Source organism: Campylobacter sp. CFSAN093233 (assembly GCF_011068165.1).
GTDB lineage: Bacteria > Campylobacterota > Campylobacteria > Campylobacterales > Campylobacteraceae > Campylobacter_D > Campylobacter_D jejuni.
The window spans coordinates 115,343-173,013 of sequence record NZ_JAAMWY010000005.1 but is presented as its reverse complement, the minus strand read 5'-3'; the positions used below and the strand labels follow the sequence as shown (position 1 = coordinate 173,013).

Annotated in this window: 60 protein-coding genes and 1 pseudogene (2 of these 61 running past the window's edge); 17 read left to right on the top strand and 44 right to left on the bottom strand. The window is 31.1% G+C overall.

Features of this window, described 5'->3' with window-relative positions; genetic code table 11:
• On the bottom strand, positions 1-589 hold the 5' portion of the coding sequence (locus FBF15_RS03735) for a heavy metal translocating P-type ATPase (protein ID WP_072233205.1). Its footprint begins 1,769 nt before the window's first position; 589 of the gene's 2,358 nt are visible here — the first part of the coding sequence; its start codon is at positions 587-589; its stop codon lies beyond the left edge, outside the window.
• A 108-nt stretch (positions 590-697) separates the two neighbouring features.
• Here FBF15_RS03735 and rho point away from each other — a divergent pair, with 108 nt between their 5' ends.
• Together rho and FBF15_RS03725 are read left to right on the top strand one after the other, a co-directional pair.
• Entirely contained in the window at positions 698-1,996 is a 1,299-nt protein-coding gene (gene rho, locus FBF15_RS03730) for a transcription termination factor Rho (RefSeq protein WP_002852852.1), read from the top strand.
• A 3-nt stretch (positions 1,997-1,999) separates the two neighbouring features.
• Positions 2,000-3,529, top strand: coding sequence for a DNA polymerase III subunit gamma/tau (locus FBF15_RS03725; RefSeq protein ID WP_002867395.1), 1,530 nt, complete (start codon positions 2,000-2,002; stop codon positions 3,527-3,529).
• On the opposite strand, the pseudogene FBF15_RS09620 reads toward FBF15_RS03725, so the two are convergent.
• From FBF15_RS09620 to FBF15_RS03680, 7 genes and pseudogenes are all read right to left on the bottom strand, one after another.
• Positions 3,526-4,014, bottom strand: a pseudogene (locus tag FBF15_RS09620) (DUF2165 family protein). The gene FBF15_RS03725 and the pseudogene FBF15_RS09620 sit on opposite strands and share 4 nt — an antisense overlap.
• Before the next feature lie 101 nt (positions 4,015-4,115).
• Entirely contained in the window at positions 4,116-6,215 is a 2,100-nt protein-coding gene (gene copA, locus FBF15_RS03705; protein ID WP_038816597.1) for a copper-translocating P-type ATPase CopA, read from the bottom strand.
• Complete coding sequence (locus FBF15_RS03700; protein ID WP_165434563.1) at positions 6,215-6,409, bottom strand: cation transporter; 195 nt, start codon at positions 6,407-6,409, stop codon at positions 6,215-6,217. The genes copA and FBF15_RS03700 overlap by 1 nt, the downstream gene beginning before the upstream one ends.
• Complete coding sequence (gene czcD, locus FBF15_RS03695; RefSeq protein WP_038816598.1) at positions 6,399-7,349, bottom strand: CDF family cation-efflux transporter CzcD; 951 nt, start codon at positions 7,347-7,349, stop codon at positions 6,399-6,401. Before czcD ends, FBF15_RS03700 begins: the two co-directional genes overlap by 11 nt.
• A 74-nt stretch (positions 7,350-7,423) precedes the next feature.
• Complete coding sequence (locus tag FBF15_RS03690; protein ID WP_002831611.1) at positions 7,424-7,687, bottom strand: zf-TFIIB domain-containing protein; 264 nt, start codon at positions 7,685-7,687, stop codon at positions 7,424-7,426.
• A 70-nt stretch (positions 7,688-7,757) separates the two neighbouring features.
• Positions 7,758-8,252 (bottom strand): threonine/serine exporter family protein, encoded by a 495-nt coding sequence (locus FBF15_RS03685; RefSeq protein WP_002831613.1) that lies wholly within the window; start codon positions 8,250-8,252, stop codon positions 7,758-7,760.
• Positions 8,249-9,025: a threonine/serine exporter ThrE family protein gene (locus FBF15_RS03680; RefSeq protein WP_002853925.1), complete on the bottom strand. Its 777-nt coding sequence runs from the start codon at positions 9,023-9,025 to the stop codon at positions 8,249-8,251. The genes FBF15_RS03685 and FBF15_RS03680 overlap by 4 nt, the downstream gene beginning before the upstream one ends.
• 66 nt (positions 9,026-9,091) lie before the next feature.
• Here FBF15_RS03680 and FBF15_RS03675 point away from each other — a divergent pair, with 66 nt between their 5' ends.
• Positions 9,092-10,018 (top strand): L-lactate dehydrogenase, encoded by a 927-nt coding sequence (locus tag FBF15_RS03675; protein WP_052862190.1) that lies wholly within the window; start codon positions 9,092-9,094, stop codon positions 10,016-10,018.
• On the opposite strand, the gene FBF15_RS03670 is transcribed toward FBF15_RS03675, so the two are convergent.
• The 5 genes from FBF15_RS03670 to FBF15_RS03650 form a co-directional block, all read right to left on the bottom strand.
• On the bottom strand, positions 10,015-10,617 hold the full coding sequence (locus FBF15_RS03670) for a DedA family protein (protein ID WP_038816600.1): 603 nt from the start codon (positions 10,615-10,617) through the stop codon (positions 10,015-10,017). The two genes, FBF15_RS03675 and FBF15_RS03670, sit on opposite strands and share 4 nt — an antisense overlap.
• Before the next feature lie 80 nt (positions 10,618-10,697).
• On the bottom strand, positions 10,698-10,925 hold the full coding sequence (locus tag FBF15_RS03665) for a hypothetical protein (RefSeq protein WP_002822505.1): 228 nt from the start codon (positions 10,923-10,925) through the stop codon (positions 10,698-10,700).
• Between the two features lie 10 nt (positions 10,926-10,935).
• Entirely contained in the window at positions 10,936-12,366 is a 1,431-nt protein-coding gene (locus FBF15_RS03660) for a DUF3373 family protein (protein ID WP_038816601.1), read from the bottom strand.
• A 163-nt stretch (positions 12,367-12,529) separates the two neighbouring features.
• Entirely contained in the window at positions 12,530-13,012 is a 483-nt protein-coding gene (locus tag FBF15_RS03655; RefSeq protein WP_002822502.1) for a peptidylprolyl isomerase, read from the bottom strand.
• Positions 13,013-13,021: 9 nt separating this feature from the next.
• Complete coding sequence (locus tag FBF15_RS03650; protein WP_002839081.1) at positions 13,022-13,729, bottom strand: YebC/PmpR family DNA-binding transcriptional regulator; 708 nt, start codon at positions 13,727-13,729, stop codon at positions 13,022-13,024.
• A 108-nt stretch (positions 13,730-13,837) separates the two neighbouring features.
• Between FBF15_RS03650 and FBF15_RS03645 the strand changes: the two genes are divergently transcribed.
• Positions 13,838-14,179, top strand: coding sequence for a multidrug efflux SMR transporter (locus tag FBF15_RS03645; RefSeq protein ID WP_002783013.1), 342 nt, complete (start codon positions 13,838-13,840; stop codon positions 14,177-14,179).
• Positions 14,179-14,487 (top strand): multidrug efflux SMR transporter, encoded by a 309-nt coding sequence (locus FBF15_RS03640; protein ID WP_002777309.1) that lies wholly within the window; start codon positions 14,179-14,181, stop codon positions 14,485-14,487. Before FBF15_RS03645 ends, FBF15_RS03640 begins: the two co-directional genes overlap by 1 nt.
• Positions 14,488-14,504: 17 nt before the next feature.
• On the opposite strand, the gene argS is transcribed toward FBF15_RS03640, so the two are convergent.
• From argS to cetC, 17 genes are all read right to left on the bottom strand, one after another.
• Entirely contained in the window at positions 14,505-16,097 is a 1,593-nt protein-coding gene (gene argS / locus FBF15_RS03635) for an arginine--tRNA ligase (RefSeq protein ID WP_052803925.1), read from the bottom strand.
• Positions 16,098-16,108: 11 nt separating this feature from the next.
• On the bottom strand, positions 16,109-16,348 hold the full coding sequence (locus tag FBF15_RS03630) for a twin-arginine translocase TatA/TatE family subunit (RefSeq protein WP_002852866.1): 240 nt from the start codon (positions 16,346-16,348) through the stop codon (positions 16,109-16,111).
• Between the two features lies 1 nt (position 16,349).
• Positions 16,350-16,973, bottom strand: coding sequence for a guanylate kinase (gene gmk / locus FBF15_RS03625; protein ID WP_072233204.1), 624 nt, complete (start codon positions 16,971-16,973; stop codon positions 16,350-16,352).
• Positions 16,970-18,583 carry a hypothetical protein gene (locus FBF15_RS03620; RefSeq protein ID WP_032587248.1) on the bottom strand — a complete coding sequence of 538 codons (1,614 nt, stop codon included), beginning with the start codon at positions 18,581-18,583 and terminating at the stop codon, positions 16,970-16,972. The genes gmk and FBF15_RS03620 overlap by 4 nt, the downstream gene beginning before the upstream one ends.
• 56 nt (positions 18,584-18,639) lie before the next feature.
• Positions 18,640-19,407, bottom strand: a complete 768-nt coding sequence (fliR, locus tag FBF15_RS03615) for a flagellar biosynthetic protein FliR (RefSeq protein ID WP_002859266.1) — start codon at positions 19,405-19,407, stop codon at positions 18,640-18,642.
• Complete coding sequence (locus FBF15_RS03610; RefSeq protein ID WP_002867385.1) at positions 19,394-20,029, bottom strand: ABC transporter ATP-binding protein; 636 nt, start codon at positions 20,027-20,029, stop codon at positions 19,394-19,396. Before FBF15_RS03610 ends, fliR begins: the two co-directional genes overlap by 14 nt.
• 12 nt (positions 20,030-20,041) lie before the next feature.
• On the bottom strand, positions 20,042-21,115 hold the full coding sequence (gene tsf / locus FBF15_RS03605; RefSeq protein ID WP_002865567.1) for a translation elongation factor Ts: 1,074 nt from the start codon (positions 21,113-21,115) through the stop codon (positions 20,042-20,044).
• Positions 21,115-21,906 (bottom strand): 30S ribosomal protein S2, encoded by a 792-nt coding sequence (gene rpsB / locus FBF15_RS03600; RefSeq protein ID WP_002858184.1) that lies wholly within the window; start codon positions 21,904-21,906, stop codon positions 21,115-21,117. The genes tsf and rpsB overlap by 1 nt, the downstream gene beginning before the upstream one ends.
• 115 nt (positions 21,907-22,021) lie before the next feature.
• The gene (locus FBF15_RS03595) at positions 22,022-23,185 is read right to left on the bottom strand and encodes a cyclopropane-fatty-acyl-phospholipid synthase family protein (RefSeq protein ID WP_002858137.1); all 1,164 of its coding nucleotides are present in this window, start codon (positions 23,183-23,185) and stop codon (positions 22,022-22,024) included.
• 127 nt (positions 23,186-23,312) lie between these two features.
• The gene (locus tag FBF15_RS03590) at positions 23,313-24,437 is read right to left on the bottom strand and encodes a cytochrome c1 (RefSeq protein WP_165434562.1); all 1,125 of its coding nucleotides are present in this window, start codon (positions 24,435-24,437) and stop codon (positions 23,313-23,315) included.
• Positions 24,434-25,684: a cytochrome bc complex cytochrome b subunit gene (locus FBF15_RS03585; RefSeq protein ID WP_002852758.1), complete on the bottom strand. Its 1,251-nt coding sequence runs from the start codon at positions 25,682-25,684 to the stop codon at positions 24,434-24,436. The genes FBF15_RS03590 and FBF15_RS03585 overlap by 4 nt, the downstream gene beginning before the upstream one ends.
• A 1-nt stretch (position 25,685) precedes the next feature.
• A complete protein-coding gene (petA, locus tag FBF15_RS03580) occupies positions 25,686-26,189 on the bottom strand; it encodes a ubiquinol-cytochrome c reductase iron-sulfur subunit (RefSeq protein ID WP_002852880.1) in 504 nt (167 codons plus the stop codon).
• A 90-nt stretch (positions 26,190-26,279) separates the two neighbouring features.
• Positions 26,280-27,566 carry an arsenic transporter gene (locus FBF15_RS03575; RefSeq protein ID WP_002853949.1) on the bottom strand — a complete coding sequence of 429 codons (1,287 nt, stop codon included), beginning with the start codon at positions 27,564-27,566 and terminating at the stop codon, positions 26,280-26,282.
• Entirely contained in the window at positions 27,567-29,426 is a 1,860-nt protein-coding gene (gene mnmG, locus FBF15_RS03570) for a tRNA uridine-5-carboxymethylaminomethyl(34) synthesis enzyme MnmG (RefSeq protein WP_002852875.1), read from the bottom strand.
• 87 nt (positions 29,427-29,513) lie between these two features.
• Positions 29,514-30,011 carry a bipartate energy taxis response protein CetB gene (gene cetB / locus FBF15_RS03565; protein ID WP_002777340.1) on the bottom strand — a complete coding sequence of 166 codons (498 nt, stop codon included), beginning with the start codon at positions 30,009-30,011 and terminating at the stop codon, positions 29,514-29,516.
• 17 nt (positions 30,012-30,028) lie between these two features.
• Positions 30,029-31,408 carry a bipartate energy taxis response protein CetA gene (cetA, locus tag FBF15_RS03560; protein WP_002799338.1) on the bottom strand — a complete coding sequence of 460 codons (1,380 nt, stop codon included), beginning with the start codon at positions 31,406-31,408 and terminating at the stop codon, positions 30,029-30,031.
• Positions 31,409-31,527: 119 nt separating this feature from the next.
• A complete protein-coding gene (gene cetC / locus FBF15_RS03555; protein ID WP_002852821.1) occupies positions 31,528-32,022 on the bottom strand; it encodes an energy taxis response protein CetC in 495 nt (164 codons plus the stop codon).
• A 268-nt stretch (positions 32,023-32,290) separates the two neighbouring features.
• On the opposite strand from cetC, the gene FBF15_RS03550 reads away from it, so the two are divergent.
• Entirely contained in the window at positions 32,291-33,667 is a 1,377-nt protein-coding gene (locus tag FBF15_RS03550; RefSeq protein WP_002852850.1) for a cation:dicarboxylase symporter family transporter, read from the top strand.
• On the opposite strand, the gene FBF15_RS03545 is transcribed toward FBF15_RS03550, so the two are convergent.
• The gene (locus FBF15_RS03545) at positions 33,664-34,470 is read right to left on the bottom strand and encodes an inverse autotransporter beta-barrel domain-containing protein (protein WP_002892712.1); all 807 of its coding nucleotides are present in this window, start codon (positions 34,468-34,470) and stop codon (positions 33,664-33,666) included. The two genes, FBF15_RS03550 and FBF15_RS03545, sit on opposite strands and share 4 nt — an antisense overlap.
• A 141-nt stretch (positions 34,471-34,611) precedes the next feature.
• Here FBF15_RS03545 and FBF15_RS03540 point away from each other — a divergent pair, with 141 nt between their 5' ends.
• On the top strand, positions 34,612-36,138 hold the full coding sequence (locus FBF15_RS03540) for an inorganic phosphate transporter (protein WP_002852729.1): 1,527 nt from the start codon (positions 34,612-34,614) through the stop codon (positions 36,136-36,138).
• Positions 36,139-36,145: 7 nt separating this feature from the next.
• Here FBF15_RS03540 and FBF15_RS03535 read toward each other — a convergent pair whose 3' ends face one another.
• Genes FBF15_RS03535 through gatB form a run of 3 tightly spaced genes read right to left on the bottom strand, consistent with a single transcriptional unit; the run spans position 36,146 to position 39,645 of the window.
• Positions 36,146-37,324, bottom strand: a complete 1,179-nt coding sequence (locus FBF15_RS03535) for a metal-dependent hydrolase (RefSeq protein WP_002852672.1) — start codon at positions 37,322-37,324, stop codon at positions 36,146-36,148.
• Positions 37,325-37,333: 9 nt separating this feature from the next.
• Positions 37,334-38,230, bottom strand: coding sequence for an NAD(P)H-dependent glycerol-3-phosphate dehydrogenase (locus FBF15_RS03530; RefSeq protein ID WP_072233169.1), 897 nt, complete (start codon positions 38,228-38,230; stop codon positions 37,334-37,336).
• Positions 38,227-39,645 carry an Asp-tRNA(Asn)/Glu-tRNA(Gln) amidotransferase subunit GatB gene (gene gatB / locus FBF15_RS03525; protein ID WP_002852902.1) on the bottom strand — a complete coding sequence of 473 codons (1,419 nt, stop codon included), beginning with the start codon at positions 39,643-39,645 and terminating at the stop codon, positions 38,227-38,229. Before gatB ends, FBF15_RS03530 begins: the two co-directional genes overlap by 4 nt.
• 114 nt (positions 39,646-39,759) lie before the next feature.
• On the opposite strand from gatB, the gene luxS reads away from it, so the two are divergent.
• The 5 genes from luxS to metF all read left to right on the top strand — a co-directional run bounded on the left by luxS (position 39,760) and on the right by metF (position 45,473).
• Entirely contained in the window at positions 39,760-40,254 is a 495-nt protein-coding gene (gene luxS / locus FBF15_RS03520) for an S-ribosylhomocysteine lyase (protein WP_002852694.1), read from the top strand.
• A gap of 311 nt (positions 40,255-40,565) precedes the next feature.
• Positions 40,566-41,558: an isopenicillin N synthase family oxygenase gene (locus tag FBF15_RS03515; protein WP_002852878.1), complete on the top strand. Its 993-nt coding sequence runs from the start codon at positions 40,566-40,568 to the stop codon at positions 41,556-41,558.
• A 10-nt stretch (positions 41,559-41,568) separates the two neighbouring features.
• Positions 41,569-42,339 carry a MetQ/NlpA family ABC transporter substrate-binding protein gene (locus tag FBF15_RS03510; protein ID WP_002852735.1) on the top strand — a complete coding sequence of 257 codons (771 nt, stop codon included), beginning with the start codon at positions 41,569-41,571 and terminating at the stop codon, positions 42,337-42,339.
• Between the two features lie 11 nt (positions 42,340-42,350).
• Positions 42,351-44,615, top strand: coding sequence for a 5-methyltetrahydropteroyltriglutamate--homocysteine S-methyltransferase (metE, locus tag FBF15_RS03505; protein WP_002852733.1), 2,265 nt, complete (start codon positions 42,351-42,353; stop codon positions 44,613-44,615).
• A gap of 9 nt (positions 44,616-44,624) precedes the next feature.
• Positions 44,625-45,473 carry a methylenetetrahydrofolate reductase [NAD(P)H] gene (metF, locus tag FBF15_RS03500; protein WP_002852720.1) on the top strand — a complete coding sequence of 283 codons (849 nt, stop codon included), beginning with the start codon at positions 44,625-44,627 and terminating at the stop codon, positions 45,471-45,473.
• Between the two features lie 21 nt (positions 45,474-45,494).
• On the opposite strand, the gene FBF15_RS03495 is transcribed toward metF, so the two are convergent.
• The 5 genes from FBF15_RS03495 to FBF15_RS03475 form a co-directional block, all read right to left on the bottom strand.
• On the bottom strand, positions 45,495-45,686 hold the full coding sequence (locus tag FBF15_RS03495; RefSeq protein WP_002852856.1) for a membrane protein: 192 nt from the start codon (positions 45,684-45,686) through the stop codon (positions 45,495-45,497).
• Entirely contained in the window at positions 45,683-46,363 is a 681-nt protein-coding gene (locus FBF15_RS03490) for a F0F1 ATP synthase subunit A (protein WP_002852750.1), read from the bottom strand. The genes FBF15_RS03495 and FBF15_RS03490 overlap by 4 nt, the downstream gene beginning before the upstream one ends.
• 68 nt (positions 46,364-46,431) lie before the next feature.
• Positions 46,432-47,772, bottom strand: a complete 1,341-nt coding sequence (gene radA / locus FBF15_RS03485; protein WP_002852872.1) for a DNA repair protein RadA — start codon at positions 47,770-47,772, stop codon at positions 46,432-46,434.
• A complete protein-coding gene (gene ftsY / locus FBF15_RS03480) occupies positions 47,772-48,638 on the bottom strand; it encodes a signal recognition particle-docking protein FtsY (RefSeq protein ID WP_002852840.1) in 867 nt (288 codons plus the stop codon). The genes radA and ftsY overlap by 1 nt, the downstream gene beginning before the upstream one ends.
• Complete coding sequence (locus tag FBF15_RS03475) at positions 48,638-49,195, bottom strand: TlpA disulfide reductase family protein (protein ID WP_002852864.1); 558 nt, start codon at positions 49,193-49,195, stop codon at positions 48,638-48,640. Before FBF15_RS03475 ends, ftsY begins: the two co-directional genes overlap by 1 nt.
• Before the next feature lie 82 nt (positions 49,196-49,277).
• Between FBF15_RS03475 and FBF15_RS03470 the strand changes: the two genes are divergently transcribed.
• From FBF15_RS03470 to FBF15_RS03455, 4 genes are read left to right on the top strand one after another with little or no spacing between them, the layout of a single operon-like run.
• On the top strand, positions 49,278-49,904 hold the full coding sequence (locus FBF15_RS03470) for a 5-formyltetrahydrofolate cyclo-ligase (protein ID WP_002860439.1): 627 nt from the start codon (positions 49,278-49,280) through the stop codon (positions 49,902-49,904).
• Positions 49,825-51,378 carry a ribonuclease Y gene (rny, locus tag FBF15_RS03465; RefSeq protein ID WP_002852704.1) on the top strand — a complete coding sequence of 518 codons (1,554 nt, stop codon included), beginning with the start codon at positions 49,825-49,827 and terminating at the stop codon, positions 51,376-51,378. The genes FBF15_RS03470 and rny overlap by 80 nt, the downstream gene beginning before the upstream one ends.
• A gap of 8 nt (positions 51,379-51,386) precedes the next feature.
• Positions 51,387-51,944, top strand: a complete 558-nt coding sequence (locus FBF15_RS03460; protein WP_002852823.1) for a DedA family protein — start codon at positions 51,387-51,389, stop codon at positions 51,942-51,944.
• Complete coding sequence (locus FBF15_RS03455; protein ID WP_032598621.1) at positions 51,944-53,203, top strand: ComEC/Rec2 family competence protein; 1,260 nt, start codon at positions 51,944-51,946, stop codon at positions 53,201-53,203. The genes FBF15_RS03460 and FBF15_RS03455 overlap by 1 nt, the downstream gene beginning before the upstream one ends.
• Here the strand turns inward: FBF15_RS03455 and FBF15_RS03450 are convergent.
• From FBF15_RS03450 to FBF15_RS03440, 3 genes are read right to left on the bottom strand one after another with little or no spacing between them, the layout of a single operon-like run.
• Positions 53,147-53,953: a YihY/virulence factor BrkB family protein gene (locus FBF15_RS03450; RefSeq protein ID WP_002852725.1), complete on the bottom strand. Its 807-nt coding sequence runs from the start codon at positions 53,951-53,953 to the stop codon at positions 53,147-53,149. The two genes, FBF15_RS03455 and FBF15_RS03450, sit on opposite strands and share 57 nt — an antisense overlap.
• A 3-nt stretch (positions 53,954-53,956) precedes the next feature.
• Positions 53,957-55,339: an FAD-linked oxidase C-terminal domain-containing protein gene (locus FBF15_RS03445; RefSeq protein WP_002855885.1), complete on the bottom strand. Its 1,383-nt coding sequence runs from the start codon at positions 55,337-55,339 to the stop codon at positions 53,957-53,959.
• An 11-nt stretch (positions 55,340-55,350) separates the two neighbouring features.
• Entirely contained in the window at positions 55,351-56,067 is a 717-nt protein-coding gene (locus tag FBF15_RS03440) for a plasminogen-binding N-terminal domain-containing protein (protein ID WP_002914241.1), read from the bottom strand.
• Between the two features lie 121 nt (positions 56,068-56,188).
• Between FBF15_RS03440 and FBF15_RS03435 the strand changes: the two genes are divergently transcribed.
• Positions 56,189-57,349 carry a M23 family metallopeptidase gene (locus FBF15_RS03435; protein ID WP_002914240.1) on the top strand — a complete coding sequence of 387 codons (1,161 nt, stop codon included), beginning with the start codon at positions 56,189-56,191 and terminating at the stop codon, positions 57,347-57,349.
• On the opposite strand, the gene FBF15_RS03430 is transcribed toward FBF15_RS03435, so the two are convergent.
• Positions 57,346-57,549 (bottom strand): hypothetical protein, encoded by a 204-nt coding sequence (locus FBF15_RS03430; protein ID WP_002859287.1) that lies wholly within the window; start codon positions 57,547-57,549, stop codon positions 57,346-57,348. The genes FBF15_RS03435 and FBF15_RS03430 overlap by 4 nt on opposite strands.
• A gap of 1 nt (position 57,550) precedes the next feature.
• Positions 57,551-57,671: the 3' end of a polyphenol oxidase family protein gene (locus FBF15_RS03425; protein WP_002859288.1), read on the bottom strand. Its footprint extends 560 nt past the window's final position; the window shows 121 of its 681 coding nt (coding positions 561-681); its start codon lies off the right edge, out of view — the gene reads right to left on this strand; the stop codon is at positions 57,551-57,553.

Below are 57,671 nucleotides of genomic sequence, written 5' to 3'. Positions count from 1 at the left end.
CCTTAGTGTCCTTATCCATACCGCTAAAAAATCCTGCGTATTTTGCCACTGCTATCCACATGATATTCATCACACAAGCTATAGCCACAACAAGCTTAGAATAAAATTCCCTTTTTAGTAAATCCGCTTTTTTTGAAGCCTTGCTCGCATCATAAGCACTCGCTTTATAGCCTATGCTTTCAATAAGTCTTAAAATTTGCACCAAAGAAATACTTTGCTCATCAAAAACAATGCGTGCTTTATGGTTTAAATGATTAATATCAAGTTCTAAAATTCCTTCTTGTTTGGTTAAAATTTTCTCATTAAGCCACACACAAGCTGCACATTCTATACCGTGTATCATGAGATAAATTTCACTAAATCCTTCTTTGGTTTTAGTGATAAACTCATCATAATTTTTCATTTCATTTTGAAAATTTACAGGGCTTAAAGTTTGATTTCCAAGCTTTTCATAAAACTCATCTAATCCACTTTCATGCAAAATTTCCCAAACGCTCTCACAACCTTTACAACAAAAAAATTTACCCTTATACTCTATCATTTGGGCTTGTTTATAATCAAGTTTGCAATGTTCACATTTCATAATCATTCTTTAAAAAAATATTTTTTATAATTATAAACAAATTTGACAAAAAGTGCATTTTTTTATTAAAATCACATTTTACAAAAATTATTCTGCTAAATCTTACGAGGACTTATGGAAAAAGAAAAAAAACAACATCAAAGAACCCACGTTCCAGTGGAAGGTTATAAAATCGAAGAATTAAAATTATTAGATTTAGAAAATCTAGTTAAAATCGCCAATGAATGTGAAATCGAAAACCCAAGAGAATTTCGCCGCCAAGAACTTATTTTTGAAATTTTAAAAGCACAAACAAAAAAAGGCGGTTTTATACTTTTTACAGGGATTTTAGAAATTTCTTCCGAAGGTTATGGCTTTTTAAGAGGTATGGACTCTAATCTTAGCGATAGTGTTAATGACGCTTATGTTTCAAATTCACAAATTAAAAAATTTGCTCTGCGTGTAGGCGATATCGTTACAGGACAAGTTAGAGAACCAAAAGATCAAGAAAAATACTACGCTCTTTTAAAAATCGAAGCGATCAATTATCTGCCTTTACAAGAAGCCAAAGAAAGACCTTTGTTTGATAACTTAACCCCTATTTTTCCAACAGAAAAAATCAAACTCGAATACGATGCAATGAAGCTTACAGGTCGTGTTTTGGATCTTTTTACTCCTATAGGAAAAGGACAACGCGGGCTTATCGTTGCTCCACCACGCACAGGTAAAACAGAGCTTATGAAAGAACTTGCTACTGCTATTGCAAAAAACCACCCAGAAATGCATTTAATCGTACTTTTAGTCGATGAAAGACCTGAAGAAGTTACCGATATGCAAAGATGTGTAAAAGGCGAAGTTTTTAGTTCTACTTTTGATTTACCTGCTTATAATCATGTGCGTGTAGCTGAACTCGTGATAGAAAAAGCCAAAAGAATGGTGGAAACAGGCAAAGATGTTATCATCTTGCTTGATAGTATCACAAGACTGGCACGTGCTTATAACACCGCAACTCCAAGCAGCGGAAAAGTCCTAAGCGGCGGGGTGGATGCTAATGCCCTACACAAACCAAAACGCTTCTTTGGTGCAGCTAGAAATATAGAAAATGGAGGCTCTTTAACTATAGTTGCTACAGCTTTAATTGATACAGGTTCAAGAATGGATGATGTGATTTTTGAAGAATTTAAAGGCACAGGAAATAGCGAAATAGTTCTTGATAGAAATATCGCCGATAGAAGAATTTATCCTGCGATTAATATCATCAAATCAGGAACAAGAAAAGAAGAATTACTCCAAGGCGTAGCAAATCTTCAAAAAATTTGGGCGATCCGTTCAGCGATTTCTCAAATGGATGATGTTGAAGCGTTGAAATTTTTATATTCTAAAATGCTTAAAACCAAAGACAATGTAGAACTTTTATCTATAATGAACGAGTAAAAAATGCTTCAAGCTTTAGCGATTAAATACAGACCAAAAACTTTTGATGAACTTATAGGACAAAAGACAGTTAGCGTAAGTTTAAAATACGCCCTAAATCATAATCGCTTAGCTCATGCTTATCTTTTTTCAGGACTTAGAGGAAGTGGAAAAACTTCAAGTGCTAGAATTTTTTCTCGTGCTTTAGTTTGCGAACAAGGACCAAGTGATACTCCATGTGGCACTTGCAAACACTGTCTTGCAGCACTTGAAGGCAAACATATAGACATTATAGAAATGGATGCTGCAAGCAACCGTGGGCTTGAAGATATACAAGCCTTAATCGAACAAACCAAATACACCCCTTCTATGGCAAGATTTAAAATTTTCATCATTGATGAAGTACATATGCTTACCCCACAGGCTGCAAATGCACTTTTAAAAACCTTAGAAGAACCCCCAAGTTATGTTAAATTTATACTTGCAACCACAGATCCTTTAAAACTCCCAGCTACCGTGCTTTCAAGAACGCAACATTTTCGCTTTAAACAAATTCCCCAGAGTGAAATTTTAAATCATCTTAAAGAAATTTTACTTAAAGAAAATGTTAAATTTGAAGAAGAAGCTTTAAAATTTATAGCAAGAAGTGGCAACGGATCTTTAAGAGATACTTTAACCTTGCTTGATCAAGCCATTATTTTTTGTCAAAATGAAATCAGCATTAGTAAAACTACAGATATGCTAGGATTTTTAGATCCTGAAAAAATCAAAGCCTTTTATCAGGCTATTTTAACAAAAGACAAAGAAAAAGTTTTTGCATACTTAGAAGAACTACAAGACTATGAAGCCTCAAGCGTGATCGATGAAATGCTTTTTTATTTAAAAGAAAGTTTTTTTGCAAAAAGTACAGAATTTTCTACTTTAATTTATGAAAGATTTTTCCGTATTTTATCAAAAGCTAAAAATATGCTTTGCGATGATGATGGCTTTACGATTTGTGTTATGGCTTTTATGATGATGGAAGCAAGCCATTTAAAAGAAATTGATGCACAAATCCAAGAAATCAAACAAGAAAATACAACAAATATTACACCTAGGATCACACCTTCTCCTATCATACCTAATCTTGAGAAAAAAATAGAAAAAAATGCTTATGAAATCTTGCTTGATAGTATTTATGATAGGGATTTTGATCTTGCAGAATGCTTTAAACAAAGCACGAAATTTATTAGTTTTGAAAACAATACCTTAAATATAAGCTCAAATGCACAAGGACAAAATCGCGATACACTCAATAAAGGCTTTAAACTCATACAAGAACTTTTTAAGGCTAAATTTGGGGAAAATGCTAAAATTAATGTGCAAAAAGTACTAACAATTGATGAAAATAAGCTTCAATCCTTAACTCAAGAATTACCAAACAATGAAAATAAAAACATAGATATTCAAAGTTCTATTAATATGCTTAAAGAAGGGGCCAAAAAATTTGACCCACAAGAAGATCTTAAAGAGGCTCTTAAAGATTGTTTTGGAGAGCCTAGTATAGAAAATTAATCATTTTTAAGAGAGATGAAAATCAAAGCCAAAAACATATAAGTTACCAATCTTGTAGTATCAGGTAAACCTTTCCAAACCTTACTCATCCACATTCCAAACCATTCTGCAACAACTACTTGGAAGGCAAAAAACCATAAAATACACAAGTTAAAGAAATAATCCCAAAAAATCTTAGCATTATGAAAGCTTTGAGCATCTAAATTTCTAGCTTTAAACATATCATAAGCACCTTTTTTAGAGCTGTTAAGGCAATAAAAGTTTCAAAAAGAATAATTGCTATATAGCCTATATGATAAATCACGGGAGAAGTAATAGCCATATAAACTACAGCATTACCTAAATAAATCAGGCTTTATATCCATACTCATCACATGCGAAACAAATTGGAAATTAGAATTGTAATCTGTCACATTTCCAAAAACCACTATACCTGCTAACGATACAACGGTAAGCAAAATAATAATTTTTGAAAATCTAATCATTTTGCTTATGCAAAAACATTTTTGTTGCATTTATACTCTTTTAATAATATATTTTAGTAATATTAATTATATATAATATATTATTAATAAAAATCAAATTTTTAAATTCTTTTAAGTCTTAAAGAATTAAGCACTACAGTAATAGAACTAAAACACATTGCAAGTGCTGCTATATGAGGACTTAAAGAGATAAAAGGTATAAATCCTGCCGCGATAGGAATGCAAAGCACATTATAAATAAAAGCCCAAAAAAGATTTAGCTTAATAATACCGCGTGTTTTTTTAGCAAGTTTAAAACATTTAAAAATCGCTGATAAATCATCTTTTATCAAGATAAAATCTCCTGTTTTTTTAGCAAGTTCATTTGCCTTTGAAAAACTCATACTCACACTTGCAGCAGATAAAGCCGCCGCATCATTGATCCCATCTCCTACAAAAAGAGTTTTTTTAAATTTTTGAATGATTTGTAGTTTTTCTTCACTCTTAAGCTGAGCGTGAAATTCGTCTATTTGTAATTCTTTGGCTATTTTTTCTACATTTTTTACATGATCGCCGCTTAAAATAAAAGTTTTAAGATTTTGCTCTTTCAAATTTAACACAAGCTCTTTGGCTCCATCTTTTAAAGCATTGCTTAATAAAACACCGCCTAAACACTTTTTATTCTTAGCAAAATACACTCTAACATATTCTTTAAAAGAGTCAAAAAAGATATCACTTTCTTTTGTATCAATTTCATTTTCGTGCAAAAACTGCGCACTGCCTACGAGATAATTATCATTATCTTCTTTGTATTTTATGCCAGAACCCACAATCACTCTTCCCTCACCCTTTAAATCACAAATTTGATCTTTATGTAAAGCCTTGGCTATAGGATGAGAGCTTAAACTTTCAATTTGACATAATTTATCAAAATCATCTTTAGAAAGATTGTGTTTAAAAACACTCAATTTTTCCTTTGTTAATGTACCCGTTTTATCAAAAAAAGCATACTTAACTAAGGCTAATTTTTCTAAAGCAGCAGGATTTTTAATAAGAATGAAATTTTTTGCCGCATTTGCACTTGCCACAACCAAAGCTATAGGCGTTGCAAGACCTAAAGCACAAGGACAAGAGATCAAAAGCACAGCACAAGAGTGTAAAAAAGCTGTATTTAAATCTGCTTTTAGCACCCAAAAAACAAAAACTAAAAAAGCAAAAAATATTATACCCCCTACAAAGTATTTAGAAATTTGATCTGCTAAATTTGCCAAAGGACTTTTGATACTTCCTGCTTCAAAAACTAGATTTTTGATTTGTTCTAAAGTACTATCCATGGCCTTTTTGTTTGCTTTGATCCTTAAAGCACCATTTAAAACTACTGCTCCTGCTTGAACTTCATCGCCTTCTTTTTTTAAAACAGGCAAAAACTCCCCATTTAAAAAACTCATATCAAGCTCTGCACTCCCTAAAAGCACTACTCCATCTGCAACAATACTTTCTCCTTCTTTTACCAAAAGTACATCGCCACTTTTGACAAAAGAACTTGAAATTTCTTTGATACTTTCATCTTCAAGCAAAATTTTTGTCTTTTTTGTGTCTATATTTTCTAAAATTCTTTGATAATCTTGTGCCTTAAATTTAGCCTTACTTTCAAGATATTTTCCTAAAAGCACAAAGGAAATAATCATCATTGCACCACTAAAATACAAATCTTCTTCTTTGAAAATTTGCAAATACACCAAAAAAGAATACACAAAAGCACTCAAAGTCCCCAAAGCTACAAGGGTATTCATATCTAAATTTTTACTTTTAAGTCCTAAAAAAGCATGAGAAAAAAAGTCTCTCCCACAATAAAATATCCCAAAAAAACTCAAAGCCATTTGGATATTTTGAGAAAAAGAACTTTTAACAAACATTTCAAAATACATAATAATCACACTCAAAACTATACTTAAGAGCAAATTTTTTCTTAATTCTAAGTGTTTTTTTGCCTTGTATGCGTTCAAGCTTTGTTCATCTTCTAAAATTTCAAAGCCTAAATTTTGAATTTTTGCGATGATATCCTTGCGTTTTTCTTGATCTTCAAGTAAAAAAACCCCGCTAGAATTCACATAAGAAACACTAGCATCTTTAACACCATCAATTTTTTTACAAGCTCTTTCTATAGCGTTAGAACAATTAACGCAAGTCATTTTGCCTATTTTTATACGCAATTCTTCCATTATAAACGCTCTACGATCTCAAAACCTAAATCTTGAAATTCTTTTGTAAAATTTGATACTTGATTTTCTTCTAATTTTAAACTTAAAATTTTTTGCTCCAAATCCACTTCTATATTTCCAAATTCATCTTCAAGAGAATTTTTGATCAAATTTACACAATTCATGCAATTAACATTTTTTACTTTAAATTTCATTTTTACTCCTTATAGGTTGTATGGTAATGTGCCCGATTTCAAATTCATGCAATAACTTATGAGATAAATCCTGAGATAGTTTTTCAAATTCCTTTAGATTGCAAACTCTTACTTTTAAATGCATAGAGGCTACTAGCATTTTATTAGTGATTTGAGTAATATGCAAATCCACTACCTCATCCACACTAGGATTTAAAAGCAAAACTTGTCTTACTTTTTCTATATCCACAGGAGAACTTTCAAGCAAGACATTAGCGCTTTGTTTAAGCAAGATAATCGCCCATCTTAAAAGCAAGATTGATAATACAATAGCTAAAATCGTATCTATATAAACAATACCGCTAAAATACACCACGATCCCACCTATAATAACCGCTAAAGAACCCAATAAATCGCTCATCATATGCAAAAAAGCGGACTTCATATTGACATTTTCTAAATTTGCACCCTTAAACATCATCAAAGCATTAATCCCATTTACCAAAAAGCCCAAAATAGCTACAATTATCATGGTTTTAGCGTCAATTTCTTTTGGATTGATAAATTTTTCTATAGCCTCATAAATGATAAATAAAGCCGATAAAATAATGGTTAAAGCATTGATAAAAGCCACTAAAACTTCAAGACGAAAATACCCAAAGGTCTTTTGATGATCTTGCCATTTTTCTACAGCTATAATGGCTAAAAAACTAAGAGCTAAGGCAAAAACATCAGAAAACATATGCAAAGTATCGCTTAAAAGTGCCAAAGAATTTGAAAGGATTGAATAAATAAATTGCACAAGCATCATAGAAAAAGTCATTAAAAGAGAAATTTTTAAAATCTTTTTATCCATACTCCTTGCATCAGCATGGGAATGATGATGTTCATGAGAATGTTCTTCGTGATTATGATGACAAGATTTGTTAGCTAAAGGCTCGTGTGATAAAAATTTATACATCTTATATCCTTTTTGCTTGACATTTTAAGATATTAAGCTAAAAAGGATATAAATATTTGTTATTTTTATAAAAATTAAAAGTCAAAAAGCTCGCCTAGCCAACTTTCTTTCTTTTTCTTTTTATAGTAATCATTGTGCTGATGATAAGCTGAGTCATTATATCTTGACTCTTGTCTTGGAGCTTGGTTAAAATTTGCTGTATTAGGGACACTGCGTTCTATGATTTTGTCAAGTTCTCCACGATCAAGCCAAACGCCACGACACTTTGGACAATAATCAATCTCAACTCCACTCCTATCACTCATAACCAAATCTACATTACAAACTGGACATAACATACAATACCTTTTTTTTAAATTTTTGATTTAAAATTATAAAAAGAAATATTAAACAAATTTACAACAAGTTTTAATGTTTTTTTGCATGTCTAGTCATCATAAAACTTTGTTCAAAAAATATAAGCAAGGTAACACTCACTCCTATAGCTAGAGCCAAAGTCACAGAAACAGTTGTAAAAAAATAATCAAAAAATTGAACCAAAAATTCAGACTTAGCCTTCAAATCATCACTGCGTATAAAAGAAATAAGATACAAAATCGCTTTATAAGCATAAATTCCAGGTATCATAGGAATAAGAGCAGGGAAAGCGATAATTTCAGCAGGAGTTTTGATGATTTTTGCTAAAACAATTCCTAAACATCCTATGCAAAATGAAGCAACAAAAGTTGCAATTGCTAAAGTTTGAAAATGAAAATATTCCACCAAGGTAAAACGAAGCCCATGTGCAATTGCCGCTAAAAGAGCAGATAAAATAAGGGTTTTTAAAGGTGGATTACAAGCATAAGCAAACCCAAATCCCGCCACAGCAGCAAAAAACATATCTCTTAAAATAAATTCAATCATCTTAAAATCCCAAAATCCGAAATACTAAGCGTCATGTAAATTCCAAGTGCTATACAACAAATCAAAATAGCCACGCTGATAATACGGCTAAGCCCCATTAAAATATGATCTTTTAATATATCAATCACAGAATTTATAAAAAATACTCCTGGTATAAGATACAAGATACTAGAACCCAAAGCCACATCAGAAGTATTGGTATATCCCATATCCAGTCCAAAAAATACAAACCACGATGAGATAAAAGAACAAAGGATGTATTGAATTCTTAAATCAATCTTTGCTTTAGTTAAAATATATCTTAACAACAATCCCACAAAAGTTGCAAAAAATACTAAATTTCCAGCACCAAAATCACCACCAAAAAGCCTACAAAAAGCTGAATTTGCCATAGAAACAAATAAAAGATTAAGCAAATAAGAATGCTTTTTTTGTTGAGAAATTTGCTCAAAAACGACTTTTGCTTTTTCAAGATCGTATTTGTGATCATATATAGCCCAGCTTAAAGCACTTAAATCAAAAATAAGCTTAAAATTAACATGGGCATGATGATTGGGTATAACATAAGTTCTTTGAATGGAGTTATCATCCATATCTACAACATTTAAAGTAATATGATGAAAAAAGAAATTGATATTTATCTCATAGCCATAAACCTCAGCTATTCTTCCTACGCATTTTGCCACCCTAGCTGTATAAGTTCCAGCACCTAGCAAAGTTTTAGTATATACGATTAAAAAATTAGTTAATCTTTGTATATCAGGTTTTTCCATATTTTAATAATCTTTGATTGAATTTGTTATAATTATAGCAAATTTTAAAATAAATAAGGAGAAAAAATGGCAAAAATCGGTATAGTTGGTTTAGGTTATGTAGGAGCTGCTAGTGCTTATAGCATAGTTACTCAAGGAATTTGTTCAGAACTTTACTTATATGATATAAAACAAGATTTAGCTCTAGCTCATGCAAGAGATTTGGAAGATATGTCAGCCATTCATTTTTCTTATACAAAAATTTTTCATGTGCCAAATTTAGAAAATTTAGCTTCTTGCGATATTATCATTTTAGCTTTTAGAAAAGAAAGCTTAAAAGAATTACCTAGTCGCTTGGTAGAACTTCAAAACAATATCCTCGAACTTAAAGACATTGTCTTAACCTTAAAAAATGCTAATTTTAAAGGCAAATACATCGTCGCAACAAATCCAAATGACACCATAACTTACTACACTCAAGTATTAAGCCAATTACCTAAAAATCATGTTTTTGGTAGTGGAACAAATTTAGATAGTTCAAGACTTAAGAAATTTTTAGCCAAAGATTTAAACATAAATTCAAAAGATATTTTTGCTTGTATGATTGGCGAACATGGAGATTCTCAGTTTGCAGCACTTTCTAATGCAAGCGTTTTAGGACAAAATTTATTAGATTTTTACAAGCAAAGATTAGGCAAAGATTTAGACATACAAGAACTCGAAAAAGCCGTGATTAGTGAGGGATATTTCATCTATGAACGCAAAGGAAGAACAGAATTTGGCATAGGAACTTCTTGTGCAAATTTAGCCAAAGCCATCCTAGAAGATAGAAAAAGTTTACATCCTGTAAGTGTGGTTTTTGATGATATAGCTTTTTCAATGCCCGCTATCATAGGAAAAGATGGTATAGAAAAGGTTTTTGAATTAAAATTCAATGAAAAAGAAAAAATAAAATTAGAAAATTCAAAACAACAAATCAAAAACGCCATACAAAGTGTAAAAGATAAAATTTAAGCCTTTTTAAAAGGCTTTTTGATTTTAATATAAATTAAACTTGCTAAAATCACAAAAACAATTATAATAATTAAAATTTGAGTTAAATAAGTTTTAATCAACTCTTCATTTTGTCCTATATAATAACCCAAAAATACAAGTATAGCCACCCAAATAGCGCTACCAAGTGCAGTAAAAAGTATAAAATTTATAAGTTTCATTTTTACCAAACCTGCAGGCATAGAAATATACTGACGAATCCCTGGCAAAAGACGACAAGTAAAGGTTGAAAATTCCCCATGTTTGTTAAAAAATTCTTCAAATTTAGCAAATTTGACTTCGTTTATACCAAAATACTTACCCCATTTTAATACAAAATTTTTACCCCAAAAAAAGCAAATATAATAATTAATCAAAGCCCCTAAAGCAGAACCTAAAGTCCCACTAAGTATACAAAGAGTGATATCAAGTTCGCCTTTATGTGCCAAATATCCAGCAGGTATCATAACAACTTCACTTGGAAAAGGTATAAAACAACTCTCTAAGGTCATTAAGATAATAATACCCAAATACCCCCAAGCGCTAGCCGTCTCAACAATAAAAGAAATGATTTCTTGCATATTAGCCTTATTTGAAGAAAATTTTAAAAAATTGTAGCTTAAAAGATTAAACAGTAAAAAGCGGTTTTATACCGCTTTTTTTATTTACCTGCAACTGAAACTTGATTTGGATTGTCCGCTGCACGAGCGATCATACACTCTTTTAAAACAGCAGCATCAGCTGGATCGCTAACTTTTTTATTAATCCAGCGTTCAACTTGTTTCATTGTTTTTGACTCTGGCTCTGGAGCTTCGTATTTTGCCATCAAACTTGCACAATCAGCCAAAGCAATGATAGGTAATAAACTTGCAAAAAGTATTTTTCTCATCTTTTGCTCCTTAGAATTTTACATTATACATTAACATGATATTATCAGCTCTTGCTTTATCTTTTTTCGCTCCACCAAATGGTAAGCCACGATTACCCCAAATATTTTGGATATTAGTATAACTTAAGCGTAAGAATTGATATCTATCAAGTTGATAAATCACATAAAAATCATGTGCTGTTCCTCTTGTCATTCTTATATTAAGCGGATCGTTGATACTTGGACGGCTCATAGTATACCAGTATCTACTTCCCCAGAAGAACTCATACCCTACTTTTAAAGTCTTGGTAAAATCATAGCGTCCACCTACATGCACAGCATAGCCATCTTTTTCATTAAATTCCAATTGAGATTGCACAGCAGGAATTGCACTTAGAGTATGTGCATTTGTTCCGTTAGAATACCCTAAAGATACAAAATAATTAAAATTTGTACCAAAAGCATTGTAATTTTCAAAATGAATATTTGCTAAAGTTAAATTTCCTAGATTGTAAACACCATCTTGTAAAACATTAACCAAAGCACCGCTTGGGCCAATTGGAAGATTGATTCCTGGAAGTGGTAATGCAAAATCAGTCATATGAGCCACATTGAAGATAATAAGATTATCCCCCATACCTTCTATAGGAAGCTCTCCTTCTACTGCAGCATAGTAAAGATTTGCATCAGCATCTTTTTGATCGCTCATCCAGTCTCTTACCTTACCCTCTTCATCCCATTGATAAGTTTTACCATAAGCTGCACGGATGGCTACCTTATGATCTTGCAAACTTTCAGGTTTATAAGTGATTACTGCTGCATCACCTAGAGCATTAATCGCTAAGGCTGGATAAGTGGATTGTCTTAAAGCATTGTTTCTAAGATTACTTCCTGGGCCATCGGTTCCTGGCTGTCTTCCTATGGTTGCAATCCACTCAGGTGTGATATAGTAGTCAAGATAAGCTCTATCTACATAAAGTACAGGCCCACTTGTTCTTGTGTTTCTTCCTGCATCTAAGTCAAGTGGACTTCCACTCCAACCCATTTGAGACCAATTTTTAGCCATAGATAAACGACCATAGAATTTGGTTTTATCATTAATATCAGCATTCATATTTAAATGAAGCTCATTCATCCATTTGTTATTAGCACTATAATCTTGTCCGCTAACTTTATAGTTTGTATTTGAAACTGCTGTTGAAAACTCAAGTCCAAATTTAACCTTGCTCAAAGCAGCTTGGAATTCTGTTTCATCGGCCCTATCATTAAGATCAGCAAGTTCAGCTTTTACAGCTTCATTTTGCTTAGCTTGAGCTTCCCTTTCTTTTCTGATTTGTGCAAGTTCAGCTTGAATTTGTGCAAGCTGTTTTTGAAGCTTGGTTATCTCATCATCTGTATTTTTAGCAAAAAGTGAAGATGAAAGAAGACAAGCACTTAAAATAAGTGAAAACTTAGTTTTCATAATCATAACTCCTTGTAATTTTGTTACATTTAGCAAATTAAAATTGTGATTATAGAAAAAAAAGTTTAAAAAAAAATTATACATTAATCATTTTTAGCTAGTCAAACTTATGACTAGCTTTGTAAATATTGTAGTTTTAAAAAAGTTTTAAAATTTTAAATTTTTAAATTTTATCGCAAATTTTTATGTCTAAAATTTTATCTCCTTGGCGTATAGAGTCTAAAACTTCTAAACTTTCTTCATCTTTTGGATCAATTTGCCCAAAAACAGTATGAACCCCATCTAAATGAGCTTGAGGGCTGTGACAAATGAAAAATTGAGAACCACCCGTATCGCGTCCTGCGTGTGCCATAGATAAGGTTCCACGCTCATGTTTATGCTCTTGATCATCACATTCGCAAATGATTTCATATCCAGGCCCACCTACACCATTGCCGTGTGGACAACCTCCTTGTATGACAAAATTTGGGATCACACGATGAAAATTTAAATCTTTATAAAATCCCTCATTAGCCAAAGTAGCAAAATTACAAACCGTTTGCGGAGCCTCATCGCCAAAAAGTTTTAATTTCATTGTGCCTTTTTCAGTTTCTATAAGAGCAAATTTGTATTCATTTACTTTGCTTGTGTCGATTGTTTTTATCATTATTTCTCCTTAATCTATATTTGTATAAACAGCTTGAACATCATCATCATCTTCTAACTTATCTAAAAGTTTTTCTATATCGCTAAGCTGTTCTTCGCTAAAGCTTACAGGATTGTTTGGTATATACTCAAGTCCTGCTTTTTTAAGAACTAAACCCTTAGTCTCTATAGCAGAACTTAGCTCACCAAAGGCAGTATAATCACCGCTAATTACTAACTCTTCTTCATTTTGTTCTAATTCTTCAAGCCCTGCATCGATCAAATCAAGTTCTAATTCTTCTAAATCTCCTGCAAATTTTTCAAGATGAAAAACCGCTTTTCTAGCAAACATAAAGCCTAAAGATCCATTTTGTAAAACTTCTCCACCATTTTTGCTAAAAATGGCTTTAACATTAGCCACGGTGCGCGTAGGGTTATCGCTCATACATTCAACTATAACCAAAGCTCCATGTGCAGCTTTTCCTTCATAATGAATGTTTTTAATATCTGCGCTATCTTTTCCACTCGCACGCTTAATAGCCGCATCTATATTATCTTTTGGCATATTATTTGCTTTTGCTGTGGCTATAGCACTTCTTAATTTTGGATTCATATCAGGATCAGTGCCACCTTCTTTAGCAGCTACTTGTATGGCTTTAGCAAGCTTAGGAAAAAGCTTACTCATTTTATCCCATCTAGCCTCTTTAGAAGCTCTTCGGTATTCAAATGCTCGTCCCATAAATTCTCACTTTCTTTAAAGATTTTTAAACTTAAAAGTATAAACTAAAAAGGCTAATTAAAGCTTTAAATGGTATGATTTTACCATTTATTTTTAGGGAGAAGCTTTTTGAATATCGCAAAAAAAGAACTTTTTGTTGCTTGGTTTTTCTTGATTGCTGCTATTGTATTTGAAGTTTTAGGTACTAGTTTTTTAAAAATGGAAAATCAAATTTTAGGCTATATATTTATGGCTTTATTTATAGCTTTTTCTTATTTTTTTATGGGCAAGGCGATTAAAAAAATTCAAGTAGGCATAGCCTATGCTGTATGGGAACTTTTAGGGATTATTCTTATACTTTTAGTTTCTTTTATAGTTTTTAAAGAGAGTTTAACCTTAACTCAAATTCTAGGCATTATTCTTTCTATCGTTGGAATTATCATGATTAATATAGGCGAGGTTAAAGAATAATGTATATTTTTATTATTGTTCTATCGGCATTGTTAGATATCGTAGCAAATTTATTGCTAAAAAAATCAGATGGTTTTAAGAATAAAATTTGGGGCTTAGCTGCGATTGTCAATGCTATACTTGCTTTTTTTCTACTTTCTTTTTCTTTAAAATATGTTCCTTTAAGCATAGCTTACTCAACTTGGGGTGCTATAGGCATCATAGGAACTTGTCTTGGTGGATGGATTTTATATAAAGAAAAATTAAACAAAATAGGAATTTTAGGTATCATTATCGTGATAATAGCAGTATTTTTGCTAAATTATTAAAACAGCAAAATGCTGTTTTAATGTTCCATTTTGTTTTTTACTTCAATACCCATTAAAGAAAATGCGGTTTTAATACTAAGAGCAACCAAAGAAAATAATTTAAGCAAATCATTTTCATTTGCAGAGCCTACAACTTTATTTTCATTGTAGAATTTATGAAAATTTGCAGCTAAATTTTTAAGATAATCAGGAATTTTTTGCAAAGCTCTAGCCTCAAAAGCATCGTTTAAAACAGCCTTTAAATTCAAAGCTTCAAAAAGCAAATTTACGCCATCTTGATTTAAACTTTGTAAATCAGCTTTCATTACATCATCGATTTTTTTACCAGCTTTAGCAAACACTTGATGAATTCTAGCGTGTGCATAGTTGATATAATACACAGGATTAGAACTATCTTCTTTTTGCAAATCACTAATATCAAATTCCAAATGCGTATCGCATTTTTTGCTCAAAAAGATATAACGCAAAGCATCACTTCCTATCTCATCAACCACATCGCTCATCAAGATAAAATTTCCTGCTCTTTTACTCATTTTATAAGGTTCTCCATCTTTAAGTAGGGAAACCATTTGTGCTAAAATAATCTCAAGATTATTAGAGTCAAATCCCAAAAATTCCATCGCAGCTTTCATTCTAGGGATATAACCATGATGATCTGCTCCCCAAATATTGATACATTTATCATAGCCTCTACTCATTTTATCCTTATGATAAACTATATCCGCTGCTAAATAAGTCCCACGGCCATCTTCACGGATAATAACACGATCTTTTTCATCTCCTTTTAAAGACGAAGCAAGCCAAATTTTACCTTCTTGCTCGTAAATTCCTTTATGCTCTTTTAAAGATTCTAAAGTTGCATTTAAAGCATCATAATACGATCTTTCGCTTACATAGTTGTCAATTTTAATCTTTGCTTGTTCTAAATTTTGTTTAATCAAAACAAGCATTTTATCTTTTGCCCAATCAGCCAAACTAGGGATATTTTCTTCGCTAAAAAATTCTTTACCAAATTTTTCAAAAGCTTCTTTTGCTAAATCCGCTATATACTCGCCTTTGTAATATTGCTCTGGATATTCAACATTTTCATGAAGTATACTTTCTTTCACACTTAGTAAAATAGAAAGCCCTAGTAAATAAATTTGATTACCCGCATCATTGACATAGTATTCTGTATTAAATTTATAGCCCAAATGTCTTGCAAGTCTTGTTAAGGTGTCTCCAAAAACAGCGCCTCTTGCATGTCCTATGTGTAAAGGCCCAGTAGGATTTGCACTCACATATTCAAGCAAAAAACTTTCTTGTTTTTTTTCTCCTTTAGTAAAATCATTTGGATTTGTTAAAGCCTGATTTGCAAGTTCATTTAAAAAAGTTTTGGAAATTCTAAAATTTAAATACCCATTTACAGCTTCAACTGATTCAAAACAATCATGATTTTGAAATTTGCTCGCTAAGTCGCTAGCGATCAACATAGGGGATTTTTTTAATTCCTTAGCCAGTGAAAAAGCCAAAGGGGTAGCAAAATGTGCTAAATTTTTATCCTTTGGATTTTCAAGCGCAAAATCACACTCTAAAATCTTTTTAATTTCATTAAAAATAATACTTTTCAAAAGACTAAACCTTAAGCTTTTTTTGTTTCGTCTATACTTGCATCAGCATTTGTATTATTAGTTGTGTTTTTATTTTCTTCTATTTTTTGAGTATTTTTTGCTACTTCATCATCATTATTCATTTCATCTTTAAAAGTTTTAATACCTTTACCTAAACCCTTTGCAAGTTCTGGAATTTTTTTTGCTCCAAAAAGCAATACAACAATCAATAAAATAATCAACCAATGACTTGGACTTGACCAACCACCCATTTTATTCTCCTTCATTCCAAATATTTTGAATTTGCCCTAGATTCTGCCCTTTGGTTCTAAATTTATGGGCGATTAAAATCGCTCGCAATGCTTCATAACTTTGCTTTAACTCATCGTTAATGATAAGATAATCATACTCGCTAAGCTCTTTCATTTCATCGCTAGCGTTTTGTAATCTTTTTTCTAGTTGTATTATTGTATCAGTATTTCGCTTAATAAGTCTTTTTTTTAGCTCATCTTTATTTTTTGTAGTAATAAAAACAGAAACAATCTTATCAGCCATTTTTTTTCTGGCTATTTTAAATCCTTGCACATCAATATCAAAAACAACTATTTTTCCATTATCTAAAGCATCTTGGGTGTGCTTTAAAGAAGTACCATAAAAATTTTCATGCACTCTAGCCCATTCTAGAAAATGATCACTATCTATACCCTTTTGAAATTCTTCATGAGATATAAAATGATAATGCACTCCATTTTTTTCACCCTCTCTTGGCTTGCGAGTTGTTGAAGAAATAGAAAAATAAAGCTCATCTTTAAATTCATCAAAAAGTTTTTTTAAAAGAGTTGATTTTCCAGCACCACTAGGACCTGAAATCAACAAAACAAAACCTTGCAATTTCAATCCTCTTTAAAACTAATGTTTATATTTATATTCATATTCATACCCTTAAGAGCAGCTTTTAAGGTATCATCTTTAATACTTGAAGTGATCGCTCCTGCTATGCTTTGGCTAAGCTCATTAACTATCTCTTCGCTATTATCATCTTTAGTTACATCACTTACTATAGGCTCTTCATTTTTTTCTAAGATTTCCTCTCCAAGAGCTTCTTGTATATCACTTTCTTTCAATGTATCAAAATCACTTATATTTAAATTTGGCACAACCACTTCCTCTTCATTTGTTCCTAATTCTTTATCGTCTAAAATTGGTTCATCTTTAAAATCTTCTAAGACCTTGCTACTATTGTCACTATCAATACCATAATCAAGCTCATCAAGTTGAGCTAGTTCTTCTTTGATTTGATCTTGAGTACTCAAATTTGAAGTAAAATCATCCATTTCATCTTGAACATCTTCTTCCACAACAGGAGCAAACTCCTCTAAAACTTCCTCTGATTCTTCATTATCTTTTGCTTGACCTAAAAATTCAGCATCCTCAGGAAGATCATCAAAATCCATTTCTTTTTCTTGCTCTTCAACCACAGGAAGATCATCAAAGTCGCTTATATTAGCTTGTAATTCTTTGTTATCTTCTAAATCTTCATCATTTTTATCATCTAGCTCATCTAAACTAGGCTCAGTATCCAAAGCTGTATGTTCTTGGCTTAAGTCTTCTTTTTCGCTTTCACCATCTTCTAAAGTTAAATCTAAATCAGTTTGAGTGTCTTCTTGAGTCTGTTCTTTAATTGTTTCTTGTTCTAAATTTTGAGTTTCTAAAGTTTTGTTTGCATTATCATCTTGAGATTCGCTAAGCTCTTCTTGCATTTCTAATGTATTTGTTTTAGAATCGTCTAATAATTCTTGCTTTTCTATTTCTTCATTTTTATCATCTTCTTTGATTTCTAAATCTTCATCATTTTTATCATCTAGCTCATCTAAACTAGGCTCAGTATCCAAAGCTGTATGTTCTTGGCTTAAGTCTTCTTTTTCGCTTTCACCATCTTCTAAAGTTAAATCTAAATCAGTTTGAGTGTCTTCTTGAGTCTGTTCTTTAATTGTTTCTTGTTCTAAATTTTGAGTTTCTAAAGTTTTGTTTGCATTATCATCTTGAGCATCATCATCAAAACTCAAATCTTCCATTCCCTCTGAATTTATATCTAAAGAATTTTCATCAGGCAAATCATCTAAATTTAAATTATCTAAATCCAAGCTTATATCAGCATAAGGATTTTCATCATTGCTTAACATTGGCAAATCAATAGATGTATGCTTGTTCGCATCTTTATTATTAAGCAAATTTAAAAAATCTGTAGGTAAAAAAGGTTTTTGTAAAATTTGCGCATCTATATCTTCTACATTTTGATTTCGCGGGGCTAAAAAAATCAATCTATCGCATTTTTCTTTAAGAATTTTTAAAGGTGCTGGAGTATCACTATCTACAACAATCACATCATAATTACCCAAATTTTCACTATAAGCATTAAGTTCTTCAAAATCATAAGACATTTTTTTAGCACTAAGGCTTACAAGTCTTGAAACTACAGGGTTTTCATTTAAAAGTAAAATTTTCATCACTTTAATCCTTAAAAAATAATCGCTATTTTACGATAATTTCATTTATCCTTTCCTTAGGAGAAAAAAAGAGTTTGCATATGAGTAAAAAGTTCTAAAATTAAATTTTTAAAATATTGCATCATAACTAGTAAAATAGCAATCAAAACTACAAAACCTAGAGCTATCTTTATAGGATAGCCAATAACTAAAAGATTAAATTGTGGCATTGTTTTCATCAAAAGTCCAAAAATAACATCGGCTAAAAGTGAAATTCCAAGTATAGGAAAGCTCATAGTAAAACCTATGATGAAAATATTAAACATACCCATATTTAAATAATGCATTAAATTCTCATGCGGATAAAATCCACCTAAACTAATATAACCCAAAGAATGACTTAAAAACAAAAGCATTAAATGATGGCCATCAAAAGCAAGAAAAAACATCAAAGCAAGTAAATTCAAAATTTGTGCCGTAATAGGCATACTCGTTCCAGAACTTGGATCTAATATACTTGCCATAGTAAATCCCATAGTAAAAGCAATCTGCTCACCTGCCATCATAATAATAGCAAAAATAATTTGAAGCATTAATCCTGCTATCATTCCAAAAATCACTTCACTAATAAGCTGTAAAACAAAAAAACTATCTAAATGCAAAGATTCTAATCTAGCCAAAGGATATAAATACATAGTCAAAAATAAAACTATAGTACTTTTTATTACCATAGGAATAGAATTATGTGAAAAAAAAGGAAAAAAAACTATAAGACCACTCATTCTAGCAAGAAGCAACATAAAAGTTACAACATTTTTATCGCCTAAATAATTAACAAATTCCATTGACGTTTATAGTATAAATTTTATCACAAAAACTTGCGAGCTTACTATCGTGAGTTACAAAAAATAAAGCCGCATCATTTTCTTTAACATAAGAAATTAAAAGTTCGATAACATTTTTAGCATTATCAAAATCCAAATTTCCAGTTGCTTCATCAGCAAAAATAATCTTTGGTTTTTTACAAAGCACACGTGCGATACTCACACGCTGTTGTTGTCCGCCGCTAAGCTTTCCTATTTTTTGATGCAAAAGTGTATCAATACCTAACCTTTTTAAAATTTTCTCATCTAAATCTTGACCCGATAAAACACTAGCAAGTTCGATATTTTCTAAAGCTGAAAAACCTTTAAAAAGATAATGTGTCTGAAAAATAATACCAAAATCATAGCGGCGAATTTTTAATCTTTCGTTTTCATCCATCTGATAAAGATTAGAACCTTTAAAAAAAACTTCACCTTTTTTTGGAATTAATAAAGAAGAAAGTATATGCAAAAGAGTAGATTTACCACAACCGCTACTCCCTTGAATAGCAATGCAATCTTTAGTATTTAAAGTAAGATTTAAACCCTCAAAAAGCGGATAATCAAAACTATGGCTTAAATTTTCCGCTCTTAAGAGTTCCATTTTTAACCGTTTTTAAAGTTGTGCAGCAACTTCAGCCGCAAAATCTTCAGTTTTCTTTTCTAAACCTTCACCAACTTCAAAGCAAATAAATTCTACAATTTTAATTTTTCCACCAAATTCTTTTTCTTTTTCGGCAATTACTTGTTCTACAGTTTTTTTGTCATCCAGTACATAAAACTGACCCATTAAAGTAAGTTTGCTATCGAGTTGAGAATTATCGGCTATAAAGCTATTCATTTTACCTGGAATGATATTATCCCAAATTTTTTCAGGTTTACCTTGAGCTTTAAGTTCTTCTTTGATTTTTTCTTCAGCTTCTTTTAAAATTGCATCGCTTAATTGTTTGCGACTTGCAAATTGAGGAATTTTATGTTCAGGTTTATTTGGATCTTTCAGTCTACGTCTTTCTTCATTTTCTTTTTCAAGTTCAGCAACCAAGGCTTTGTATTCATTTTCAACAAAAGTCATATCCAAATCTTCATAACTTAAATAACTTGGTCTCATTGCTGCAATATGCATACAAATTTGTCTTAATAAATCTCTTGATTTTGAAGCTACTTCAGCACTATCACAAGCTGCAGCGATCACAACACCAACACGGCCATTTGTATGAATATAACCATTTACAACGCCGTTAGCACCTGCTTTTAAAGTTGCAAATCTTCTTACAACTAAGTTTTCTCCTATAGTTGCAATTTGACTTTTTAAATATTCTTCAAATTTTACACCATTAATCGTACTTGAGTGAAGCTCTTCCACACTTTGCAAGCTATTGCTTTGAATATGAGCTGTAGTATCTTTTGTTAAAGCGATAAACTGATCATTTTTTGCCACAAAATCTGTTTCGGAATTAATCTCACTTACAGTTGCGCTTGTAAAATCATCACTTACTTTTACACTTACTAAACCTTCTGCAGCAAGTCTATCTGCTTTTTTAGCAGCCTTACCTAAACCTTTTTCTCTTAAAAGTTGTACTGCTTTATCAAAATCTCCATTAGTTTCACTCAAAGCATTTTTACAATCCATCATCCCCGCACCTGTACTTTCGCGGAGTTCTTTTACCATTGCAGCAGTAATTTCAGCCATTATTCTTGCTCCTCACCGAAGTCTTCTTCGCTTATCGCTTCATCTAAAACTTCTTTTTTCTCTTCATCGGTGATTTCTTTTTCTTCATTTGCTAAAGCTTCGCCATCTTGTTCTCTTAAAGCTTTTCCTTCATTAATCGCTTCAGCCATTTCTTGGCAGAAAAGTTGCACTGAACGAATTGCATCATCATTTCCTGGAATAGGATAAGTTACCAAATCAGGATCGCAGTTTGTATCTAGTGGAGCTACAACAGGAATTCTTAATCTATTTGCTTCTTGAACAGCAATTTTCTCTTTTACTGTGTCAATAACAAAAATCATATCAGGTTGAGTTTTCATATAACGAATTCCACCTAAATAAGCTAATAATTTTTCTTTTTTTCTTGTAAGCATTAAAGCTTCTTTTTTAGTTAAAAGTTTAATACTTCCATCTTCTTCCATTTTTTCAATTACTTCTAATTTTCTAATTGATTGGCGAATGGTACCAAAATTTGTCATCATACCGCCAAGCCATCTATGATTTACATAAGGCATACCGCATTTTTCAGCGTATTCTTTAATCGCTCCACCTGCTTGTTTTTTTGTCCCGACAAAAAGTATAGTTTTTCCTTCGGCAGCAGCGTCACGAACGATATTATAGGTATATCTAAAATATCTTAAAGTTTTTTGTAAATCAATTACATAAATACCTTTTCTCTCGCCAAAAATGAATTTTTTCATCTTTGGATTCCAGCGTCTTGTTTGGTGTCCAAAATGCACACCGCATTCTAATAAATCTCTCATACTAACCATGAGTTTCTCCTTATAAATTTAGCTTTATTCCTCCACATCCCTTAATTTACACAAGCTAAAAAGGATTGATGCGTGTGAAATGAAGCTAAGATTTTATCAAATTTAAGTTTAGTTTTTACTTATATATGTAGTCCTTGGTAAGACTTAGATTATTATTGATTTCTTTTGTGATTAAAAATTGAAACAAATCCACGCTTCCAACACGAAAAGCAGAGGCACAAGAACGAAGGTACAAATCCCACATTCTTATAAATTCTTCATCATATTTTTCCCTTACCTTGTCCAATACTTCGTTAAAATTTTCATCCCATAAATCTAAAGTTTTTGCATAGTGCATTCTTAAACTTTCTGCTAAAAGAAGATGAAAATCCCACTCACTCATAGCACTTACAACCTCTCTTAAAGAAGGTAAATATCCTCCTGGAAAAATATATTTATCTATCCAAGCATTTGTTTTTCCTTCAAACATGGCTAAAATAGAATGTAAAAGCATAGAACCTCCAGGTTTTAACACTTGTTTTACTTTCATGAAATAAAGTCCTAAATTCTCTTTGCCTACATGTTCAAACATACCCACAGAAACAACTTTATCAAAATAATTTTCAAATTCTAAATCTTGATAATTTTGAAGTCTTATTTCTATTTTATCTTCAAGACCAAGTTCTTTTACTCTTTCCTTAGCTTTTTTACACTGCTCCTCTGAAATAGTAATTCCAACAACCTTAACTCCATACTTTTGAGCCGCCATAATAGAAAGCCAACCCCAGCCACAACCTATATCTAAAAGCTTTTCTCCTTCTTTTAAATCAAGTTTTTTAAGAGTATGTTCTATTTTGTTAATTTGAGCTTCATAAAGAGTATTATTAGGCTCTTTAAAATAAGCGCAAGAATAGCTCATAGTATCATCAAGCCAAAGCTTATAAAAATCATTACCTATATCATAATGACTTTTGATATTTTTACTTTCCTGTTTTTGGGCTATTTTACTCAAGATATCCTCTGTATTTTTTAAAAAACGCTTATTTGAAAAATAATACAAAACTTTAGCTATTTCATCATAATCACCTTCTATTTCTAGTTTAGACTCCATATAATGTTTTGCAAAAACTAAACTCGTATCACTAAATAATTTTAAAAAAGGTATTTTTTCTTTGAAAATTAAAGAAAATTTAGCAGGCTGATTACCCACATGAAATTCTTCTTGATCCCAAAATACAATTCTAAAATTTCCATAATTCCATTTTGAAAGAATAAATTTAATCATTTGTTTTTCAAGCATAACATACTCCAACTAATAAAAATTATTATTTGATAGTATCTCTTAATTATGTTTAAAATTTGATAAAATTGAAGAAAAGATAGAATTTTTGCCACAGATATAAAATAGTGGCAAAAATTTTATAATACTAATGTAATTTAGACCAAACAAAACGCTTCCAACCTATAGCAAAAATACTTAAAATTACAAAGAATATCATTACATAAATTCCTGTAGTTTTTCTTTCTTCTTTTTTGCTATCACCCACTTGATCAATATAAGATACAACCTTAGCCTGTGCAGCTTCTGTTAAACCTACTCTTGGCATAGCGGTTCCTGGAAGAAGTTTTTGAGTATTATTAATAAAATCATGTAAATATTGCTCACCACGAGATCTTATCATCATAGAAAGATCAGGTGGAACAGAACCTAAATAAGTTTTTAAATCATTTTGATTTGATGGAGTAAAAAAGCTATCGTATTTCATATCATGACAACGTCCGCAAGCCTCAATAAAAGTTGCTTTATCTTTAGCAAATTTTATATCTTTTTCCATTAAAGCTGCTTTTTGAGCACTATTTTCCATTTTAGCATATTTTGCCTCAACATCTTTCTTAATAGTAGCATCTTCATTGGCTTCAAATTTAACACTCACATCTTTAAGATAAGCAATTACATTGGCTATATTTGCATTTGTAGCTTCTTCACTTTCTCCTGAAGTATCTTTATTGTAAGCTGTCATAATAAAAGCATCACCAAATTTATGATCTACTTTTAAAGCAAGCGCAGGATGCATAATCAAAGCTGCTAAAAATTTTTCATCAAAAATAGCACCAGCTGCACTGAGATCAGGCGGTATTACTCCCATAGAAGAATCAGTAATATTAGCTGCTATTCCATCTTCTTTTACACCATGACATGCAAAACAGTTATTTTCAAAAAATTCTTTACCTTTTTTTGCATCACCCTTAGCAAAATCGATCTTTGCAACATCTGCCCAAAGTGTTTCAACCTTGCTTAATTCTTCTTTTGCTTTTTCAAGTTCTTTGTTTGCACTCTCTATTCTTTTAGCATCTCCTGAAGCTTGTGCATCTTTTAGAGCTAATTCTTTAGCTTCAACTATACCTTTTGCAAAAGTAGTATCTTCAACAGCAAAATCAAAATTTGCAGGAGCAACATGAGGCTTCATCACTGAATGAGCATAAGGCTCTACCCCCCAATATACAAGTGCAGTAAAAACTACTACAACTAAAAATATTTTTATTTCTCTCATTGTTTAGCTCCTTTTCTCTCCATAATAGTAATAACCGGTAAAACTACAATAAGTAAAAGTAAAAATACTATAGAAGCGTAAAATCCTACCCAAGCATTTACACCTGTTGGAGGTAATTTTCCATAAACAGTTAAAACAATTAAATCAATAAGCAATATCCAAAACCAAATGAAAAATAAAGGTCTTTCATGAGCTGGTTTTACCACATCACTTCTATCAAGCCAAGGAAGCAAGAAGAAAATCACTTGAGCAATACCAAATGCAGCCAAACCTATATCAAAAGCTTTAATACCTGCAATATCAAAGAAAAATCCTCTTAAAACTTCATAACTCCATAAGAAATACCACTCAGGATAAATATGAGCTGGTGTTTTAAGCGCATTAGCTGGATCAAAATTAATTGGATCCATTGCAAATTCAAATTTAAAACAGACCAAATAAAAGAAGAAAATCATAAAAAAGCTTATATACATAAAATCTTTTGATAAAAATCCTGGCCAAAAAGGAATCACTTTAGAACCCTTTGTGTCACCTGCCATGTATTTTTCAGCCTCTAAATCAAAGTCAAGTTCTTCAGAAATTTCATTATTAACATGAGGAATTCTTAAAGAATAGAAGTGAAATGCTATAATAGCAATGATAACTATAGGAAGCAAGCACACATGAAGCATAAAAAATCTTGTTAAAGTTGGATCAGAAACCGCATAATCTCCACGAATCCAAATCACAAGCTCAGGGCCAATAAATGGTATCCCTCCAAAAAGATTAGTGATTACTTGAGCTGCCCAATAACTCATTTGTCCCCAAGGAAGCATATACCCACTAAAAGCTTCAGCAGAAAATACAACAAACAAAAGCATACCGCTAACCCAAATCATCTCACGACCTTTTTTATAAGAACCGTAATAAATTCCTGTTAGCATATGTATGTATATAATCAAAAATACAACAGAAGCGGCAACACCATGCATGTGACGCCAAAGCCATCCATAGTCCACCTCTTGCATAATAGTCTTATTCACACTATCAAAAGCAAGTGCAGTATCTGGTTTATAATACATCACAAGTAAAAGTCCTGTAACAAAAAGCACTGCAAAAAGAGTGGTTAAAATAACCCCCATTGCCCAAAGAAAGTTAATTTGCTTTGGTATCCAATATTTTACCATTAAAACATCAAGCAGTTTATGTACCGCAAGTCTTTGATCAAGCCAATCTACAAGACCATTAGCTTTTCTAATTTGTGCCATCTTAAGCCTCCGCTATCATTTTTTTATATTCAGGACCCTCTTCACCTAAAACAAGCTTGGTTCCATCAATTTTAAAAGGAGGAATTTCAAGAGGCTTTGGAGGAGGTCCAAAGACATTTTTTCCACTTGTGTCAAATTCTCCACCATGACAGGCGCATTTAAACAATTGCTCACTTGGTTGGTAAGCAGGTATACAACCCAAATGCGTACAAAGTCCTATAACCACAGTATAAGCTGCGTTATCTACCACAACATCACGTTTTTCATCTTTTGGCATACTCGCATCTTTTTTTAATATAAAAATAGGCTTTTTACGCCATTCTATAGTTCTAAGCTCTCCATCTTGCATTCCTGATAAATCTACTGTAGTAAAACCTGCAGCTTTAACACTTGGAAGCGGATCCCAAGTTTTTTTCATCGCAACAAGTGAGAAAACACCGCCTACAGCAGCTACGCTTCCAAATGCAAAGCCCATAAAGCTTCGTCTACTCTCAGATGTAGCCATAACTTGCTCCTTTCGATTTTATTTTTTAACCAAGTTAAAAGTTTATCGAAATTAAAATAAATTTTTTCTTTGTTTAACAAGTTTTGATATTTAGACAATAAGAGCAAAAAGAGAAAAAACAAGCACAGGTAAAGTTATCAAAAAGCCAAATTTACAATATTGCCAAAAAGAAATATTAATGCCTTTTCTAGCCAAAACTCCAAGCCAAAGCAAAGTTGCTAAAGAACCTATTGGCGTAAGTTTTGGACCTATATTTACACCTAAAAGATGTGCATAAATCATCAAAGAATCAAAAGAAAAATTCTCAAAATATTCTTTTAATGCCAAATCTCCGATTAAAACCATAGGCAAATTATTAAACACAGAAGATCCAAAAGCTGAAATCAAAGCCACACCAAAAATTCCACTCTTATCTTGCATCAAAAAAGCATAGCTTTTAACCAAAATTTCACTCACACCTATTTTATGTAAAGCAAAAACCACCATATAAAGCCCAAAACTAAAAAGCAAAACTCCATAAGGTGCTTCAAAAAGAATTTTAATACTTTTTTTACCTTGAATTTTTAAAATAATAAGCCAAAAAATTCCCGCCCAAAGCAAAGCAAAAAAACTTATTTTAATATTAAAAATTTCACCTATAAAAAAACTGATAACAAAAAGAAATAAAAATACTATGCAAAGAAAAAACAATTTCAATGAAATTTGCTCTTTTTTGATTAATTTAAATTCAAGCCTTTTAGGTAAAACTCTCACATAAAGCACAAAAACCGTAACTATAGTAGAAAGCAAAACAAAAAAATTTGGCAAAAACATATTTTTAGCAAATTCTAAAAATTCTATCTTAAAATAATTTGCTGTGATGATATTGGTTAAATTTGAAATAACCAAAGCGTTTGAACTTGCATCACATAAAAAAGAAAGGCTAAGTAAAAAAGAACTTAAAATAAAAGCATGATTTTTACAATCTTTAAGAGTTGAAAATAAAGCTATAATAATAGGTGTAATGATTAAAATCGCTCCATCGTTAGCAAAAAATGCAGAAAGAAAAAAGACAAAAATCAACAAAAATAACATCAATTTTTTTGTGCTGATATAAATTTTACCTTGATTTTTCTCTCTAGAAAAATGCAAAATTTTACTCGCAATAAAATCAAAAAATCCCAAAGCTTCCAAGCTAAAAGAAAGAATAATCAACCCAACCAAAGTTAAAGAACTATCCCAAACCAAAGAAAAAACAAAATAAGCATCTTTAAAATCTACCAATTGAAAAATAAAAACAAAAAAAGCCCCCAAGCTAGAAAATACCCAAATAGGTAAATTCCATGGACGCCAAAAAAGTAAAACTAAAGTAGATAAAAAAATAAAAAAAGCAAGCATTTAAGCTTTTTTCTTTTGCATTTTGATATAAATTTGTAAAATATCTAACGCTGCAGGAGTGATTCCACTGATTTGACTTGCAGCAAAAATGGTTGGCGGTTTATGATGATTAAGTTTTTCTACAACCTCATTACTCAAACCACTTACACTTTTAAAATCAAAATTTTCAGGAATTTTAAGCTCACTAAGATTTTTCATTTTTTCTACTTGAGCTTTTTGCATACTAATGTAATGATAATACTTTGCCTCATTTAAAATCTCTCTTAAGGAGTAATGATCCATAGTTTCAAATATAGGGTCAAGTTTTTTTAATTTTTCTATATCAAAACTTGCTCTTGCGACAATTTTTTGAAGATTGACTATAGAAGAAATTTTATCTTCTCCCAAACTCTCTAAAAAAGCATTGTTTTGGTTATTGGGCGTGAATTCTTTAGAAAGTAAAAATTCAAGTCCTTTTTGAAGATTGTTTGCGATATTTTGTATATAAGTAAAATCTTGCTCGCTTAAAAGCCCCAAATCATAGCCATATTTTCCAAGTCTAAGTATAGCATTTTCTTCCCTTAAAAGCAGTCTAAATTCTGCTCTTGAAGTAAACATTCTATAAGGTTCTTTTGTACCTTTTACTACCAAATCATCGATTAAAACTCCTATATAAGCTTCATCACGCCTTAAAATCAAAGGCTCTTTCATATCTATGCTTAAGCTTGCATTGATTCCCGCCATAAAGCCTTGTGCTGCAGCCTCTTCATAACCTGTAGTTCCATTAATCTGTCCTGCACAATAAAGATTTTTAATCTTTTTAAGTTCTAAAGTATGCTTAAGTTCAGTTGGCTCTATATAGTCATATTCTATAGCATAACCAAAACGGGTTATTTTAGCATTTTCAAAACCCTTTACAGAACGCAACATTTGAGTTTGTACTTCATAAGGTAAAGAAGTAGAAAAACCATTGATATAATACTCCGTCGCATCGATAGTTTGAGGCTCTATAAAAAGATGATGGCTTTCTTTGTCGCTAAAACGATTGACCTTATCTTCTATAGAAGGACAATACCTTGGCCCCACACCTTCAATCTGTCCTGTAAAAAGTGGGGCACGATAAAAATTATTCTTAATAATCTCATGTGTAGTTGTATTAGTGCGTGCGATATAACAAGGAAGTTGAGTAGGATTGAAATTTCTTGAACGAAAACTAAAAGCTTTAGGATTTACATCACCATCTTGAATTTCAAGCACGCTAAAATCAATGCTTTTTGCATCCACTCTTGGGCAAGTTCCTGTTTTTAAACGTCCCATTTTTAAACCCAAAGTTTGCAGATAATTTCCTAAATTTACCGAAGCAAGCTCCCCTACCCTTCCTGCTTGAAGTTTATTTTCACCTACGTGAATAAGTCCATTTAAAAAAGTTCCTGTTGTTAGGATGACTTTTTTGGCAAAATATATATTTTCTAAATTTGTTTTTACGCCTTTAACTTCATCATTTTCTACGATTAAAACACTCGCTTGTTCTTGAGAAATTTCTAAATTTGGAAGTTTTAAAAGTTTATTACGTGCAATGATACGGTATTTATCCATATCAATTTGTGCCCTACTTCCTTGAACGGCTACACCCTTACTTTCATTTAAAATGCGAAATTGTATCCCTGCTTCATCGGTGATTTCACCCATAAGACCACCCATGGCATCAAGTTCTTTTACCAAATGCCCTTTAGCAAGTCCACCTATGGCTGGATTACAACTTGCCGCTCCTATTTGCTCAATCAATGTAGTTAAAAGTAAGGTTTTTTTACCCATTCTAGCAGCAGCAGCACTTGCTTCAACACCTGCATGTCCACCACCTATAACAATGACATCAAACATATTTTGCCTTGAAAAATGTGAATTTTTAAAAGAAAGATTATATAATATTTAGACTTAAAACAAACTCGTTTTAAGTCTAACAAAAATTTATTTAGCTTCTTGAAGAGAGAAAATTAACTCATTATAAGTTTTATCTGCATCTTTGCAGAAATTTTTAAGCATCTCAACACCCTTATTTAAGCCTTGTTGCTGTTCTGCTCTTAAAAGATCGCTATAAAGACTTTCTATTGTAGAAATAGCGCTTTTATTTGGCATACGACGAACGGAATAATAGCCTATGATATTATTATTAACATCTATTGATGGGGTTACATTTGCAAAAACCCAATAGTAATTGTTATCTTTGGTTTTATTTTTTACGTAAGCAAAAATTTCTTTGCCTTCTTTCATATAATCCCATAAATATTTAAAAACAGTTTTTGGCATCTCTTCATGTCTTACTATGTTATGAGGTTTATTTAAAACTTCACCCATGGTATAACCTGCATACTTTAAAAAATCATCATTTGCATAAACTATTTTACCTTTTAAATCTGTTTTAGAAGTAATTAAACTATCTTCTTGTAAAAAAATTTCTCTTGACATTTTCCCACCCTCTTAATTTATATTTTTAATTTTGCTAAGATTTCAGCACTTCTTTGCTCTAGTGATTTAATATCATTTACAATCGCATCATAAGCTTTTTGATCGATATAATCTTGACTTGATTCTTCTATTGCTTTTTTAGCGTTATCTTTTATAAATTCTTTAGCTAAATTTAACTCAGTTTCAGAACTAAGCTCATTAATAACACCTTGAGCTCTCTCATCTTGACAAAGATTAGAAATTGGATCTACACTTTCAAGATTGAAATTTTGAGCCCCATTTAAATTTAAATATATATTTGATTTATAAAGAATATGATCGATTTTAACCACAGACAAAATCAATCTCTTTGCAAAGGATCCAAAATTAACACCAAGAGCACTACTATTTTCTTCTAGACGTTTAAAAGCTTGAGAAAATTTATTAATTCTTTCTTCAGATTCACTAACAATGTTAAAAACTTGCTCACTGCCACTTTGGATATTTACAAAATCTTGTTGCATAGTCTGAATTGCAATAGAAATTTCGCTTGTAGATCTTTGAGTTCTTTCTGCTAACTTTCTAACTTCATCAGCCACAACCGCAAAGCCCCTACCATGCTCTCCTGCACGCGCAGCTTCAATAGCAGCATTTAAAGCTAGAAGATTGGTTTGATCGGCTATATCACGTATTACTTCAACCACTGAAGTGATATTTTGTGAATTAGCCACAAAAGTTTGTACTGTCTCCTTGCTCGAATTTACAACATCCATTAAAGAACCCATAGCACTTTGAAGAGAATCCACCTCTGAACCATTTTCTGTAGCTGTATGAGAAATGGCATCCACTGTATCATATACATTTTTCATCATGCTAATATCTTGATTTAATGAGCTAGAAATTTGAGACATGTCTTTATTTTGATTTCCAAGGCTTAAATCCATTAAAGTTCTTGATAAAGCATTTTTAAAAGTAGATCTTGCTGTCACTTCTATGTTTGCTAAAGCTTTATTTATAAATTCGATATTATGAGCAAAAATTCCTTTTAAACCTTCAGGCAAAGCCTTGCGATAAAATTCACCTTTTTGAGAACAAGAAATAGAAGTATTAATTTCCCTTAAGTAAGCTTCTAGCCCATCAATAGTATTGTTAAGATTATCTGCTATTTCGGCTAATTTTTTGCTTTTTGTTTTTACATAGATAATTCTATTGTCAAAATTTCCTTCTTTTAACTCTCTACAAAGAACCAAAAGTTTATCTATCATTATTTGCTCATCTTTGTGTTGTCTAAGCAAATAAATCATTAAAACAGCGATTAAAACAAAAATTATCGCTCCAACAAAAATATGAATAAAAATGACACCTAAAACACCGATAACACTTAGAAAAATAGTTGATAATAATCCATTTTTCACCATAAATTTACCCCTTTTATTGAAAATTTTTTGAAATCATAAATCAAAACAATACTTTAATAATATATTACTTTAATTTTTAGGCGAAAATTATACAATAAAAAAGATTAAATATATCTTATTTAATTATTTTCTTGTAAGTTAAAAATAAGTTCATTATAAGTCATTTTATAAGAACTTACAATATCCATTAAAGCTGAAACTCCAGCATTAATGCCTGATTTTTGCTCTTTTTCAAGTAAAATTTTATAAACTTCTTCAATTATAGAAAGAGATTTTCTATTGGGTGCACGACGAACAGAATAATAATTGATGATATCTCCATTAGCATCAAATGAAGCACTTACATTTGCAAAAACCCAGTAAAAATTACCATCTTTGGATTTATTTTTCACAAATGCAAAAATTTCATCTCCTTTTTGAATATAATCCCAAAGACATTTAAATACAGTGCGTGGCATATCTTCATGTCTTACTATATTATGAGATTTATATAAAAGCTCATCGACTTTATAACCTGCGTATTTTAAAAAGTCATTATTGGCATAAATGATATTCCCCTTAAGATCTGTTTTAGAAGTAATTAAAGCATTTTCAGACAAAACTATTTCTTTCATAATTTAAAACATCCCAATAAAACAAATAAATCAAAAATAGAATTATTACCAATAATAAATAACAAAAAGCAAACTGAATTACAAAATTATAAAATTTTCAAAAATATTTTAAATTTTATAATGCAAATAATGAGAAATTTTGTAACGTTTATATAAAAAATTATCATATCATATAAAAGAAAGTATTTCTAGATTTGTTTTTTTGTTAAAATTTACGATACACATTGTTAAAATTATATTTTACAAAGATCAAAAGGAGTGAATAAACTTGGAAACTTTAAGTCAAACTTTAGCTGAAAGAAAACCGCCTTTATATAAACGTATTATCAAAAGTCTTGGATTTTGGGTGATTATAGGCATTATTACAGGTATTGTACTTGGCTATACAGATAAAGAATTAGCCATTGCTAGCAAACCAGGAGTTGATTATTTTATAGGTGCTTTAAAGGTTCTTATAGGCCCTATTATTTTTGTTACTTTGGTTTTGGGCATCATTAGTCTTGAAAGTTTAAAAAAAGTAGGTAGCATTGGTGCTAAAGCGGTTATTTACTTTGAAGTTGTAAGTACTTTAGCACTTGCTATAGGTATTTTTATGGCAAATGTTATGCAACCAGGCCATGGAATGAATCTTGATCCAAGTCAACTTGATACAAAAAGCGTTCAAAAATACATTTCTCAAACCACAGAAGTAAGTGCGAGCTCTGAGATTATGCATATTTTAAAAGATGCTATGCCTACTGATATTATCACACCTTTTACAGAAGGAAAAACCATACAAGTTTTAGTTATTGCTATAATTACTGCTTTGATTATTTCTTTAATGAGAATAGAAGACAAACAGGCAATTCAAAGAGTTTTTGAAGTGGTACAAAATTTTGTTTTTAAAATTCTACAAATCATTATGTATTTTAGTCCTATTGCCGCCTTTTCAGCAATGGCTGTACTCATAGCTCAATACGGAATTGGCTCTTTGATCAACTTAGCATATTTACTTTTAGTAATGCTGATTTCATGTCTTGTTTTTATATTTGGAATCTTAGGTCTGATTTGTTATTTTGCAAAAGTAAATATCTTCAAATTTATGAGATTTATCTCAAGAGAAGTATTGATCGTTTTTGCAACCAGTTCAAGCGAGTCTGCACTTGCTCCTTTAATGAGAAAACTAGAAAAAGCAGGACTTTCTAAAGCAACAGTCGGACTTGTTTTACCAACGGGATATAGTTTTAATCTTGATTGTACAAATATTTATCTAGCTATGAGCTTAATCTTTCTAGCACAAGCTTTCAATGTAAATTTAAGTTTAGCACACGAAATCAGTATTTTAATAGTATTAATGATAGCCTCAAAAGGTGCAGTAGGTGTAACTGGATCAGGTTTTATAGTGCTTGGAAGTACGCTTGCGGCTCTAGGAAATATGGAAATTTCAGAAGCAAATGCAACCTTAGCACAAGTTCTACCAGTAGCTGCTATAGGTGTTCTTTTAGGTGTTGATAAATTTATGTCTGAAATGAGAGCGGTTGGAAATCTTTGCGGAAATTCAGTAGCAGCTTTAATCGTTGCTATCTGGGATAAACAAATTGATTGGGAAAAATTCCGCTACGCTATGGACAATCCAGAAAAATTTCATAATGCTGGAATGAACTAATGAGTTCTTTGGAGGAAATCATATCGATTAACCTCCTCTAAAGTATTATCTTTTTTTCTAAATTGCTTTAAAAAACTTTCATTGAAATTAAAACTAAATCCAACTTGAACAACAGTATCATCAACAGTCTCTCTTGCACTATAATCACGATGCAATAAATTTAAACTAAATACACTATAAGGAGAGTAAGATACTTGATAATTAGTTTTATCATTATCCTTACTTATATCAAAAGCAAAAGCGGTATAAGTTGGAATTACAAAACTCATTCCAAGCTGTAATTTTTTTTCTGCTTCATTGGGTATATAATAATTACTATAAGCCTTTATAAATTTACTATAACCAAACTCTGTACCAAAACTTTTAGTATCTTTTTGTTCTTTTTGTTTATCAATAAAACCATTAACTCCAAATAAAAAATCATCTTTTTCATAACGATTGATTAAACCCCCTGAGTAATTATAATTATCTTGAGCCACAAAAAGTTCTTTTTGAAAAAGCAAAGAATTATTCTCCCCCTCATAAAGAGAACTTAAATTTTTAACCTGCGCGTTTTCATTTTGAAAATCTAAATTCCCATCTGTTTTATCTATACCATTATTATTTTCTAAAGTTTTTGAAAGTAAGCTATCAAAAGTGCTTTTAAAATCCACATTCTCTTCTTGAATTTTTGGAGCTTCTTTGGTATTTTTATAATCAAAGTGCTCCCAAGAATTTTGATTATTATTTTTTGCTAAAGCCTCTGTAAGTTCATCGCCATTGAGTAAAGAAAACAATGCTATTATATAAAAAATACCCCTCATTATTCTTATATTCCTTATTATTTCTTGTTTAAGTATTTATTATAAAAAAATAATATAAATAAAAATTCCACAAAGACTAAAAAATAAAATTAGCAAATTTAAAGTAAATAAGTGTATAATTAAAATAAAAAAGGGTTATTAATGCAAAAAGACAACCTCATAGCTTTTGTTATTTTTATTATCAGTACTATCGCATTTGTTATTTGGGGATTTGGTTATATTTCGCAACATCAATTAATTCTTTTTATTCTTGCTTCTATATTTGGCATTTTTATGGCATTTAATATAGGTGGAAATGATGTAGCCAATTCTTTTGGAACAAGCGTTGGCGCAAAAACAGTAACCATTAAACAAGCTTTAATTATAGCAGCTGTTTTTGAGCTAAGCGGGGCAATCTTCGCAGGCGCAGAAGTTACTAAGACCATACGCAGCGGTATTGTTATTTTTCCAAATTCTTTAGATCCTATGCTTTTTGTTATCATTATGCTTGCTGCACTTTTAAGCTCTGGGGTTTGGATTTTTATTGCAACCAAGAAAGGCTTACCTGTATCAACCACACACAGTATAGTTGGTGGGATTGTAGGTGCTAGCATTATGATGGGGCTTTTAAAATTTGATGGAATCCAAACACTCTCTATGGTTAAATGGAGTGAAATTTTAAGAATAGCTATTTCTTGGGTAGCTTCGCCTCTTTTAGGGGGTATTGTAGCTTATATTATTTATTCATATATTGATAAGAAAATTTTAAAACCATCAGAAAAACTAAATGATGATTTGAAAAATATCAAAAAAGAAAGAAAAAAATTCAAAGAAGAATATTTTTTAAATTTAAAAACAAAATCCCAAGAAGAACAAATCAAAGAACTTTCCGCTATAGCTTTGGATGAAGAAGAACAAGAAAATAATTTCTATAGAAATAAAATGAAGGAATTTAAGGATCAAGAAAAAGATATAGATATTTACTCTATTTTAAAAACTCATATGCCAATCATTGCTTGTATTGCTGCTGCTATCATTTCGGCAATGTTTTTATTTAAAGGTTTAAATAATGTTAGCACTTTGGATATTTTACAAAACTTTTGGATTATCGGAATTATAGGAACTATAAGTTATGTTGTAACATTTGCTATAGTCAAAATCGTTAAAAAAACAGAACTTAATAAAACTACTGATAGAATTTTCTCATGGTTTCAAATATTTACAGCCTCTAGTTTTGCATTTTCACACGGAGCCAATGATATAGCTAATGCTATAGGTCCTTTTGCAGCGATTTTAGATGTCTTAAAAAACGGCACAATTAACGCGACTTCTCCTGTACCTTTTGCTGCTTTAGCTATGTTTGGAGTTGCTCTAGTTGTAGGACTTTGGTTTTTAGGTAAAGAAGTGATTACTACAGTGGGTTCAAAACTTGCAACCATACGGCCTACTACTGGATTTTCTGCAGAACTTGGTGCAAGCATAGTTATACTCTTAGCTACACAATTTGGAATTCCTGTTAGCTCCACCCATATACTCATAGGTGCTATCTTGGGTATAGGAGTGTATAATAAAAACGCAAATTGGATTATGATGAAGCCTATAGGATTGGCTTGGATTATCACTTTACCAGCCGCTGGTATTATGGCAGCACTTGTATTTTTAGGATTTAAACTATCTTTAGGAATTTAAGTAAAGCTTATTTTTCTAAAATATTTTTTCCTTTAATTATATGCATCTTAATCTTTCCAAAAAGTTTATCCTCAGAATAAAGAGAACTTTTTGGAGCAAAAATTTCTTCATTCTCATCAAAAAGAACTAGATTAGCTTCTTTGCCAACTTCTATAACTCCACTATTTAAACCTAAAAATTCACTAGGATTTTTACTTGTAAATTGACAAAGCTCTTGCCAATTTAAAAATCCTTCTTTGATTAAAAAAGTATAACAAAGACTTATAAATTCGCATACGCTATGAATTCCAAAAGCCGCTTCATCAAAAGCTAAATCTTTTAAAGAAATTGATTTTGCACTATGCAGGGAAGTTAAAAAGCTAATCTTTCCTTCTTTTAAAGCCTCTCTTAAAGCCAAAACATCTTCTTTGCTTCTTAAAGGTGGCATAAGTTTCGCAGCCGTATTAAAATCTTCACAAGCACTATCATCTTTGATAAGATGATGAATGCTTACAAGTTTTAAATCCTTTTCATCTAATAATACTAAAGAATCTTTCAAACTTAAAAGATCAAAAATAACTTTATTTTTATAAAATTTAGCCAATTCTTTCATTTTAGCTATCTGGCTAGTTTCAGCGATTTTACTCATGCCTATAAGCCCTAGCTCAAAACTCATTTCACAATCATTCATCACTCCATTATCATCAAAATCCTTATCATAACAACGCACAAAAATTGGAGAGTCTTTCATAAAAGCATATTGTGAACTTACTTTTAAAGTATTTGCATCTAAAGAGCTGTCAAGCTCTAAAGCACAAGCACCTTTATTTAAAAGAGTGGCTAAATTTTTAAGCTTACCGTTTGCATCCTTAACCCGCACGCTTGAAAAAATTTGCATCTTTCTTTGAGCTACATTTTGTAAAAATAAAGCAAAATTTTCTTCATCAAAATCCATGCAATCACGCAAAACTATACTAGAAATTCCTCCTTTTAGACACTCATTTTCTAAAAGTTCTAAATTAGCTAAAGAAAATTTATCGTTTTTTAAACTCACACACAAATCTACAAAAGATGGAAGTAAAGTCATACCTTTAGCATCTAAAATTTCTTCACCTTGTAAATTAGAACCAATATTGGTAATTTTTCCTTCTTTAATCTCTATATCTTGTAAAGAATCTCCATAAATTTTTGCATTTTTAATTATCATGATTTTTCCTTAATCATTTTGCTTTAATAAATTCTGCGTTGCTTCTTGCACACTTTTACCCTTAAAAATTGCCACTACTTCATTTACAATAGGTGTATAAATTCCTTTCATTTTTGCTAATTTTTCTATAGCATAAGCAGTTTTTACACCTTCTGCTACTTCATTAAGTTCAGCTAAAATACTATCTAATTTTTGATTTTGCGCCAGTTTTAAACCTACTCTATAATTTCTTGATAAAACACTCGTTGCAGTTAAAAACAAATCCCCTGCCCCACTTAACCCTAAAAAAGTTTCTTCTTTAGCACCAAAAAAATTACCAAAACGATGCATTTCTATAAGCCCTCTTGAAATCAGTGCCGCTCTTGCATTATTGCCAAGTTTTAACCCATCACTAATCCCACTTGCAATTGCTAAAACATTCTTATAAGCACCACAAATTTCAGCACCACGAACATCATTATCAATATAAGTTTTAATAAAATCAGGGAAAAAACTTGCAAATTTTTTACAAAGCTCTTGATTTATCCCGCTAATCATCAAAGCAGTAGGAAGTTTTTGCATTACTTCAGCAGCAAAAGAAGGACCGCTTAAAACACAAAAATTTTCTTTTGGTACAAAATCTAAAAAAATTTCATCTAAAAATTGACAACTTTGATCTTCTATGCCTTTTGAAGCAATTAAAATTTTTTGTCCCCTGTTGATGAAATTTTCTTTAAGCCAAGCACGCACCCCTTGAGAACTTAAAGCAAAAACAAGATATTCACATTCTAAAGCTTCTTTTATGCTAACAAAATCTTCTAAATCACGCTGATGCAAAGAACTGATAAAACAATTGTGATTTTCTTTTAAGGCTAGATGTAAAGCACTGCCCCATTTTCCCGCACCAATAACCGCTATACGCATCAACCAAGCTTTGTTTTTAAAATTTCATTTACTTTTGCAGGATTAAAAGCTCCTTTGCCTTCTTTCATTGTTTGACCCACAAAAAATCCAAAAAGCTTGTCTTTACCACTTTTATACTCTGCAACCTTATCGGCATTTGCATTTAAAATTTGTTCAATCACCGCTTCTATGGCTGAATCATCACTTACTTGCTTAAGTCCTAGCTTTTCTATAGCTTCATCAATTTCCACACTAGTATTTTCAAATACAAAAGCTAAGACATCTTTAGCCGCTTTTGCACTGATGGTGCCATCTTCTATACGTTTAATTAAAACTCCAAGCTTTTGAGCATCTACGGGAGAATTTTCTATAGTCAATTCTCCTTTTAAAAGTCCCATAAGTTCAGTATTTAACCAATTTACACAAAGCTTAGGATTTAAATTTTGAGAAATAAGACTTTCAAAAAAACGACTCATTTCTAAAGAACTGATTAAAACCTCAGCATCACTTTCTTTTATACCAAGCTCGTCTATAAAGTGTGCTTTCTTCTCATCAGGAAGTTCAGGGATTTTAATATCCAAAAACTCATCTTTTAATAAAACAGGCAATAAATCAGGATCTGGAAAATAGCGATATTCTGCCGCTTCTTCTTTACCACGCATACTTCTTGTAACTAAATTTGTTGTATCAAAAAGTCTGGTTTCTTGAACTACTTCTTGTTCGTAAGTTCCATCTTCCCAAGCCTCACTTTGTCTTTTTACCTCATATTCTATAGCTTTTTGGATAAAACGAAAAGAATTAAGATTTTTAATCTCTACCCTAGTATAAAGTTTTGTATCACCCTTAGGTCTTATACTAACATTTGCATCGCATCTAAAACTTCCTTCTTGCATATTTGCATCTGAAATGTCTAAAAAGCGTATGATAGAATGAAGCTTTTTAAGATAAGCTACTGCCTCATCGCTACTTCTAAGCTCAGGTTCGCTGACAATCTCAAGCAAAGGAGTTCCTGCACGATTTAAGTCCACTTTAGAAAAATTATTTTCGTGGATATTTTTACCTGCATCTTCTTCTAAGTGTGCTCTTGTAATACCTATGCGTTTATTTTCACCCTTTACATTGATAAAAAGCTCACCCTTTTCTACTATAGGGATATCAAATTGTGAAATTTGATAGGCTTTAGGTAAATCTGGATAAAAATAATTCTTACGATTAAAAACACTTTTTTTATTAATTGTTGCATTGACAGCTTTTCCAAAAGCTATAGCTTTTTTTACAGCCTCTTCATTTAAAACAGGCAAAGCTCCTGGTAAGGCCAAACAAGTGGGACAAACATTGGTATTTGGAGCTTCTCCAAAAGAAGTTGCACATGAGCAAAAGATTTTTGTTTTTGTATTTAACTGAGTATGAACTTCAAGACCTATAACTACTTCAAACATAAAATTTCCTTGAATTTTTAAATGTTTTATTTTATCTTTTTTTCTTTTAGAAAGGCTTTAAATATTAACTTTAAATGCTATAATTCTTAGACAATTTATATTTAAGGAGTTAAAATGCCATTATTAGACAGCTTTAAAGTTGACCATACTAAAATGCCAGCTCCTGCTGTGCGTTTAGCTAAAGTTATAAAAACACCTAAGGGTGATGATATTAGCGTGTTTGATTTGCGTTTTTGCATACCAAATAAAGACATTATGAGCGAAAAAGGTACTCATACCTTAGAACATTTATTTGCAGGATTTATGAGAGATCATTTAAATTCAAATTCAGTTGAAATTATTGATATTTCACCTATGGGTTGTCGCACGGGTTTTTATATGAGTTTAATTGGAACACCAGATGAAAAAAGTGTTGCTAAAGCTTGGAAAGCAGCTATGAAAGATGTTTTAAGCGTAAGCGATCAAAGCAAAATTCCTGAACTTAATATCTATCAATGCGGAACTTGCGCAATGCATTCTTTAGATGAAGCCAAACAAATTGCCCAAAAGGTTTTAAATCTAGGTATTAGCATAATGAATAACAAAGAATTAAAACTCGAGAATGCTTAAAAAGAATCTTTATTTTTTAAACAATTAAGCTTTAATTAATATATTTTTATATATGATTTTGAAATTTTATTATTTTAAAAGGAGAAAAAATGAAACTGATGTGCGAGATGTGTAGTATCTAGTGCGTCCTTTGGCTTAACATTATGTTTCCAAAGGTCCAAAAAGTGGATAAGGAGATATAATGTGTAAGAAAGTCAAAAAAGTTTATTTTTTCAAAATACTCATTTAAAATCTTAACTTACAAAAATTTCTCTAATAAAATTTTAATTCAAAATATCTTCTTATCCTTAATTTTAATTTAAGGAGCAAAAATGAACTTACCTATACTTGATTTACAAGCTTATGAAAAAGATAAAAGCACTTTTCTTAAAAATTTAAGAGAAATTGCTTCTAAAATAGGTTTTTTTTATCTTATCAATACCAGTATAGATAAAAATTTAAACGAGAAATTATTCAAACTTGGCAAAGAATTTTTTAATCTTTCTAGAAGTTCGAAAGAGCTTATTTCTATGGTACATTCTCCTCAATTTAGAGGTTATACTAGCGAAGGTTTTGAATACACAGCAGGATCTAAGGATTATAGAGAACAACTGGATATAGGCACAGAAAGAGATGCTTTAAACTGGAATTTAAACTCACCCTTATGGCAAAGACTAGAAGGTCCTAATCTTTGGCCTAGTGAAATTCCAGAACTTAAAAAAACTTTCTTAACTTGGCACAAACAAACCAAAAAAGCTTGTTTAAAGCTTTTAAAAGCCTTCGCTCAAGCTCTTGATCTGCCTAGCAATGCTTTTGATAAACTTTATGGAAAAAATTCTTATGAACATTGTAAAATCATACATTATCCTAAAAGTTCAAAAAACACTACTCAAGGCGTGGGTTCACATAAAGATGGCGGGCTTATCACTTTTGTTTTTCAAGAAAAACAAAGCGGACTTGAAGCTTTTATAGATGGTAAATGGCTTAGTATACCCCCACTTGAAAATAGCGTTGTAGTTAATATAGGAGAATTTTTAGAACTAGCTACCAATGGCTATTTAAAAGCTACTATTCACCGCGTGAATTTAAGCCCAAAAGAACGCTTTAGCATAGCTTATTTTCTTGGAGTGCAACTTGATAAGGATATACCTATTTTTAAGTTAAATCCAGAGCTTGCCAAAGAAAGCAAAGGTGTGGATACTGATCCTAAAAATCCACTTTTAAGAAATGTTGCAAGTAATTATTTTAAAAGAATGATACGCTCTCATCCTGATGTAGCAAGTATTTATCATAGTGACTTGATAGAAAAATTTAGTTTTGCATAAAGGAGAAAAAATGACTTTATTTACTAAAGCTTTTTGCGTCGCTACTCTTTTTACCGGTTTTGCATGGGCAGATGAAGAACTTAAAGTTGGCTCTTCTATAACACCTCATGCAGATATTTTAAGATTTATAAAATCAGCACTTCAAAAACAAGGTTATGATTTAAAAATTTATGAATTTAATGATGGGGTAATCCCTAATGTAATGGTTGAAAATGGTGAGTTAGATGCTAATTATTTTCAGCATGAACCTTATTTAAAAGAATTCAATCAAAGGCAAGGCACCCATCTTGTAAAAGTTGCCAGTATCCATATAGAACCTATGGCAGTGTATTCAAAAAAATATAAAGAATTTAACCCAGAGGAAGGACAAAGCATTTCTATACCCAATAATCCTACAAATGAAAGCCGTGCTTTACGCATTGTAGCAAGCAAAGGACTTATAGAAGTTAAGGATAATGAGCTCATCACTCCTTTAGATATCACTAAAAATCCTAAGAAGCTTAAATTTGTAGAGTTAAAAGACGCTCAACTTACAAGGAGTTTAAATGATGTAGATTATTCTCTTATTAATAGCAATTTTGCTATTTTAGCAGGTTTAAACCCTGTAAAAGATGGGCTTTATACAGAAAGTAAATATAGTGAATATGGCAATATCATCGCCGTTAAAGAAGGTAATGAAAACCTTCCTAAAATCAAAGCCCTAGTAAAGGCCTTGCAAAGCGATGAAGTTAAAAAATTTATAGAAGAAAAATATCAGGGTGCTTTAATCCCTACATTTTAAGGAGAACAAATATGAAAAATTCAATCATTTCTTACCCAAGAATAGGTGCAAATAGAGAATTAAAATTTGCTATTGAAAAATACTTTAAAAACCAAAGTTCTAAAGAGGAGCTTTTAAAGAGTGCTAAGGATTTAAGGATTAGACACTGGCAAGAAATTCAAAAAGCTGGCATTGATTTTATCCCTAGTAATGATTTTTCACTTTATGATAATGTCTTAGATGCAGCTGTGCTTTTTAACATTGTTCATACAAAGTATAAAAATTTAAATTTAGATGCTTTAGATGAATACTTTGCTCAAAGTCGAGGTTATCAAGGAGAAAATGGAGATGTTACAGCCTTAGCAATGAAAAAATGGTTCAATACAAATTACCATTATTTGGTGCCTGAGTGCGATAATGCTGATATTATAGCTTTAACAGGGGATAAAATTTTTAAAGAATATCTCGAAGCTAAAGAGCTTGGCATAGAAAGCAAGCCTGTTTTAATAGGCATTTTCACACTTTTTAAGCTCATTGCCTTTAAAGATGAAAAAACTCAAAAACTCGCCAAAGAAAAGCTTTTAAACGCTTACATAGAGCTTTTTGATAAACTAAATGAACTTAAAGTGACATGGCTTGAACTTGATGAGCCTTATTTGGTTTATGATTTAAGCAAGGAAGATATCGCTTTGTTTGAAGAATTTTACCAAGAACTTTTAAATCACAAAAAAGATCTTAAAATTTTACTTCAAAGCTATTTTGGAGACTTAAGAGATATTTATCCTAAACTTTTAGAAAGCAAATTTGATGCTTTGGGTCTTGATTTTATCGAAGGTAAACAAAGCTTAGCCTTAGTTCAAAAATACGGCTTTGCTAAAGATAAAATCCTTTTTGCAGGTCTTATTAATGGCAAAAATATCTATACTAATGATTATGCTAAAAGCCTAAAGCTTATTAAAGAGCTTCAAAAATATACACAAAATATCATCTTAAACACTTCTTGCTCACTTTTACATGTGCCTTATAGCACTGAATTTGAAAGCAAATTAGATTCAAACTATCTTAAACTTTTTTCCTTTGCCAAAGAAAAACTTCAAGAACTTAAAGATTTAAAAGAAATTCTAAATTCTAGCGAAGAAAATCCGCTCTTTAGAGCCAATCAAGAGCTTTTTAAAAATATCCCAGAGCGTTTAGATGAAAAAGTCAAAGCAAGGCTTAAGGCTTTAAAAAAAGAAGATTTTACCAGAACGCCTAGTTTTAAAGAACGCGCCTTAATCCAAAAAGAATTTTTAAAACTCCCTCTTTTACCAACCACAACCATAGGTTCGTTTCCTCAAAGTGCTGATGTAAGATCTAATCGCCTTGCCTTTAAGCAAGAAAAAATTTCAGCTCAAAACTACACTGAATTTAACCAACAAAAAATCAAAGAATGCATACAAATTCAAGAAGAAATAGGACTTGATGTTTTAGTGCATGGAGAATTTGAAAGAAATGATATGGTGGAGTATTTTGGAGAGAATCTAAAGGGCTTTTTATTTACTCAAAATGGTTGGGTGCAAAGCTATGGCACAAGGTGCGTTAAACCTCCTGTGATTTGGGGTGATGTATCGCGCATAAAGCCTATCACCTTAGCTTGGTCTAAATTTGCACAAAGTTTAAGTCAAAAAATCGTAAAAGGTATGCTAACTGGACCTGTAACCATACTTAATTGGTCCTTTCCAAGAGAAGACATTAGTCTAAAAGAAAGCACTGAGCAAATTGCCTTAGCTATAAGAGATGAAGTATTAGATCTTGAAAATGCAGGTATAAAAATCATACAAATTGATGAAGCGGCTTTGCGTGAAAAACTGCCTTTAAGGAAAAGTGATTGGCATAGTGAGTATTTAGATTGGGCTATTCCTGCTTTTAATCTTGTGCATAGTGGGGTAAAAGCTAAAACTCAAATTCACACTCATATGTGTTATAGTGAATTTAGCGATATCTTAAAAGAAATTGACGCTATGGATGCTGATGTGATTTCTTTTGAAGCTTCAAGATCAAACTTAAGTCTTTTAGATACCCTAAAAGCTATTCGTTTTAAAACTGAGGTGGGACCAGGAGTTTATGATATACATAGCCCTAGAGTTCCAAGCGTAGAAGAATTAAGTTTAACTATAGAAAAAATTTTAAACAAATTACCCAAGGAGCAAATTTGGATCAATCCAGACTGCGGACTTAAAACAAGAGCCTATGAAGAAGTTATAGCCTCTCTTAAAAATTTAGTTACGGCTACGCAAAAAATACGAGAACAATTATAAGGAGTTTTCATGTGTAGTTTTTCTTTTGAAGTTTTTCCACCAAGAAAGGATGAAAATATCAAAAATCTTCATGCTATCTTAGATGATTTAGGGCAATTAAGCCCTAATTTTATCAGCGTAACCTTTGGAGCTGGAGGCTCTATTAACTCACAAAACACTTTAGAAATTGCAAGCTTAATCCAGGAAGAATATCAAATTCCTAGCATAGTACATTTACCTTGCATCCATTCTAGTAAAGAAAAAATCACTCAGATACTTCAAAAATGCAAAGAAAAAAATCTTAATCAAATTCTTGCCCTAAGAGGCGATATATGTGAGAATTTAGAAAAAAGCAAAGATTTTTCTTATGCTAGTGATTTAATTTCTTTTATAAAAAAACAAGAATACTTTGAAATTTATGCCGCATGCTATCCCGAAAAACATAATGAATCTAAAAATTTCATCGAGGATATACACCATCTTAAAACTAAGGTAAATGCAGGAACAGATAAGCTCATTACTCAACTTTTTTACGATAATGAAGATTTTTATACTTTTAAACAAAATTGTGCTTTAGCAGGTATTGACATACCTATTTACGCAGGTATTATGCCTATTACTAACAAAAGACAGGTTTTAAAAATTTCTCAACTTTGCGGAGCTAAAATCCCTCCTAAATTTGTTAAAATTTTAGAAAAATATGAAAATAATACTTTGGCTTTAGAAGATGCAGGTATCGCGTATGCTTGCGATCAAATTGTCGATTTAATCACAAGTGGTGTAGATGGAATTCATCTTTATACTATGAATAAATCCAAAGCGGCTATTAAAATTTATGAAGCTGTAAAGCATTTGCTTAAAGAAGAGCTTCATGCTTAGAAAATAAACTATTTTTTGCTTTTATCTTAACTTATTTTCATTTTTTAGCTTATGGTTTTCTATAAGTAAAACAAAAATTAAAGATAAAAGCAAACCTGGTATAATACCCAAGCAAAGATAGAAAAAAGAATTATATTTAAAAAAGAAGAAAAGTGCACCAAAAAGCATTAAAGCTAAAGATGCACCTTTGAAAAATTCTAAAATATAGATCAATGACCTTCCTCAACAACAGTTGCACCCGCTAAATATACATAAGTTAAAATCATAAAAATAAAAGCTTGTAAAAATGCCATAAAAGTTAAAAGCACATAAGCAGGAAGTGGAGCTATATAAGGAACTAAAGCTAAAATTACCATCAAAAATAAATCGTCACCTTTAATATTTCCAAACAAACGGAAGGACAAAGAAACCACACGAGAAAGATGAGAGACTATCTCTATAGGAAACATCAAAGGAGCTAAAAGTTTAATAGGTCCCATGAAATGAGCAAAATACTTTACAAAACCTTGCGCCCTAATACCCTCAAAATGATAATATACAAAAACTATAATAGCCAAGGACAAAGTCAAATTTAAACTTGCAGTTGGAGAGTGAAAACCAGGTATTATGCCTATAATATTACTAAAAAACACTATAATCCCCAAAGTTGCAACCAAAGGAAGATATTTTCTTGCACCTTTTTCACTTCCCATGGTATCTCTACCCATAGATAAAACTCCCTCTAAAAAAGCCTCGCCTAAATTTTGCATACCGCGTGGAACAAGTTGCATAGAACGAGTAGCCATCATAGCCACTATAACAGCAATTAAAGCTACCAAACCTATGTGAAAAAAATAAGAAAAAGTATGACTTGCATCAAGCAAAGAGCTAAATAAAAATAAATCTTTCATGGTTTCCTCAAAAATTTTATTCTAAACTCGGAATTTTAGCAAAATCTTACTTATATTTTAATGAAAATTTACATCCATTCTAAAACTTGTGAAAGTTCTTTAGCAACAAAACACTTAAGCCCTATATCTTCCAAAGGCTTAGAAGGAACAATGGCATTTTTAAATTTTTGCATTTTAGCTTCTTTTAAACGCGTATCAAGGCTAAAAACCTCTCTAATTTCTCCATTTAAACTAAGCTCCCCTATAAAAATACTATCTTTGCTCAAAGGGCGATTTTTAAAACTTGAAATAATAGCTGCAACCACAGCCAAATCCGCAGCAGTTTCACTTACTTTTACTCCGCCGCTAATATTTACAAATACATCATAATGCCCTAAAGGAATTTCAAGTTTTCTTTCAAGCAAAGCCAAAAGCATATCTAAGCGATTTTTTTCATACCCTGTAGCGCTGCGTTTTGGATAAGAACTTTCACACACTAAAGCTTGAACTTCTAAAACCAAAGCACGAGATCCTTCCATCACAACACCTAAAGCACTTCCTGAAATAGCCTTTCCACGAGTAAAAAAACGATTTGCCAAATCTTTTGCACTGATCAAACCCTTAGTAGTCATCTCAAAAATACCTACTTCATTCGTTCCACCAAAACGATTTTTAAAGCCTCTTAAAAGTCTAATTTCTTTAGTGGCATCTCCTTCAAAATAAAGCACCACATCCACCATATGTTCAAGAACCCTAGGTCCTGCTATAGCACCTTCTTTAGTAATGTGCCCTATGATAAAAGTACTGATATTATAAGCCTTGCTAACACGCATAAGTTCAAAAGTAATCTCACGCACCTGAGTGATGCTTCCTGCTGCTGAAGTGACTTTATTTGAATATAGAGTTTGTATAGAATCAATGATAAGAATACTATAATCCTTTTTGTGTAATTCTTCTAAAATATTTTCAAGGCAAAGTTCAGTAAGTAAAAATAAATTCGGAGTATTAGCCTCAAGGCGATCAGCTCTTAATTTAATCTGAGCTTTACTTTCTTCGCCACTGACATAAAGCACTTTTTTACCCTGTTTGGCTAAATTTGAAGCAATTTTTAACAAAAGCGTAGATTTTCCCACACCTGGACTTCCGCCTATAAGCACTAAAGAACCTTCAACAAGCCCTCCGCCTAAAACCAAATCAAGCTCATTATCATCTGTGCTGTATCTTGTAAAATGTTCTAATTCCACATCTTCAATACAAACAGCTTCACTTGTTTTCATACTAACTTGCGCAAGCTCTTTTAAAACTTTAATTTGCTCAGCTTTTAATTCTACAAAACTATCCCAAGCTCCACAATCAGGACATTTTCCAAGCCATTTGCTTTGTTGATTTCCACAAGCTTGACATTCAAAAAGTGCTTTATTTTTTGCCATTATTCAAAAATAGGATCTAATAAAGTATCTAAATAAGCACTTGCATTAAATTCTTGCAAATCCGTCATTTGCTCACCCACGCCTACATAAAAAATAGGAAGCTCAAGCTCTCTTGCTATACTAAAAAGTGCACCCCCTTTAGCTGTCCCATCAAGCTTTGTGATAATCACACCATCAAGTTTTACAAGCTCATTAAAAGCTTTAGCTTGTAAAATTCCAGCATTTCCCTGTGTTCCATCTAAAACTAAAATTTTTCTATGGGGTGCACCTTCTAAAGCTTTGTTTGAAATTCTCACAATTTTTTCAAGCTCATGGGCTAAATTTTTTTGATTTTGCAAACGCCCTGCTGTATCGATAATAACTCTATCAAAATCCTTTGCTTTTGCTTTAGAAATGGTATCAAAAGCAACCGCTGAAGGATCATGCCCTTGTGCAGTTAAAACTATATCTACATCCACTTTTTGCGCCCAAAGTTTTAATTGTTCAATCGCACCTGCTCTAAAAGTATCACACGCTCCTAAAATCACTTTTTGATTTTGGTTTTTATATAAATAAGCAAGTTTGGCAATACTTGTTGTTTTTCCTGCTCCATTTACTCCTAAAATAAGCTCTACAAAAGGTTTTTCTTGATTGGTTTCTTTTTTTTCATAAAGAAAATAAGAACCCATAACACGCTTTAAATCTTCTTTTTTTACTTCATTTTGAGGTGGTAAATAATAAATTATCTCTTCAACTATTTCATAACTTACATCTGCTTCAAGCAAAATTTCTTCAAGCAAATCTTTGGTTATCTTTTTATTCTCTCCTTTAATCCCAACAATATTTTCAAGAGTTTTTGCAAGTCCTTTTTTAAAAAAATTAAACATTAAAGTATAGCCTTTTGTATATCAATTTCTAGCATTTCTTCAGGAATAAGCCCTAAATACTGATTAATCAATTTAGAATGCTTGTTGTAAAGAAACATGGTAGGAATTCCATTTACCCCACCTAAAGCTTTAGCTAAAAGATAGTTATTTTCACCATTAGCGACTTTATAAGATATTTTATGCTGTTCTATAAATTTTTGAATCTCATCGTTAGATTTATCTTCTAATAAAACCCCAACTATATTAAAATCATTATTATACTTTTCTTGTAATTTATTAAGATGAGGGATTTCAGCAATGCAAGGGGTACACCAAGTGGTAAAAAATACAAACAAAGTTGCCTTATCTTCATCGTTGAAATTTAAAACGGCATTTTCTTTTTTAATTGAAATTGATCCTCCATCAATCAAATTAAGTTTAAAATTCATATCATCACTTTGATTTATACTTGCCTCGGTGCTTAAATTTACATCATTTTGCTGCTTTTCTTTATCATTGCTACAAGCAACAAACAAACAAGATATTGCCACTAGTAAAAGTATTTTTTTAATCTTCATTATTTATCAATCCTTTATTCTTCTTTATAAAAATGCTAAAATTATAACATACATAAGATAATATTTTTTTAAAGGCATATTAATGGAAAAAACAGATTTTAGGGCATTGCAAAAAATACGCCTTTTCAAACATTCAAAACTAAATTTCAAACAAGATTATAAAATATTTAAAGAATGTCTTAAAATAATAAAACTATTTAAAGCTAAAAATATTTTAATTTTTATTCCTTTGCATTATGAACCAAACTTAATAAAATTTCGCCATATTCTTAATAAAAATTACAAACTTTTTGTTCCATTTATGCAAGATAAAAGTTTAAAAATTGTAAAATTAAGATTGCCTTTTATTAAAAAAAGGTTTGGGGTTTTAGAGCCTATAGATTCTTTTTTTAAAGCAAAAATTGATTTAGCTATTGTGCCTGTAATTGGCGTCGATAAAAATTTAAAAAGAATAGGACATGGGCAAGGTTTTTATGATAGATTTTTTGAAAATTTAAATTACAAACCTCATATAATATTTGTCCAAAGTATAGATGCTTTAAGTCAAAATAATCTAACACAAAAGCATGATATTTCAGGAAAATTATACATAAACCCTTATAAAAAATATTACAAGAAAGAAAGAAAAAATGATAGAATCACTTATCGCACTTATAGCCGCTATAGTCGGACTCGGTATAGGATATTTAGTTGCAAAAAAAATCAATGATGCCAAATATGAAATTTTCGTAGAACAAGCCAAAGCTAAAGCCAAAGCTATAGAATACGAAGCGGAGCTTATTTTAAAAGATGCAAAAAATTCAATTCTTAATGCAGAATTAGAAGTTAAAAAAAAATACGAAGAAAAAACTCACAAAATTCAAAAAGATTTTAATCAAAAATTTGATGATCTTTCTAAAAAAGAACAAAAACTTCAGCAAGAAGAAGAAAAACTAAAAGAAGATAAAGAATACCTTTGCAAGTCACAAAGACACATTCAAAACTTACAATCTGATGTTGATAAATTAAAAAATAAATATCAAGAAAAACTTGACGATGTTTTAAAAATTTTAGAACATTCGACAGGACTTACACAAAATGAAGCCAAAGAAATCATTCTTAAAAAAGTAGAAGAAAATTCTCGCGAGCAAATTGCACATATAGTAAGAAAATATGAAGAAGAAGCAAAAAATGAAGCTAAAAGAAAAGCTAATTTCATCATTGCTCAAGCTACTTCTCGTTTTGCAGGTGAATTTGCAGCTGAAAGACTTATCAATGTTATTAACATTAAAAACGATGAACTTAAAGGACGTATCATTGGTAAAGAAGGGCGCAATGTTAAAACCTTGGAAATGGTTTTAGGTGTTGATATTATCATCGATGATACACCAGGTGCTATTATAGTAAGTTGTTTTAATCTTTATCGCCGTGCTATTGCTACAAAAGTTATAGAACTTTTAGTTGAAGATGGCAGAATTCAACCCGCGCGCATAGAAGAAATTCACGAAAAAGTGTGTAAAGAATTTGATAGTGCCATTCTAGAAGAAGGCGAAACCATAGTTATGGATCTAGGTTTAAATAAAATACACCCTGAAATTGTAAAACTCATAGGAAAACTCAAATACCGAGCAAGCTATGGACAAAACGCTTTAGCACATTCTTTGGAAGTGGCTCACCTTGCAGGAATCATTGCTGCTGAGTGTGGTGGAGATGAGAATTTAGCACGTCGTGCGGGAATTTTACATGATATAGGAAAAGCATTAACCCATGATTTTGAAGGATCTCATGTGGATTTAGGTGCAGAACTTTGCAAACGCTACAAAGAGCATCCTGTAGTAATCAATGCTATTTACGCACATCATGGACACGAAGAAGCTACAAGCATAGAATCAGCAGCTGTTTGTGCAGCAGATACTTTAAGTGCTGCACGACCTGGAGCTAGAAGAGAAGTGTTAGAAGCTTTCTTAAAAAGAGTCAGTGAGCTAGAAGATATCGCTAAAAGTAAAGAAGGAATTAAAAATGCCTATGCAATCAATGCCGGAAGAGAAATTCGCGTCATAGCCAATGCTCAGCTTGTTAATGATGATGAAAGTGTACTTTTAGCTAAGGAAATAGCAGCTGAAATTCAAGAAAAAATGCAATATCCTGGTGAAATTAAAGTCAATGTTATACGTGAACTTAGAGCTGTAGAATACGCTAAATAAGGTTTATTATGCAAGATATGATTGATACTTTAATAAAATATGGTTATATTGTTTTATTCTTTTACTCTTTAGGAGGTGGAATGGTTGGAATTTTAGCTGCAGGAGTTTTAAGTTCTCAAGGAAAAATGGATCTTAGTTTTTGCATTGCTCTTGCTTTTATTGCTAATACCATAGGTTCAACTTTGCTTTTTATACTTGGAAAATATTATAAAAAAGACATTATGCCTTATTTTAAAAAACACCGACGCAAGATAGCCCTTGCTATGATAAAAACAAAACAACATGGAATTATTTTACTTGTAACTCAAAAATTTATTTATGGTTTAAAAACTTTTATTCCCATAGCTGCAGGTATGGCAAAATATAATTTTATTAAATTTTTTATTATCAATACTCTAGCTAGTTTGGCATGGGCTATTGTTCTAGGTTTTGCTGCTTATACTTTTGGGTATGTTATTGAAGCAATTTTTGATAAACTGAGTTTATATCCTTATGCTGCTCCTTTATTTTTATTATTTTTAGCCGGAATAATTTGGCTTTATTTAAGTAAATTTTCTAAAAAATAATGTCTCTATGGAATTCTTTTTCTTACTCTTTTAAAGAATTTCATTATTTATTTTTCTCTGTTGTTGTTATTTTTATTTTTAATATCCTTTTAGAATATAATAATTTTTTAAACTTTAAAAACCAAAAACATTACCTTATAGACAACGCTCTATTAACGCACCAATATATAAAATATAATAAAAAAAATAAAAAATACTGGGTTTTAAAGTTACAAACTGAAAACTTCACTTTTTATACTACAAGTTTTAAGGATTTAAATTTAAGCAAGAATCAATTTTTAAGCCTTAGAATTATCACCCATAATATTAACTTTAAAGACTATCTGAGTAAAAGTTTTTACGCACCTTCTTATGATTTTGAAAAATTAAAAGAAAAAGAATACAATCCCATTATATCTTACTTCTTAAATCAACATACAAATGAAAAGATTAAAGAATTTTATGGTGCTTTATTTTTTGCACTGCCCATATCTTTAGAGCTTAGAAACGATGTAAATTACTACGGTATAGCACACCTTATAGCAATTAGCGGTTATCACATAGGCTTACTTTTTAGTTTAATTTTCTTTATTTTAGCTCCAATTTATAGTTTTTTCCAAAAAAGATATTTTCCTTATAGAAATTTACGTTTAGATTTAAGTATTTTAATTTTTGCACTACTTTTAGCTTATGCTTGTTTAATAGGATTTGTCCCTTCTTTTGTGCGCTCCTTGATTATGGCTTTTTGCATTTTTTATCTATTGTGTAAAAATATAAAAATCATTAATTTCGTTACGCTTTTTTGTAGTATTTTATTGTGCATTTCTCTTTACCCTAGACTTTTATTTAGTATTGGATTTTTATTTTCTATTTTAGGTGTTTTTTATATTTTTTTATATATGCATCATTTTGCAAATAAATTTAATAATCTTATAAATATTATTTTGCTTAATATTTGGACTTTTTTTGCTATGGTTTTACCTGTGCTTTATTTTTTTCCACTTATAAGCTACCAACAAATTTTAGGTATTATTTTGAGTGGAATTTTTGTAATATTTTATCCTTTAGTATTATTTTTGCATCTTATAAACTATGGAGATTTGCTCAATTTTATCTTAGATGAATTTTTTAAATTTAAAATTTATGGAACTAATATCCATATCCCATTTTGGATTTTTATAAGTTATCTTATTGCTTCTTTAATCTCTGTGCGATTTAAATATCTAGCTTTTCTTTGTATTTTTGCGAATTTTATTCCCTTCATTATGATTGTGATTTAGAAAATAATAGAGTTTAAGCCCAAAAAGATAAATAATCCAAGAAATATAAATCCAAATAAAAAAGAATAAAATAGTAGAAAAAGATCCATAAACGCTAGCGTATGTTTTATTATATACCACGTAATATACAAATAAATTTTTTCCTATATACCAAATAGTACCCGCTCCAAAAGATACTAAAGCTAAACTTTTAAGAGTTCCCTTATGAACAGAACTTGAATAAGATATAAAAAATAAACCCCAAATAATTACAAAGGGTAAAATTTCAAAAAAATTAAACCCTATTTTATAATCATCTAAAGTTTGTTGGATAAAACCTGAAATATAAAAACTAAGCCCAAGCCCCAAAGGAACAAGAGTTAAAAGAGTCCAATAAGAACTAATACTTTGCCAAAGTCCTTTAGGTTCATTTTTAGTAATGCGATTGATTACAAAATCATAGCCTGAAAAAAAAGCTAAAGAAGTAAATGCCATAGCAATAAGACCTACAATACCCAAATTTACACTATTTTTTAAAAAAGTATCGATGTAGGTAGCAACAACATCTTGTTGCGTTGGTATTAAAAAAGCAAAAATTACTTGCTTTGCTTTTTCATAATAAGCTTTAAAACTGGAAATTTGCGTAAAAACAGAAAAACATACAAATAAAATAGGTATTAAAGATAATACAGTATAAAAACTAAGCGCTGCTGCATAATTTAAAATTTCCTTATCACGCAAATTTAGTAAAATAGTAAAAAAATTTTTCACCTTCTAAAGTCCCATTTTAAAAGGATTTAGTATATTATTTGGATCAAAAGCTTTTTTAATATTTCTCATTAAATTCATTTCGGCTTCAGAAAAAGCTAAATTCATAAAAGGTGCCTTAGAGAGTCCGATACCATGCTCTCCGCTTAAAGTTCCTCCAAGTTTCACTGTTAATTTAAAAATCTCTTCCACAGCTTCATAGCCTTTTTTCACCTGCTCTTTATCATTTTTATCAGGAACCATAACATTAGTATGCACATTTCCATCCCCTGTATGTCCAAAACAAGGAATTTTAAAACCATATTTTTTAGAAATCTCATCTATACCTTCAAGCAAAGTAGGTAGTTTAGAACGCGGAACTGTAATATCTTCATTAAGTTTTAAAGTTCCATACATGGCAATGCTTTGAGAACAATTTCTTCTAGCAAACCAAATATCTGCGGTTTCTTGTTCATCTTTTGCTATTTTAAATTCGCTAGCGCCAGCTTCTAAAAAATAATATTCTAAATTTCTTAAATCCTCATCAATAGCCTCTTTAACATTACCATCCACATCAGCAATCAAAATAGCTCCAGCTTCTATAGGCAAACCTTTATTAAATTTGCTCTCAACCGCTCTAATGCTAAGATTGTCTAAAAATTCCATAGATACAGGACTTACACCGCTAGCAAGACTTTTGTAAACCGCATTCATAGCACTTTTTACACTTGGAAAAATAGCAAAAGCAGTTTTTTTAAATTTAGGCAAAGGTATTAATTTTAAAGTAAGCTCACTTAAAACTGCCAAAGAACCTTCACTAGCGATTAAAATTCCTGCCAAATTATAACCTGCTACATCTTTAATAGTGCGTTTCCCTGCACGAATGATTTCTCCGCTAGGCAAAACAGCCCTTAAAGCCATCACATAATCTTTTGTAATGCCATATTTTGCAGCTCTCATTCCCCCAGCATTTTCGCTTACATTACCCCCTAAGCTTGAATACTCCATGCTAGCAGGGTCAGGTGGGTAAAAAAGTCCATATTTAGCCACTTCTTTTTGTAAATGTATATTAATAACCCCAGGTTGCACAACAGCCACTAAATTTTCAAGATCAATTTCTAAAATTTTATTCATATGCTTTTCAAAAGCAAGCACCACCCCGCCATTAACAGCTAAAGCTCCTCCTGTAAAACCAGATCCTGAGCCTCGAGGTATGACTATGATATTATTTTCATTGCAAAATTTTAAAATTTGAGCAATATCTTCTTCATTTCTTGGAAAAAGAACCCCATCAGGTAAATAATGTTTTTTTGTCGCATCATAGCTATAAGCTCTTTTGTGAATTTCATCAAAATAAGCGTTTTCTTCTCCTAAAAATCGTTTAAAATATTGTTCAAATTCTTTTTTCATGTTTATTGCACCTAAGGAAGATTAATCAAAGCATCATAATACCTATAATAATTTCCTATTTCTTGAGAGTTAAAATCAAAAAAATTACTTTTATATCCACCTATACGAGAATAAAAAGGAACCTGAACGCTAGTTGGCTTGCTTATAGGCACTTCATAAAGCTTATTAAAATCTTGACAATCCACAACTTCTGCATGATTTTCCAAAGCCACAACCAAAATGCCGACCGCATTATCATCACAAAATTGCCTAAAATCTGAACGCTTAGGAGAAAGAGTAGCCGTTCTAATTAATTGTGCTCCAAAAATATCAATATGGGTAAAATATATCTGCGGAAATTCTCTAACAAGTTCATTATAAGTTTGTTCATCAGGAGCAATTACCAATCCTCTATCATAAAGAAAATTTAAAACAACCTCATCACCTACTTTAGGTAAAACATTTGGTAAAGGCAAAGCATCTTGCTTAAGAGCTGAAAAAACACTAAATTCTAATTTTGCCAAACCATTTTTTTTATCTATAACACTTGCTCTAGCGATGATACTTTGCGAATTGCTAAAATGTTGCACTACTACGCCACTTGAATAAAGTTTTATATCATCACTATCTTTAATATAACCATAAATATCATCAACTTTTACAAGTTCACTTTTTATAGGTTTTAAATCAAATCCAACCGCAAAGAGGCTAAGGTTTAAAGCTAAAAAACACACTATAGTTTTAAACAAATTTGCTCCTTAAATAAAAATTTATAGAATTATAATCCTTTTTTGTTAAGCAATTGTAAGAAAAATAAAGTAAAATATAGCTTTCAAATTTCAAAATTCTTTTAAAAATTAAGGTTATCTCATGAAAAAATTATTGCTTTTATTTATTTTTGTTGTTCAAAGTTTTGCAGCTTTAAGTGTTGAAGAGCTAACTTGGGATAATGGAGATACCTTGCTTAAATTCTTACAAAGAAATTCCATACCTATGTCGCTTTATTATGGACTTGATAGAGAAGATCAAGAACTTGCTTCTGATATAGCCTATAAAATAAAATATCAAGTTTTAAAAGATGAAAACAACAACATAGAACAAGTTTTAATTCCAATTAGTGATGATTTACAAATTCATATCTATAAAGATAAAGATAGACAATACACTCTTGCTTTTACTCCTGTATCTTATCAAAAAGAAGATAGAATTTTACATTTAACCATTAAAAGCTCTGCTTATCAAGATGTCTATGAAGAAAGTGGTAGCAGTACTTTAGCTCGTGCTATGGTTCGTGCTTTTCGAGGAAGTATAAATTTTCGCAATATCCAAAAAGGTGATGAAGTAACCCTATATTATGAACAAAAAAGACGCATGGGTAAACTTTGGGGTGATATAAATATAAAAATGGCAATGGTAGAAATCAATAAAAGCGCTAGAGAAGTCTTTTCTTATAATGATATATTCTATGATCGTGATGGCAAAGAATTAGAATCTTTTTTACTTACAAAACCTGTGAATTACACTAGAATTTCTTCTCCTTTTACAACAGCAAGATATCATCCTATATTAAAACGCTATCGTGCCCATCTTGGTATAGACTATGCTGCACCTACTGGAACTCCTGTGAAAAGTGCTGGCAAAGGAGTAGTAACCTTTATAGGCACAAAAGGTGGTTATGGAAATGTAATTCAAATCAAGCATGACTCAGGTTATATGACTTTATATGCTCATCTTAGTCGTTTTGCAAAAATTAAAAACGGACAAAAGGTAAATCAAGGACAAGTAATTGCATATGTTGGTTCAACAGGTATGAGCACAGGGCCTCATTTGCATTTTGGAGTATATTTAAATAATAAAGCTATAAATCCTGCATCTGTTGTAAAAATCGCCAAATCAGAACTTAGTGGAAAAGCAAAAGAGAATTTTAAACATATCATAGCTGGATACGAGCAGGTTGTTAAAGAAGCCCTAGTCTCGAATCAACCTAATCCCCCAAAAGAAGAAGATTTTGAAAACTATATAGAATTTTAATTACTCAACAACGCTTTATCTTTTGCATTGATTAAAGAATTTAGAAGAGTTGCAAGCTCTTCTTTTTCTTTTTCACTAATTTCACAAAAATCTGCATCAATCAATTGTTTCACCAAAGCTTCATTTAACAAATCCCCATCGCCAAATTCTCTAGCTTTTTGAATGATTTTTAACACTCTTAAATCTTTTCTTTCATACATTTTAATCCTTTAAATAAACCACGCTCACAAAACGCTTAGGCGTTTTATCGCGACGATAAGAAAAAAAACTCTCATCATCAAAACTACAAATTCCACAATCTTTAATATTTTCAATGCCTAAA

Bases quoted from the DNA above. Each gene is read 5' to 3' on its own strand.
- FBF15_RS03510 (WP_002852735.1), top strand. From the start codon at position 41,569: ATGACTTTATTTACTAAAGCTTTTTGCGTCGCTACTCTTTTTACCGGT.
- FBF15_RS03685 (WP_002831613.1), bottom strand. From the start codon at position 8,252: ATGATTGAATTTATTTTAAGAGATATGTTTTTTGCTGCTGTGGCGGGA.
- FBF15_RS03595 (WP_002858137.1), bottom strand. From the start codon at position 23,185: ATGCTTGAAAAACAAATGATTAAATTTATTCTTTCAAAATGGAATTAT.
- FBF15_RS03675 (WP_052862190.1), top strand. From the start codon at position 9,092: ATGGCAAAAATCGGTATAGTTGGTTTAGGTTATGTAGGAGCTGCTAGT.
- FBF15_RS03630 (WP_002852866.1), bottom strand. From the start codon at position 16,348: ATGGGTGGTTGGTCAAGTCCAAGTCATTGGTTGATTATTTTATTGATT.
- FBF15_RS03665 (WP_002822505.1), bottom strand. From the start codon at position 10,925: ATGAGAAAAATACTTTTTGCAAGTTTATTACCTATCATTGCTTTGGCT.
- fliR (WP_002859266.1), bottom strand. From the start codon at position 19,407: ATGGAATTTGTTAATTATTTAGGCGATAAAAATGTTGTAACTTTTATG.
- metE (WP_002852733.1), top strand. From the start codon at position 42,351: ATGAAAAATTCAATCATTTCTTACCCAAGAATAGGTGCAAATAGAGAA.
- FBF15_RS03660 (WP_038816601.1), bottom strand. From the start codon at position 12,366: ATGAAAACTAAGTTTTCACTTATTTTAAGTGCTTGTCTTCTTTCATCT.
- FBF15_RS03455 (WP_032598621.1), top strand. From the start codon at position 51,944: ATGTCTCTATGGAATTCTTTTTCTTACTCTTTTAAAGAATTTCATTAT.
- cetB (WP_002777340.1), bottom strand. From the start codon at position 30,011: ATGTCAAGAGAAATTTTTTTACAAGAAGATAGTTTAATTACTTCTAAA.
- FBF15_RS03725 (WP_002867395.1), top strand. From the start codon at position 2,000: ATGCTTCAAGCTTTAGCGATTAAATACAGACCAAAAACTTTTGATGAA.
- FBF15_RS03475 (WP_002852864.1), bottom strand. From the start codon at position 49,195: ATGAAGATTAAAAAAATACTTTTACTAGTGGCAATATCTTGTTTGTTT.
- FBF15_RS03490 (WP_002852750.1), bottom strand. From the start codon at position 46,363: ATGAAAGATTTATTTTTATTTAGCTCTTTGCTTGATGCAAGTCATACT.
- FBF15_RS03540 (WP_002852729.1), top strand. From the start codon at position 34,612: ATGCAAAAAGACAACCTCATAGCTTTTGTTATTTTTATTATCAGTACT.
- tsf (WP_002865567.1), bottom strand. From the start codon at position 21,115: ATGGCTGAAATTACTGCTGCAATGGTAAAAGAACTCCGCGAAAGTACA.
- FBF15_RS03460 (WP_002852823.1), top strand. From the start codon at position 51,387: ATGCAAGATATGATTGATACTTTAATAAAATATGGTTATATTGTTTTA.
- FBF15_RS03585 (WP_002852758.1), bottom strand. From the start codon at position 25,684: ATGGCACAAATTAGAAAAGCTAATGGTCTTGTAGATTGGCTTGATCAA.
- FBF15_RS03610 (WP_002867385.1), bottom strand. From the start codon at position 20,029: ATGGAACTCTTAAGAGCGGAAAATTTAAGCCATAGTTTTGATTATCCG.
- cetA (WP_002799338.1), bottom strand. From the start codon at position 31,408: ATGGTGAAAAATGGATTATTATCAACTATTTTTCTAAGTGTTATCGGT.
- metF (WP_002852720.1), top strand. From the start codon at position 44,625: ATGTGTAGTTTTTCTTTTGAAGTTTTTCCACCAAGAAAGGATGAAAAT.
- luxS (WP_002852694.1), top strand. From the start codon at position 39,760: ATGCCATTATTAGACAGCTTTAAAGTTGACCATACTAAAATGCCAGCT.
- FBF15_RS03430 (WP_002859287.1), bottom strand. From the start codon at position 57,549: ATGTATGAAAGAAAAGATTTAAGAGTGTTAAAAATCATTCAAAAAGCT.
- ftsY (WP_002852840.1), bottom strand. From the start codon at position 48,638: ATGTTTAATTTTTTTAAAAAAGGACTTGCAAAAACTCTTGAAAATATT.
- FBF15_RS03670 (WP_038816600.1), bottom strand. From the start codon at position 10,617: ATGCAAGAAATCATTTCTTTTATTGTTGAGACGGCTAGCGCTTGGGGG.
- rpsB (WP_002858184.1), bottom strand. From the start codon at position 21,906: ATGGTTAGTATGAGAGATTTATTAGAATGCGGTGTGCATTTTGGACAC.
- FBF15_RS03655 (WP_002822502.1), bottom strand. From the start codon at position 13,012: ATGATAAAAACAATCGACACAAGCAAAGTAAATGAATACAAATTTGCT.
- mnmG (WP_002852875.1), bottom strand. From the start codon at position 29,426: ATGTTTGATGTCATTGTTATAGGTGGTGGACATGCAGGTGTTGAAGCA.
- radA (WP_002852872.1), bottom strand. From the start codon at position 47,772: ATGGCAAAAAATAAAGCACTTTTTGAATGTCAAGCTTGTGGAAATCAA.
- copA (WP_038816597.1), bottom strand. From the start codon at position 6,215: ATGGAAGAATTGCGTATAAAAATAGGCAAAATGACTTGCGTTAATTGT.
- petA (WP_002852880.1), bottom strand. From the start codon at position 26,189: ATGGCTACATCTGAGAGTAGACGAAGCTTTATGGGCTTTGCATTTGGA.
- FBF15_RS03545 (WP_002892712.1), bottom strand. From the start codon at position 34,470: ATGAGGGGTATTTTTTATATAATAGCATTGTTTTCTTTACTCAATGGC.
- FBF15_RS03650 (WP_002839081.1), bottom strand. From the start codon at position 13,729: ATGGGACGAGCATTTGAATACCGAAGAGCTTCTAAAGAGGCTAGATGG.
- rny (WP_002852704.1), top strand. From the start codon at position 49,825: ATGATAGAATCACTTATCGCACTTATAGCCGCTATAGTCGGACTCGGT.
- FBF15_RS03690 (WP_002831611.1), bottom strand. From the start codon at position 7,687: ATGTTATGTCCAGTTTGTAATGTAGATTTGGTTATGAGTGATAGGAGT.
- FBF15_RS03445 (WP_002855885.1), bottom strand. From the start codon at position 55,339: ATGAAAAAAGAATTTGAACAATATTTTAAACGATTTTTAGGAGAAGAA.
- FBF15_RS03620 (WP_032587248.1), bottom strand. From the start codon at position 18,583: ATGAAAATTTTACTTTTAAATGAAAACCCTGTAGTTTCAAGACTTGTA.
- FBF15_RS03640 (WP_002777309.1), top strand. From the start codon at position 14,179: ATGTATATTTTTATTATTGTTCTATCGGCATTGTTAGATATCGTAGCA.
- FBF15_RS03470 (WP_002860439.1), top strand. From the start codon at position 49,278: ATGGAAAAAACAGATTTTAGGGCATTGCAAAAAATACGCCTTTTCAAA.
- FBF15_RS03535 (WP_002852672.1), bottom strand. From the start codon at position 37,324: ATGATAATTAAAAATGCAAAAATTTATGGAGATTCTTTACAAGATATA.
- cetC (WP_002852821.1), bottom strand. From the start codon at position 32,022: ATGAAAGAAATAGTTTTGTCTGAAAATGCTTTAATTACTTCTAAAACA.
- FBF15_RS03515 (WP_002852878.1), top strand. From the start codon at position 40,566: ATGAACTTACCTATACTTGATTTACAAGCTTATGAAAAAGATAAAAGC.
- gatB (WP_002852902.1), bottom strand. From the start codon at position 39,645: ATGTTTGAAGTAGTTATAGGTCTTGAAGTTCATACTCAGTTAAATACA.
- FBF15_RS03680 (WP_002853925.1), bottom strand. From the start codon at position 9,025: ATGGAAAAACCTGATATACAAAGATTAACTAATTTTTTAATCGTATAT.
- FBF15_RS03700 (WP_165434563.1), bottom strand. From the start codon at position 6,409: ATGAAATTTAAAGTAAAAAATGTTAATTGCATGAATTGTGTAAATTTG.
- FBF15_RS03435 (WP_002914240.1), top strand. From the start codon at position 56,189: ATGAAAAAATTATTGCTTTTATTTATTTTTGTTGTTCAAAGTTTTGCA.
- czcD (WP_038816598.1), bottom strand. From the start codon at position 7,349: ATGTATAAATTTTTATCACACGAGCCTTTAGCTAACAAATCTTGTCAT.
- FBF15_RS03575 (WP_002853949.1), bottom strand. From the start codon at position 27,566: ATGCTTGCTTTTTTTATTTTTTTATCTACTTTAGTTTTACTTTTTTGG.
- rho (WP_002852852.1), top strand. From the start codon at position 698: ATGGAAAAAGAAAAAAAACAACATCAAAGAACCCACGTTCCAGTGGAA.
- FBF15_RS03590 (WP_165434562.1), bottom strand. From the start codon at position 24,437: ATGAGAGAAATAAAAATATTTTTAGTTGTAGTAGTTTTTACTGCACTT.